Source organism: Sinomonas sp. ASV322, assembly GCF_030908245.1.
Lineage (GTDB): Bacteria > Actinomycetota > Actinomycetes > Actinomycetales > Micrococcaceae > Sinomonas.
Genome location: NZ_JAVFJJ010000006.1, coordinates 169,201 through 224,769 on the forward strand (window position 1 = coordinate 169,201; position 55,569 = coordinate 224,769).

The 55,569-nt window shown below is 68.3% G+C and carries 58 protein-coding genes and 1 riboswitch (2 of these 59 cut by a window edge); of the genes, 21 read left to right on the forward strand and 37 right to left on the reverse strand.

The genetic code is table 11. The features are described from left to right. From dusB to RBS12_RS10785, 9 genes are all read right to left on the reverse strand, one after another. On the reverse strand, positions 1-706 hold the 5' portion of the coding sequence (gene dusB, locus RBS12_RS10745) for a tRNA dihydrouridine synthase DusB (RefSeq protein WP_307966152.1). It extends 503 nt beyond the left edge of the window; the window shows 706 of its 1,209 coding nt (coding positions 1-706); the start codon lies at positions 704-706; its stop codon lies off the left edge, out of view. Between the two features lie 5 nt (positions 707-711). Then, a complete protein-coding gene (locus RBS12_RS10750) occupies positions 712-1,722 on the reverse strand; it encodes a hypothetical protein (RefSeq protein ID WP_307966088.1) in 1,011 nt (336 codons plus the stop codon). A 92-nt stretch (positions 1,723-1,814) separates the two neighbouring features. Beyond that, positions 1,815-2,333, reverse strand: coding sequence for a hypothetical protein (locus RBS12_RS10755; protein ID WP_307966089.1), 519 nt, complete (start codon positions 2,331-2,333; stop codon positions 1,815-1,817). Between the two features lie 68 nt (positions 2,334-2,401). Further along, positions 2,402-3,010, reverse strand: a complete 609-nt coding sequence (locus RBS12_RS10760; RefSeq protein WP_307966090.1) for a response regulator transcription factor — start codon at positions 3,008-3,010, stop codon at positions 2,402-2,404. Beyond that, positions 3,007-4,176 (reverse strand): sensor histidine kinase, encoded by a 1,170-nt coding sequence (locus RBS12_RS10765; RefSeq protein WP_307966091.1) that lies wholly within the window; start codon positions 4,174-4,176, stop codon positions 3,007-3,009. Before RBS12_RS10765 ends, RBS12_RS10760 begins: the two co-directional genes overlap by 4 nt. A 59-nt stretch (positions 4,177-4,235) precedes the next feature. After that, on the reverse strand, positions 4,236-5,273 hold the full coding sequence (locus RBS12_RS10770) for a GTP-binding protein (RefSeq protein ID WP_307966092.1): 1,038 nt from the start codon (positions 5,271-5,273) through the stop codon (positions 4,236-4,238). Positions 5,274-5,393: 120 nt separating this feature from the next. Next, positions 5,394-6,668: a YibE/F family protein gene (locus RBS12_RS10775; RefSeq protein ID WP_307966093.1), complete on the reverse strand. Its 1,275-nt coding sequence runs from the start codon at positions 6,666-6,668 to the stop codon at positions 5,394-5,396. 3 nt (positions 6,669-6,671) lie between these two features. Beyond that, positions 6,672-7,721, reverse strand: a complete 1,050-nt coding sequence (locus tag RBS12_RS10780) for a GNAT family N-acetyltransferase (RefSeq protein ID WP_307966094.1) — start codon at positions 7,719-7,721, stop codon at positions 6,672-6,674. 23 nt (positions 7,722-7,744) lie between these two features. Then, a complete protein-coding gene (locus RBS12_RS10785; RefSeq protein WP_307966095.1) occupies positions 7,745-9,130 on the reverse strand; it encodes a glycine--tRNA ligase in 1,386 nt (461 codons plus the stop codon). Positions 9,131-9,228: 98 nt separating this feature from the next. Here RBS12_RS10785 and RBS12_RS10790 point away from each other — a divergent pair, with 98 nt between their 5' ends. Then, on the forward strand, positions 9,229-9,444 hold the full coding sequence (locus RBS12_RS10790) for an RNA-binding S4 domain-containing protein (RefSeq protein ID WP_307966096.1): 216 nt from the start codon (positions 9,229-9,231) through the stop codon (positions 9,442-9,444). Positions 9,445-9,480: 36 nt separating this feature from the next. Here RBS12_RS10790 and RBS12_RS10795 read toward each other — a convergent pair whose 3' ends face one another. Beyond that, positions 9,481-10,179: an alpha/beta fold hydrolase gene (locus RBS12_RS10795; RefSeq protein ID WP_307966153.1), complete on the reverse strand. Its 699-nt coding sequence runs from the start codon at positions 10,177-10,179 to the stop codon at positions 9,481-9,483. 114 nt (positions 10,180-10,293) lie between these two features. Between RBS12_RS10795 and RBS12_RS10800 the strand changes: the two genes are divergently transcribed. Together RBS12_RS10800 and RBS12_RS10805 are read left to right on the forward strand one after the other, a co-directional pair. Further along, complete coding sequence (locus tag RBS12_RS10800) at positions 10,294-11,202, forward strand: SGNH/GDSL hydrolase family protein (RefSeq protein WP_307966097.1); 909 nt, start codon at positions 10,294-10,296, stop codon at positions 11,200-11,202. A gap of 8 nt (positions 11,203-11,210) precedes the next feature. Then, positions 11,211-11,855 carry a hypothetical protein gene (locus RBS12_RS10805; protein WP_307966098.1) on the forward strand — a complete coding sequence of 215 codons (645 nt, stop codon included), beginning with the start codon at positions 11,211-11,213 and terminating at the stop codon, positions 11,853-11,855. A 242-nt stretch (positions 11,856-12,097) separates the two neighbouring features. On the opposite strand, the gene RBS12_RS10810 is transcribed toward RBS12_RS10805, so the two are convergent. The 4 genes from RBS12_RS10810 to RBS12_RS10825 all read right to left on the reverse strand — a co-directional run bounded on the left by RBS12_RS10810 (position 12,098) and on the right by RBS12_RS10825 (position 16,297). Further along, positions 12,098-13,237 (reverse strand): homoserine O-acetyltransferase, encoded by a 1,140-nt coding sequence (locus RBS12_RS10810; RefSeq protein ID WP_307966099.1) that lies wholly within the window; start codon positions 13,235-13,237, stop codon positions 12,098-12,100. Next, positions 13,234-14,607: a bifunctional o-acetylhomoserine/o-acetylserine sulfhydrylase gene (locus tag RBS12_RS10815; protein WP_307966100.1), complete on the reverse strand. Its 1,374-nt coding sequence runs from the start codon at positions 14,605-14,607 to the stop codon at positions 13,234-13,236. Before RBS12_RS10815 ends, RBS12_RS10810 begins: the two co-directional genes overlap by 4 nt. Before the next feature lie 10 nt (positions 14,608-14,617). Further along, a riboswitch (SAM riboswitch) is annotated at positions 14,618-14,730 on the reverse strand. Positions 14,731-14,798: 68 nt separating this feature from the next. After that, complete coding sequence (locus tag RBS12_RS10820; RefSeq protein ID WP_307966101.1) at positions 14,799-16,019, reverse strand: type II toxin-antitoxin system HipA family toxin; 1,221 nt, start codon at positions 16,017-16,019, stop codon at positions 14,799-14,801. Beyond that, the gene (locus tag RBS12_RS10825) at positions 16,016-16,297 is read right to left on the reverse strand and encodes a helix-turn-helix transcriptional regulator (protein ID WP_307966102.1); all 282 of its coding nucleotides are present in this window, start codon (positions 16,295-16,297) and stop codon (positions 16,016-16,018) included. The genes RBS12_RS10820 and RBS12_RS10825 overlap by 4 nt, the downstream gene beginning before the upstream one ends. A 204-nt stretch (positions 16,298-16,501) precedes the next feature. Here RBS12_RS10825 and RBS12_RS10830 point away from each other — a divergent pair, with 204 nt between their 5' ends. Genes RBS12_RS10830 through RBS12_RS10850 form a run of 5 tightly spaced genes read left to right on the forward strand, consistent with a single transcriptional unit; the run spans position 16,502 to position 20,416 of the window. After that, positions 16,502-17,236, forward strand: a complete 735-nt coding sequence (locus RBS12_RS10830) for a phosphatase PAP2 family protein (RefSeq protein ID WP_307966103.1) — start codon at positions 16,502-16,504, stop codon at positions 17,234-17,236. A gap of 36 nt (positions 17,237-17,272) precedes the next feature. Further along, a complete protein-coding gene (locus RBS12_RS10835) occupies positions 17,273-17,953 on the forward strand; it encodes a VTT domain-containing protein (protein ID WP_307966104.1) in 681 nt (226 codons plus the stop codon). Positions 17,954-17,982: 29 nt separating this feature from the next. Next, positions 17,983-18,678, forward strand: a complete 696-nt coding sequence (locus RBS12_RS10840; protein WP_307966105.1) for a response regulator transcription factor — start codon at positions 17,983-17,985, stop codon at positions 18,676-18,678. After that, the gene (locus RBS12_RS10845) at positions 18,675-19,736 is read left to right on the forward strand and encodes a HAMP domain-containing sensor histidine kinase (RefSeq protein WP_307966106.1); all 1,062 of its coding nucleotides are present in this window, start codon (positions 18,675-18,677) and stop codon (positions 19,734-19,736) included. The genes RBS12_RS10840 and RBS12_RS10845 overlap by 4 nt, the downstream gene beginning before the upstream one ends. A 41-nt stretch (positions 19,737-19,777) precedes the next feature. After that, on the forward strand, positions 19,778-20,416 hold the full coding sequence (locus tag RBS12_RS10850) for a VOC family protein (protein WP_307966107.1): 639 nt from the start codon (positions 19,778-19,780) through the stop codon (positions 20,414-20,416). A 100-nt stretch (positions 20,417-20,516) separates the two neighbouring features. Here the strand turns inward: RBS12_RS10850 and RBS12_RS10855 are convergent, their stop codons facing one another. Continuing rightward, a complete protein-coding gene (locus RBS12_RS10855; RefSeq protein ID WP_307966108.1) occupies positions 20,517-21,302 on the reverse strand; it encodes a type II CAAX endopeptidase family protein in 786 nt (261 codons plus the stop codon). Positions 21,303-21,331: 29 nt separating this feature from the next. Between RBS12_RS10855 and RBS12_RS10860 the strand changes: the two genes are divergently transcribed. Then, positions 21,332-22,012 carry a histidine phosphatase family protein gene (locus tag RBS12_RS10860; protein ID WP_307966109.1) on the forward strand — a complete coding sequence of 227 codons (681 nt, stop codon included), beginning with the start codon at positions 21,332-21,334 and terminating at the stop codon, positions 22,010-22,012. Here RBS12_RS10860 and RBS12_RS10865 read toward each other — a convergent pair. Both RBS12_RS10865 and RBS12_RS10870 read right to left on the reverse strand, forming a co-directional pair. Further along, positions 22,009-23,244 carry an amidohydrolase family protein gene (locus RBS12_RS10865; RefSeq protein ID WP_307966110.1) on the reverse strand — a complete coding sequence of 412 codons (1,236 nt, stop codon included), beginning with the start codon at positions 23,242-23,244 and terminating at the stop codon, positions 22,009-22,011. The genes RBS12_RS10860 and RBS12_RS10865 overlap by 4 nt on opposite strands. An 11-nt stretch (positions 23,245-23,255) precedes the next feature. Continuing rightward, positions 23,256-24,380 (reverse strand): FAD-dependent oxidoreductase, encoded by a 1,125-nt coding sequence (locus RBS12_RS10870; protein ID WP_307966111.1) that lies wholly within the window; start codon positions 24,378-24,380, stop codon positions 23,256-23,258. A 394-nt stretch (positions 24,381-24,774) separates the two neighbouring features. Between RBS12_RS10870 and RBS12_RS10875 the strand changes: the two genes are divergently transcribed. Together RBS12_RS10875 and RBS12_RS10880 are read left to right on the forward strand one after the other, a co-directional pair. Then, a complete protein-coding gene (locus RBS12_RS10875) occupies positions 24,775-24,936 on the forward strand; it encodes a hypothetical protein (protein WP_307966112.1) in 162 nt (53 codons plus the stop codon). 738 nt (positions 24,937-25,674) lie between these two features. Continuing rightward, positions 25,675-25,980 (forward strand): transcriptional regulator, encoded by a 306-nt coding sequence (locus tag RBS12_RS10880; protein WP_307966113.1) that lies wholly within the window; start codon positions 25,675-25,677, stop codon positions 25,978-25,980. Here the strand turns inward: RBS12_RS10880 and RBS12_RS10885 are convergent. Further along, positions 25,967-27,187 carry a glycine C-acetyltransferase gene (locus RBS12_RS10885; protein ID WP_307966114.1) on the reverse strand — a complete coding sequence of 407 codons (1,221 nt, stop codon included), beginning with the start codon at positions 27,185-27,187 and terminating at the stop codon, positions 25,967-25,969. The genes RBS12_RS10880 and RBS12_RS10885 overlap by 14 nt on opposite strands. A 45-nt stretch (positions 27,188-27,232) precedes the next feature. After that, positions 27,233-28,279, reverse strand: coding sequence for an L-threonine 3-dehydrogenase (gene tdh / locus RBS12_RS10890; RefSeq protein WP_307966115.1), 1,047 nt, complete (start codon positions 28,277-28,279; stop codon positions 27,233-27,235). Between the two features lie 546 nt (positions 28,280-28,825). Between tdh and RBS12_RS10895 the strand changes: the two genes are divergently transcribed. The 4 genes from RBS12_RS10895 (at position 28,826) to RBS12_RS10910 (ending at position 32,473) form a co-directional block, all read left to right on the forward strand. Next, entirely contained in the window at positions 28,826-29,881 is a 1,056-nt protein-coding gene (locus RBS12_RS10895) for a hypothetical protein (RefSeq protein WP_307966116.1), read from the forward strand. Positions 29,882-30,011: 130 nt separating this feature from the next. After that, positions 30,012-30,152 (forward strand): hypothetical protein, encoded by a 141-nt coding sequence (locus RBS12_RS10900; protein ID WP_307966117.1) that lies wholly within the window; start codon positions 30,012-30,014, stop codon positions 30,150-30,152. A 125-nt stretch (positions 30,153-30,277) separates the two neighbouring features. Continuing rightward, positions 30,278-31,465 carry an ATP-binding protein gene (locus tag RBS12_RS10905; protein WP_307966154.1) on the forward strand — a complete coding sequence of 396 codons (1,188 nt, stop codon included), beginning with the start codon at positions 30,278-30,280 and terminating at the stop codon, positions 31,463-31,465. A 63-nt stretch (positions 31,466-31,528) separates the two neighbouring features. Continuing rightward, positions 31,529-32,473 carry a LysR family transcriptional regulator gene (locus tag RBS12_RS10910; protein ID WP_307966118.1) on the forward strand — a complete coding sequence of 315 codons (945 nt, stop codon included), beginning with the start codon at positions 31,529-31,531 and terminating at the stop codon, positions 32,471-32,473. Positions 32,474-32,480: 7 nt separating this feature from the next. On the opposite strand, the gene RBS12_RS10915 is transcribed toward RBS12_RS10910, so the two are convergent. The 5 genes from RBS12_RS10915 to gatC all read right to left on the reverse strand — a co-directional run bounded on the left by RBS12_RS10915 (position 32,481) and on the right by gatC (position 37,494). Then, the gene (locus RBS12_RS10915) at positions 32,481-33,101 is read right to left on the reverse strand and encodes a DUF5666 domain-containing protein (RefSeq protein WP_307966119.1); all 621 of its coding nucleotides are present in this window, start codon (positions 33,099-33,101) and stop codon (positions 32,481-32,483) included. A 104-nt stretch (positions 33,102-33,205) separates the two neighbouring features. Beyond that, the gene (locus tag RBS12_RS10920; protein ID WP_307966120.1) at positions 33,206-33,577 is read right to left on the reverse strand and encodes a VOC family protein; all 372 of its coding nucleotides are present in this window, start codon (positions 33,575-33,577) and stop codon (positions 33,206-33,208) included. Between the two features lie 576 nt (positions 33,578-34,153). Further along, positions 34,154-35,659, reverse strand: coding sequence for an Asp-tRNA(Asn)/Glu-tRNA(Gln) amidotransferase subunit GatB (gene gatB, locus RBS12_RS10925; protein ID WP_307966121.1), 1,506 nt, complete (start codon positions 35,657-35,659; stop codon positions 34,154-34,156). Continuing rightward, entirely contained in the window at positions 35,660-37,189 is a 1,530-nt protein-coding gene (gene gatA / locus RBS12_RS10930; RefSeq protein WP_307966122.1) for an Asp-tRNA(Asn)/Glu-tRNA(Gln) amidotransferase subunit GatA, read from the reverse strand. 8 nt (positions 37,190-37,197) lie between these two features. Further along, on the reverse strand, positions 37,198-37,494 hold the full coding sequence (gene gatC, locus RBS12_RS10935) for an Asp-tRNA(Asn)/Glu-tRNA(Gln) amidotransferase subunit GatC (RefSeq protein ID WP_307966123.1): 297 nt from the start codon (positions 37,492-37,494) through the stop codon (positions 37,198-37,200). 186 nt (positions 37,495-37,680) lie between these two features. On the opposite strand from gatC, the gene RBS12_RS10940 reads away from it, so the two are divergent. Further along, the gene (locus RBS12_RS10940) at positions 37,681-38,688 is read left to right on the forward strand and encodes a hypothetical protein (protein WP_307966124.1); all 1,008 of its coding nucleotides are present in this window, start codon (positions 37,681-37,683) and stop codon (positions 38,686-38,688) included. A gap of 549 nt (positions 38,689-39,237) precedes the next feature. Continuing rightward, positions 39,238-40,647, forward strand: a complete 1,410-nt coding sequence (locus tag RBS12_RS10945) for a hypothetical protein (protein WP_307966125.1) — start codon at positions 39,238-39,240, stop codon at positions 40,645-40,647. Between the two features lie 162 nt (positions 40,648-40,809). Here RBS12_RS10945 and RBS12_RS10950 read toward each other — a convergent pair whose 3' ends face one another. The 9 genes from RBS12_RS10950 to RBS12_RS10990 all read right to left on the reverse strand — a co-directional run bounded on the left by RBS12_RS10950 (position 40,810) and on the right by RBS12_RS10990 (position 49,283). After that, positions 40,810-41,136 carry a HepT-like ribonuclease domain-containing protein gene (locus RBS12_RS10950; RefSeq protein ID WP_307966126.1) on the reverse strand — a complete coding sequence of 109 codons (327 nt, stop codon included), beginning with the start codon at positions 41,134-41,136 and terminating at the stop codon, positions 40,810-40,812. 23 nt (positions 41,137-41,159) lie between these two features. After that, positions 41,160-41,606, reverse strand: coding sequence for a helix-turn-helix domain-containing protein (locus RBS12_RS10955; RefSeq protein ID WP_307966127.1), 447 nt, complete (start codon positions 41,604-41,606; stop codon positions 41,160-41,162). A 47-nt stretch (positions 41,607-41,653) separates the two neighbouring features. After that, entirely contained in the window at positions 41,654-42,154 is a 501-nt protein-coding gene (locus RBS12_RS10960) for a GNAT family N-acetyltransferase (RefSeq protein WP_307966128.1), read from the reverse strand. After that, positions 42,151-42,990, reverse strand: a complete 840-nt coding sequence (locus RBS12_RS10965; RefSeq protein WP_307966129.1) for an inositol monophosphatase family protein — start codon at positions 42,988-42,990, stop codon at positions 42,151-42,153. The genes RBS12_RS10960 and RBS12_RS10965 overlap by 4 nt, the downstream gene beginning before the upstream one ends. A gap of 2 nt (positions 42,991-42,992) precedes the next feature. After that, positions 42,993-45,278, reverse strand: coding sequence for an NAD-dependent DNA ligase LigA (gene ligA, locus RBS12_RS10970; RefSeq protein WP_373886509.1), 2,286 nt, complete (start codon positions 45,276-45,278; stop codon positions 42,993-42,995). Between the two features lie 40 nt (positions 45,279-45,318). Beyond that, complete coding sequence (locus RBS12_RS10975) at positions 45,319-45,897, reverse strand: dihydrofolate reductase family protein (RefSeq protein WP_307966131.1); 579 nt, start codon at positions 45,895-45,897, stop codon at positions 45,319-45,321. Positions 45,898-46,018: 121 nt separating this feature from the next. Then, positions 46,019-46,483 (reverse strand): phage tail protein, encoded by a 465-nt coding sequence (locus tag RBS12_RS10980; protein ID WP_307966132.1) that lies wholly within the window; start codon positions 46,481-46,483, stop codon positions 46,019-46,021. 14 nt (positions 46,484-46,497) lie between these two features. After that, complete coding sequence (locus RBS12_RS10985; RefSeq protein ID WP_307966133.1) at positions 46,498-47,271, reverse strand: protein phosphatase 2C domain-containing protein; 774 nt, start codon at positions 47,269-47,271, stop codon at positions 46,498-46,500. A gap of 92 nt (positions 47,272-47,363) precedes the next feature. Then, the gene (locus tag RBS12_RS10990) at positions 47,364-49,283 is read right to left on the reverse strand and encodes an alpha-amylase family glycosyl hydrolase (protein ID WP_307966155.1); all 1,920 of its coding nucleotides are present in this window, start codon (positions 49,281-49,283) and stop codon (positions 47,364-47,366) included. 120 nt (positions 49,284-49,403) lie between these two features. Between RBS12_RS10990 and RBS12_RS10995 the strand changes: the two genes are divergently transcribed. Further along, positions 49,404-49,781, forward strand: a complete 378-nt coding sequence (locus RBS12_RS10995) for a VOC family protein (RefSeq protein ID WP_307966134.1) — start codon at positions 49,404-49,406, stop codon at positions 49,779-49,781. Positions 49,782-49,850: 69 nt separating this feature from the next. On the opposite strand, the gene RBS12_RS11000 is transcribed toward RBS12_RS10995, so the two are convergent. The 4 genes from RBS12_RS11000 to RBS12_RS11015 form a co-directional block, all read right to left on the reverse strand. After that, the gene (locus RBS12_RS11000) at positions 49,851-50,990 is read right to left on the reverse strand and encodes an adenylate/guanylate cyclase domain-containing protein (protein WP_307966135.1); all 1,140 of its coding nucleotides are present in this window, start codon (positions 50,988-50,990) and stop codon (positions 49,851-49,853) included. 14 nt (positions 50,991-51,004) lie between these two features. Next, complete coding sequence (locus RBS12_RS11005) at positions 51,005-51,619, reverse strand: PH domain-containing protein (RefSeq protein WP_307966136.1); 615 nt, start codon at positions 51,617-51,619, stop codon at positions 51,005-51,007. Then, on the reverse strand, positions 51,612-52,505 hold the full coding sequence (locus tag RBS12_RS11010) for a biotin--[acetyl-CoA-carboxylase] ligase (protein WP_307966137.1): 894 nt from the start codon (positions 52,503-52,505) through the stop codon (positions 51,612-51,614). The genes RBS12_RS11005 and RBS12_RS11010 overlap by 8 nt, the downstream gene beginning before the upstream one ends. Positions 52,506-52,576: 71 nt before the next feature. After that, positions 52,577-53,434, reverse strand: coding sequence for an NAD(P)-dependent oxidoreductase (locus RBS12_RS11015; RefSeq protein WP_307966138.1), 858 nt, complete (start codon positions 53,432-53,434; stop codon positions 52,577-52,579). A 209-nt stretch (positions 53,435-53,643) separates the two neighbouring features. Between RBS12_RS11015 and RBS12_RS11020 the strand changes: the two genes are divergently transcribed. The 3 genes in view from RBS12_RS11020 to RBS12_RS11030 are tightly spaced (at most 24 nt apart) and all read left to right on the forward strand, a layout consistent with a single transcriptional unit that may run on beyond the window. Further along, positions 53,644-55,227 carry an acyl-CoA carboxylase subunit beta gene (locus tag RBS12_RS11020; RefSeq protein ID WP_307966139.1) on the forward strand — a complete coding sequence of 528 codons (1,584 nt, stop codon included), beginning with the start codon at positions 53,644-53,646 and terminating at the stop codon, positions 55,225-55,227. Next, positions 55,224-55,526 (forward strand): acyl-CoA carboxylase epsilon subunit, encoded by a 303-nt coding sequence (locus tag RBS12_RS11025; protein WP_307966140.1) that lies wholly within the window; start codon positions 55,224-55,226, stop codon positions 55,524-55,526. Before RBS12_RS11020 ends, RBS12_RS11025 begins: the two co-directional genes overlap by 4 nt. Positions 55,527-55,550: 24 nt before the next feature. Then, positions 55,551-55,569 carry the 5' portion of a hypothetical protein gene (locus RBS12_RS11030; RefSeq protein ID WP_307966141.1) on the forward strand. 221 nt of this gene lie beyond the right edge of the window, so the window shows 19 of its 240 coding nt (coding positions 1-19); its start codon is at positions 55,551-55,553; its stop codon lies off the right edge, out of view.

Below are 55,569 nucleotides of genomic sequence, written 5' to 3' on the forward strand. Positions count from 1 at the left end.
TCCAGATGTCCCCGTTGCCCAGGACCGGGATATCGGGCAGCGCTTCGCGCAAGCGGGCTATCGCGTCCCAGTCGGCCGTCCCCGAGTAGAACTGGGCACACGTGCGGCCATGGAGCGCGACGGCGGCCACGCCGGCGTCGCGCGCGATGCGACCAGCGTCGAGATACGTCAGATGGTCATCGTCGATGCCTTTGCGCATCTTGATGGTGAGCGGGACGTCTCCGCGCTGCGCCTCGCGGACCGCTGTCGTGACGATGGATGTGAACAGATCCGTTTTCCACGGGAGCGCTGAGCCGCCGCCGCGCTTCGTGACCTTCGGCACGGGGCAGCCGAAGTTGAGGTCGATGTGGTCGGCTCGATCCTCCTCGACGAGCATGCGCACGGCGCGGCCCACCGTCACCGGGTCCACGCCGTACAGCTGGACCGAGCGGACCTTCTCGTCGTCGTCGTGCGAAATGATGCGAAGCGACTCGGGGTGCCGCTCGACGAGTGCGCGCGACGTGACCATCTCGGCAACGTAGAGGCCTCCGCCGAACTCTCGGCACAGCCGGCGGAACGCCTTGTTCGTGATGCCTGCCATGGGCGCGAGGACGACCGGGGTGTCGATTGTGAGTCGGCCGAGCTTGAGCGGAGGCAGCTCGAGCTTGGGTGGGGCCGCCGCGGCGTCGGAATGCGCCGCAGGGGACTCGGCGGGGGCGATGGGCACAGCAGTCACCCGTCCATTGTGTCAAAGTCGGGGTGCTTCCCCCGCGCACTGCCCCGATCGAGCTGGGATCTCGCGGCTACGAGCGCCTCGCTGACGGCGGGCGGAAGGGACAGTCTCTCGCCGTCGAGGCCCGCCGCGGCCGCTGGCAGGACGTCCTCCCCCAGCCGCCACCAGAAGAGTGCGCCGCTCAGGGGTGCGACCTCGCCCTCGCCGAGGATGTCCACGAGACTGAGCATCCGCTCGACGTCGTCGAACGTTGTCGAGTCGCCCACGAGCTGAAGGCCCAGCATGCGATGCGCGGGGACGCAGAACAGGGCGCCGAGGGGCCCGACGTCGATTCCGAGCGTCTCGACGAGCCGCTCGGGATACCCCAGCCAGGCGGCCTGGCGCGGAGGCTCGCCCTCGAAGACGACGGTGCTCGATCCGTTCGGAGCCGTGTAGACCGTGGGGTCGCCTAGGCCCGCCGCGACGAGATTGGCCTCCGCCGAGCGCCACGCCTCCTCGATGCCCCCGACCTTGGCGAGATGGATGTCGGCGAGGAAGGCCGACGCCTGCTCGTGTCGAACCGCTACGAGGAGAGGCATCCCACCCACGCGGCGCGAATACGTGTAGTCCTCGGCGAGCAGCTCGTCCGGGATGCGCCCCGGCGCAGAAAACCGCGGGAACAGTCCTTTGTGGAGCTGGGCCTTGTCCAGGTGCGGAGGAGCGGCGAGCGCGCTCGCGATGAGCCGGCCGACGACGTCGGCGGCCAGCGCTCCCCATTGGCCCTTGGGCACCCGCGCGGCCTCGCGGGAGATCGTCGAGAATCCCAGGATCGCCCCAGGACTCGTGAACGGTCCTCCCGTGACGACGATGTGGCTCCCGCGGTCCCACGCACGGTAGCCGAGCGTCTGGACTGCCTCGACGCAGTGAGCGCGGAGTGCTTCGGCCTGCCGAACCGTGAAGCCCGGGATGAACCGGTCGGCCTCGTCGAGGCTCTCCGTGCGCGAATGCCTGAGGCGTGCAGCCTTGCCCATGTGATCCCCCATATTCATGTGTGTGCGAGTTTCCGACGCTACCGGAGCCATCGCAGGTCGGGGAGGCGCTCGTCGTCGTATGTGGATAACTCTCATGCGACGGGCTGCCGGAGCGGCGCCGTGACGTCCGCGAGCGCGGCGGCGCGGCGGGCCACGACGAGGCCTTGGATCCCCAGGGTGACCGCGATGTACAGCATGATCGAGGCGCTCGAGACAGGGCTCGGGCCCCGGAGGCCCTCAAGCATGGACCCGATGACGTCGATCGCGATATGCGTCGCGATCGCGGCCATCCACAGGCCGAGTGCGGGCCAACCACCGCGCCGGTACGCGACGCCCTGCTGGATCCACACCGCAGCTGCGCGGCCGCGGAGCCAGCCGAACACCGCCGCGAGCCCGAGGGAGACAGCGAGTGTGAGCGCCTCGACCGGGGTCACGCCGCGCGAATCGGCCAGCTGGGCGAGCTGCCACACGCCGATCACGCCGAGTATGAGGAAGGTGCGCGCCCTGAGGGAGCCGATCTGGCGCGTCTGGAACTGGCGCACGATCGCCCACGCGAGGACGGCGACGGCAAGGACGATGTTCGCGGAGGAGAGGCTGCTCGTGAGGTTCATGAATTCATCGTTCCGCCGGGCCGCCTGCCGGGCCCCACGCACCTGTCATGACTCCGGCATGACATTTGTCAGATGAGCCAGCCGTTCTCCTCGGCGATCCTCGCCGCCTCGGCCCGCGTGCTTGCGCCGGTCTTCCCCATGGCGCTTGAGAGGTAGTTCCGCACCGTGCCCTCGGACAGGAAGAGCTCGCGCGCGATGCTTGCGATCGTCGCGCCGCGGGACGCGGCGCGCAGGACGTCGGTCTCGCGTTCGGTCAGCGGGCTGTCCCCGGCCGTGAGGGATTCCGCTGCGAGCGCTGGGTCGACGACGCGGAGCCCCGAGGCGACGCGCCTCACGGCATCGGCCAGCTGGCGCGCGGGCGTGTCCTTGACGACGAAGCCCGCGGCTCCAGCCTGCATCGCCCGGCGGAGATAGCCTGGCCGGCCGAACGTCGTCACCATGAGCACGCGGCAGGCCGGCGCGACATCGCGCACCGCGGCGGCCGCGGCGATTCCGTCGATGCCCGGCATCTCGACGTCGAGGATCGCGACGTCGGGCCGATGCTGGGCAACGGCAGCGGCGACCTCGTCCCCGCGACCCACCTCTGCAACGACCTCGAGGTCTGGCTCGAGGCCGAGAAGCGCCGCCAGCGCGCCGCGCACGAGAGCCTGGTCGTCCGCGATGAGAAGCCGGATCACGCCGAGACCCTCAGCCTGAATCCGCCGAGGTCCGAGCGCCCCACGGAGAGCACGAGCCCGGCCGCCTTCGCACGCTCGGCCAGCCCGTCGAGCCCGTGCCCCGGGGTGGTGCCGCCCCCGCGCTCGGGGCCCACGCCGTCGTCGTCAATCTGGATCCAATCCTCACCCATGGCCACTTCGCACGCGGAAGCGCCCGAATGCCGCACGACGTTCGTGACTCCCTCCCGCAGCACCCAGCCGAAGAGCTCGCGATGCGCGGCGGAGACGGAATCGGCGGCGGTGGGCAGGCGCGCGGCGACGCCCGCGGAGCCGAGCGACGCGCGGGCCTCCGCGAGCTCGGTCGCGACGCTCACGCCGCGGTACCCGTGGACCGTGGCCCGCACGTCGGCGAGCGCGCCGCGTGCGAGCTCCTCGAGATCGGCCACCTCGCGCTCGGCCCGGTCTGGATCGAGGCGCACGAGCCGCCCGGCGAGCTCGGCCTTGACGGCGATGACGGTGAGCGAATGTCCGAGGATGTCGTGGAGGTCGCGGGCCACGCGGTTCCGCTCTTCGGCAACGGCGAGCTCGGCGAGCTCGTCCTGCGCCGCTCGTAGCTCGCGGAGGGTCTGCGCCTGGCGCCCGAGGGCTGCGAGCAGGAGGCCGATCGACACGATGAGCGCGGGCTGGCCGACTGCCTCGACGAAGGAAAGCCCGCGCGCCAGCTCGATCGAGAACGACGCGACGAAGAGTGCCGCGACGAAGCCCACGAAGAAGGAGCGAGGAAGCTGCTGCAGTCCCGCGGCGACGGCGACGAAGGTCCAATACCAGCCGGACTGCGGATCGTAGAGGAAGAAGCCGAGGCTCAGGGCCACGAGCCCGGCCAGGAGCGCAATCTTCCGCGAGAGCGAGCTGCCCCAGCTGTACGGGGGCACGAGGAGGAAGCCGAGCATGAACAGGGCCAGGTGCGCGACGCGGAGCGGGAGCTGCCCCGCGGCGAGGGCCGTGGCGGCGAAATGGGTCCAGTTCCCCGCGGTCCAGACGGCGACGGCGACGCCCGCCCCGACGAACCAACGCCGCGCAGCGCGCGCTTGGAGCACCCCGAGGAATCCGCGGCCCGAAAGGTCCTGCCCGAAGATCTCGCCTGCCCTCGGCGTGCCCGAGCGCTCGATCGCGGGGCCGGTGGTCATGGCTTCACTCTAGTGCGGGCCGGCACGTACCAGTTCTCGTCGTGGCGCATGATCAACAGTCATCCGCTGAGTCGCGCGAGACGCCGAAGCCGCTCGAGGCCCGCTCGGCCACCCTCCGCGGAAGGCTCGAGCGCGCGCTCGAGGCACGCCCGCGCGTCGTCCTCGTCGAGGTCCATGCCGATCGCCACGAGCTCGCTCGCCGCCCCGCCCCCGCCGGCGGCCCGAGCCACGTGGATCGAGCGCCCCACGACGTTCACGACGTACGCGACGATCCCCCGCGCTGAGCGCACCGCGATCCGGCCCTTGAGTCGGTAGGCGCTCGCGGGTGGCGCCTCGAGCAGTTCGACGACACGCCCGGGATCGACGCCGCCCGCCGAACGCACCGAGACGGCGCGGACGTGCTCGTGGGAGTCGTGCCCGAGGGACTCGTGCGCCGCCCGGAGGAGCGCCCCGATCGGAAGCTGATCCTCGGGGTCCTCGAAGGAGGCGACGTCGTACACGAGTGAGGGGTCCACACGGCCGTGCGACGTCCGGACGATGTGCACGTCCGGATTGCCCTCGCGGATGCGCCGCTCGATGCGAGCCAGAGTCTCCTCCCGATCGCAACCGGGAAGCTCGTCGCACTTGTTGAGCACGACGAGCGACGCGACGGAGAACCTCGCGGGCACGAGCGCGCCCGTGTCGACCGTGCGGAAATACTCGACGGCATCGACGACGTCGACCACACCTCCTGCACGGACCGTCTCGACACCGCTGTACCGGATGAGGCGGGCGAGCGACCCCGGCTGGGCGATCCCGCTCGCCTCCACGATGACGACATCGAGCGCGAGGCGCGGGTGCGCAAGCCTCTCGAGGGCCTCATCGAGCCCACCGCCGTCGGGGAGGCAGCACACGCACCCGCCCGAGATCGACGCCGGTTCGTCGATCTGGCCGCTCACGAGGCCAGCATCCACGTTGATATCGCCGAAGTCGTTGACGATCACGCCGACCCGTGCGCCGGGCTGCCGCAGCAGGTGGTTGAGCACCGTCGTCTTCCCCGCGCCCAGATAGCCCGTGAGCGCTATCACCGGAATCCGCTCGTCAGCCCGCTTTCGCACGCCACCGCCCCCTCAACTCATATTGACACCGGTTCTCATCATGAACCATGCCCTCGGCCCAAGGCCACACCGCTGCCGGCTCGCCGGCGCGGCGGCCGCACCGCGGCAGACGGTGAGGGGCTAGAGATCCGCGTAGCTCGGTCCAGGCTCGCGCGCCTCAAGTCGGGAGGCACCGGTGGCCTTGACCACGGCGACGGCGATCGCCGTCGTCATCGGGACCGCGAGCACGAGCCCGATCGAGGCCACGAGCGTGCGCACGACCTCCTCGGCCAGCTCAAAGCTCGTCAGCGTCTCGAGGAGCGGACGGTCGTAGAGCGTGACGATGACGAGGAGCGGGAGGGCGGCGCCAGCGTAGGCGAACGAGATCGTGTACACGGTGGACGCGATGTGGTCGCGGCCGATCCGCAGCGCCGAGGAGAACAGCTTGCGCGCGGGCGTGTGCGGCGCCAGCTCGTAGAGCTCCCACACCGCGGAGGCCTGGGTGATCGTGACATCGTTGAGGGCCCCGAGGCCCGAGATGATGAGCCCGCACAGGATGATGCCCGAGACGGAGAGCTTCCCGCCGAGGTTCACGAGGGACGCGGCGTCGTGAGAGCCGACGCCCGTGAGGTTGCCCGCGTCCATCGCCCAGGCGGCGAGGAGCGCGGTCACGCCGAGTCCGAAGACCGTGCCCAGCAGGGCCGTCGAGGTGCGTGCGGACACACCGTGCGCGAAGTACAGGACGCCCATCATGATGACGACCGACCCGACGAGGGCCAGCAGGAGCGGCGGCTTGCCTTCGATGAGCCCGGGAAGGACGAACGCGGCCAGCACAGCGTACGCGCTCACGAGCCCCACGAGCGCGCGGAATCCGCGCCACCGCGCGACCGCGATGACGACGACGGCGTAGAGTCCCGCGAGCAGGAGGATCGGCACCGTGCGCACGAAGTCGACGAAGACGTACGACGGCGACTGGGCACCGCCCTGCGATCCCGTCCCGTCGGACGGCTGCTGCACCTTCGAGAGGTTGAGGTACTTGACCTTGTCCCCCGGCTTGACGCCGTGCGAGACGATGATGTCCGGGTTCATGAGCACCTGCACGGGCTTGCCGCCGGCATCCGGCTGGGTCACGGCCATCGTGCATTGGGATGGCTGCTGGCCCGGCATGCAGCCGGACTGCACGACCTGCTGCACCGTGCCAGTCTCCATCGTGACGCCTTGGGCGAGGGCGTAGGGGTTCGCGAGCTTGAGGTCGCCGCGGTCGCCCGTTGGCCAGAGGAGGATCATCGCAACGAGCGTCGCGACCCCGAGCGGCACGAGAACGGCCGCGAGGATCCACGTCGCCCGCCTCCGCGCCACGGCCGCAGCGGGGCTCGGAGCCGCACCCTCCCCCACGTGGCTGTGTCCGGCGCCCAACGGTCAGTCCCCGAGGATGAACGTGTCCGGTCCGAGCTGCGTCGCAAGCCCCGCGTCGAGGAGCGGATCGACGGCGGCCCGCAGCGCGTCCATCGAATCGTCCACCTCGAGGAGCACGGGGTGCTGATACGCGACGAGAGCGAGGAGGCCGCGCACGGCGTCCCGCGCGTCATCCGCTTCGAGCGCGGGGTCATGGCCGAGCAGGACCTCGGTGGGCGGCTCGTCGTCGTGTCCGGCCGCGCCCGAAGCGAGGAGCCCGGCCGCCGGGTTCGCGTAGCTCACCGCGAAGGCCCGGAGTCGGCCTTTCCTCCCCGCGGGCACCGACGAGCCGAACGCGCTCCGGGCGGGCGCGCGGAGCACGACGGCGCCGTGCGCACCCGAGGCGTCGGACAGGAAGAGCTGCTGGGCCTTGCCGACGCTCAGCGGGGCGGGCGGATCCCACTCGTGCACGGCCGTGTAGTAGCGGCCGACGGCGTCGCTCAGCTCGACCGAGCCCGTCGCGAGATCCTGGACGAGCTGGGAGCTCTGCTGCTCGGAGCCGTCGCCGAACACGGGCAGCTTGAGCGAGCCCGGACGGACGACGACATGCCGCGATCGCTCAAGCGTGCCGAGGCCGGAGGCGCGGGCGAAGGCCTCCCCCGCGCTTCCTGCCGCGGCTTTCGTCCGAAGGCCCTTCGGGCCGCCGGGAGCCGTGAGCGCCGCCTCGCGCAGTCGGCGCAGAAGCTCGGTGCCGACCCCACGGCCCCGATGATCACGCGCGACCTCGACGTACGCCCACACTCGCCGCGGATGGAGCGCGCTCGCGTAGACGACGCCGGCCGCGATCGGGATGCCCTCGTCCACGGCGACGACGCAGCGCCGCCAGGTGTCGCCGTCGTCCGCCGTCTCGGAGACCTCATCGCCCTTCGCGGAGACCTCCCCGCCCGCCTTCCCCGCGTCAGGCCCGAGCTCGCCGCGGAACTGTGCCGCGGCGGGCCCTTCGGGGTCGCCCCAGATCTGCAGGAGCAGCTGGTCGTCGCCCGCGCGCCAGGGGCGGTAGTTCAGCTCGGCCACGCCCTGTGTTCCCTCCCCGCCCGTCAGTTCTTCTCGAGACGGTCGGCCAGGTAGCCCTGGACCTTGTCGAGCGAGACGCGTTCCTGCGTCATCGTGTCGCGCTCACGGATCGTGACCGCCTGGTCGTCGAGCGTGTCGAAGTCCACCGTGACGCAGAACGGCGTGCCGATCTCGTCCTGGCGGCGGTAACGGCGGCCGATCGCGCCCGCGTCGTCGAAGTCGATGTTCCAGCGCTTGCGCAGTTCGGCGCCGAGCGCTCGCGCCTTCGGCGAGAGGTCCTCGTTGCGGCTCAGGGGAAGCACGGCGGCCTTGATGGGCGCGAGGCGCGGGTCGAGGCGCAGCACCGTGCGCTTGTCGACGCCGCCCTTCGTGTTGGGCGCCTCATCCTCGGAGTATGCGTCGACGAGGAACGCCATCATCGAGCGCGTGAGGCCGAACGAAGGCTCGATGACGTAGGGGATGTAGCGCTCGTTCGTGGTCTGGTCGAAGTACGCGAGATCGTGGCCCGACGCCGTCGAGTGGCTCCCGAGGTCGAAGTCGGTGCGGTTCGCGATGCCCATGAGCTCGCCCCACTCGTTGCCCTGGAAGCCGAAGCGGTATTCGACGTCGATCGTGCCCGCCGAATAGTGCGCCCGCTCGTCCTCGGGGACCTCGAAGCGCCGCATGTTGTCAGGGTTGATCCCGAGGTCAACGAACCAGTTCCAGCACTCGTCGACCCAGTGGCGGAACCACTCGTCGGCCTCGCCGGGGGCCGTGAAGAACTCGATCTCCATCTGCTCGAACTCGCGCGTGCGGAAGATGAAGTTGCCCGGCGTGATCTCGTTGCGGAACGCCTTGCCGATCTGGCCGATGCCGAACGGCGGCTTCTTGCGCGAGGCCGTGATGACGTTGCTGAAGTTCACGAAGATGCCCTGCGCCGTCTCGGGCCGCATGTAGTGCAGGCCCTCGGCGTTGTCCACGGGTCCGAGGAACGTCTTCATGAGGCCCGAGAACATCTGCGGCTCGGTCCACTGGCCCGTCACGCCGCAGTCCGGGCACGTGATCGACTCCATGCCGTTCTCGGGCGCGCGGCCCTTCTTGGCCTCAAACGCCTCGATGAGGTGGTCCTGGCGGTGCCGCTTGTGGCAGTTGAGGCACTCGACGAGGGGATCCGTGAACGTCGCGACGTGCCCCGACGCCTCCCACACCTGCTTGGGCAGGATCACCGAGGAGTCAAGGCCCACCATGTCCTCGCGCCCGCGGACGAACGTCTGCCACCACTGGGCCTTGATGTTCTCCTTGAGCTCGACTCCGAGGGGCCCGTAGTCCCACGCCGAGCGGGAGCCACCATAGATCTCACCCGCCTGGAAGACGAATCCGCGGCGCTTGGCCAGGGAGACGATTGCGTCCAGTTGGGATTTGGGTGCCAAGGCATGTCCTCCATACTGATCAGGCCGCTGGGTGCGGTCCGCTAAGTCCAGAGTCAAGAGTACCGGTGGGTGGCGGGGTGGGTGCATAAGGTAGTCCCATGCACGACGTCGAAATCCGCGAGGGCACCATCCGGCTCGGCCAGCTCCTCAAGCTCGCCTCGCTCGTGGAGGACGGCGTCGAGGCCGCCGACCTCATCCGCAACGGCCTCGTCAAGGTCAACGGGGAGATCGAGGAGCGGCGCGGCCGCCAGCTCACGGCGGGGGACGTCGTCGAGGTCGGCGGCGAGCGCGTCCGCCTCGTCTCGCGAGGCTAGGCTCGGGCGCGCAGGAGATTCACGCGCGCAGAAGATTCAGTCGTTCGAGAGGACCTTGTACGTCAAGAACTCGGCGACGTGGGCCATTTCCGGCGCGCTGATGCTGTGCATGATGCCGTCATAGACGATCTTCGTGAGGTCGACGCGCTCGCGCACCCAGCCGAGGGTGTACGCGATCTTGTCCTGGGTGATGACGGGGTCAGCCTGGTCGCGGCCCCAGAAGAACGGGACGGTTCCGTCGAGCTCGCCGTCCTGGACGTAGTCCCAGCCGCGGGCGCCCGGGTCGATGGCGAACCCAGAGAGGCCGACGACGGCTGCGAACTCGCGTGGGCGGCGCCGCAGGAGCGTCGTGGCCATGGCCATGCCCATCGAGAACCCGAGCAGGGTCACCGAGCTGTGCTGAGCCCGGACGCCGTCGAGCCATGCGAGGACGTAGTCTCCCGCGGCCTCGACCTGGGCGATGTCGAAGTCGTCGGAAGCCATGAGCGGGAACCACTGGTAGGCGCCCGGACCGAGCGTCTGGGGCGCCCGGAGCGAGACGGCCGTAAATTCCTCGGGGAGCAGGGGCACGAGTCCCATGAGATCGGCCTCATTGGCCCCGTAGCCGTGGAGCAGCACGACGAGCGGGGTCCCGGCGCGCTTGTCGTCGGGCCGGCTCCAGACGGCATGAGGCGCCGGGTAGCCTGCGGGGTGGTGGGCGGCGGGGTGGGTGGAGACCCTCTGGGGCTGTGCCATGGATTCCGTCATGTGCCCATTGTTCCACATAGTTGAAGAGTCAACTATGTGCCGTGGGCACGGTCTGGCTGCCCACGGCGTTAACGCCGGATAGATAATGCAGGAGTGACGGACATGACCCAGACCAATCAACGCGACGCGCAGCTCGCGGACGGCCACCGCCATCCGTGGCACCGCTACGTCGCCATGGGGGACTCGTTCACTGAGGGCATCGGCGATCCCGATGAAGCCGCCCCCGGTGGCCACCGCGGATGGGCCGATCGGCTCGCCGAAGAGCTCTCCCGCGGAAGCGACGACTTCGCGTACGCCAACCTCGCGATCCGCGGGCGGCTCCTCGGCCAGATCCTCGACGAGCAGCTCAGGCCCGCCCTCGCCCTCTCGCCCGATCTCGTCTCGATCTCCGCGGGAGGCAACGACCTCCTCCGCCCGGGCAGCGACCCCGACGCACTCGCCGTGAGACTCGACGGCGCAGTCCGCCAGCTCGCCGACAGCGGCGCGACCGTGCTGCTCTTCAACGGCCCGGACATCGGCTCGACGCCCGTCCTGAGCGCGATCCGCGGGAAGGTGGCCATCTACAACGAGAATCTCCGCACGGTCGCCGCCCGGCACGACGCGATCATCGCCGACATGTGGAGCCTTCGACAGCTTTCCGATGCGAGGATGTGGGCGAGCGATCGCCTCCATTTCTCGCCGCTCGGCCACCACACGATCGCGATCATGGTGCTTGAGGCCCTCAACGTCCCGCACGGCCTCTCCCCCATGGAGCCCGCACCGCTTCCTGCACGCTCATGGCGCGAGGCGCGCGCCGAGGATCTCGTGTGGGCCCGCGAGTACTTCGTTCCGTGGGTCATCCGGCGTATACGGCACAAATCGAGCGGGGACGGCGTCTCCGCGAAGCGCCCGACGGCGGAGCCCGTGTTCGGCGTCGGCGTCCCCTTGGGCACGGGCGACGCGCCCGTCACGGAGGCGTTGGCTGGACAGGACCCCGGCGCCCGGAATTCCGGCGCGGTCGCGGGCGAGTAGGAGCGAACATGAGCTGGTTCTTCTGGGTCGCGGTCTTCGCGTGGGTCATCCCGATCATTGTGCGGAGGATGAGCCAAGGGCGGGGCGGGCGACAGATCCCGCCTCGCGACCGCGGCTACAACCGGTACGGGGGTTACCCGGGGAACCCGTATCCCCGCGGCGTCCCGGGCATGCGACCGCCGCAGACGGGCCAGACTCCCGGCAGTCAGAACCCGTCCGGCCAGAACCCGTCCGGCCAGACAAACGGCGGACAGACTCAGGGCGGACCAACTCAGGGCGGACCGACTCAGGGCGGCCAGACTCAGGGCGGCCAAGCCTCGAGCAGGCAGCCGGGGCAGCTTCCCGCGCAGGCGCCGTCCGGGAGCGGGAACTGGTGGGAGCATCCGATTCCGCCGGGCACGTTCCCGGGCCAGGTCGGCGTCCCGAGGGAACAGGCGCCTCGGCAGCCGTCGCCGGGGGCGCCACGGCCTGGGGCGACGATGCCGACGCGTCAGGGGACCCCGCCGTTGTCCGCTGCGAATCCCGCGCCTCCGGTTCCCGAGGCGCAGGGCTACCGCGCGCGGAAGCTCGCGGAGCTCGACCAGCAGTTCACGGATCAGAAGATCTCGCTCGAGGAGTACATGAAGGCGCGCAACGAGATCATGCGCGGCTGACTCGCGGAGCCCCCTGGGCCAGGGTGCGCCCGCGCCACTGTCCCCAGCTTCTGCGCCAAGCTCCCCACCTTCTCCCCCAAGCCCACCGGCTTCTGGGCGCTCGGGCGGGAACGGAGGGCCCAGAAGCCGGGCGGGCGGTGCCGTCGTCGGCCCTGAATCCGGGGACGTTGGCGGAATAGCTGGGGACGTTGGCGCAGAAGCTGGGGAGGTCGGGGCCGGCCGTAGCGCTCCGGGACCCAGCCTTACAGCGCGAAGACCCGCCGCCTCAGCTCTGGGCCGAGCTGCCCGATCTCGGTGAGGAACCCGTCGTGCCCGATCTTCGCGTCGATCGTGAACACGGGCACCTCGCCCGGGAGGCCTCTCGCGAGCTGCTCGGTCTGCTCAGGGAAGTAGAGCCGATCCGACGTGACCGACGCGAGGAAGAACTCCGACCTGGTCGCCGCGAGCGCACGCTCGACGCCGCCGCGGCCGCGCCCCACATCGTGGCTCATGAGCGCCTCCGTGAGGATCACGTAGCTGTTCGCGTCGAAGCGCCTCACGAGCTTGTCGGCCTGATGGTCGAGGTAGCTCTCCACCTGGTACCGCCCCCGCGAGGCCGCGCCGCCGGGGGCATCGAACGGGTTCTCCGCCCCCTGGCCCCGGCGACCGAATCGGAACGAGAACTCCGGTTCCGAGCGGTAGCTGATGTGGGCGATGCGGCGCGCGAGGCCGAGGCCCGCTTCCGGCGTGGTCGCGCCGTAGTAGTCGCCGTCGCGGTAGTTCGGGTCCTGGCGGATCGCGAGGACCTGAGCCTGCGCGAGCGCGATCTGCTCGGCCGTGCTGTACGCACCGATCGCGACGACGACACAGTGCCGCACACGGTGCGGATAGGTGACGCCCCATTCGAGCGCGCGGGCGCCGCCCATCGATCCGCCGACGACGGCGTGCCAGCGGCGGATTCCGAGGCGGTCGGCGAGGCGCGCCTCGGCGCGCACCGAATCGCGGATGGTCACAAACGGGAAGCGCGAGCCCCACGGCAGGCCGTCCGGATCGGCCGAGGCCGGCCCCGTGCTCCCGTAGCAGCCGCCGAGCATGTTGGCCGCGACGACGAAGTACTTGTCCGTGTCGACCGGCTTGCCCGGCCCCACGAGCGCATCCCACCAGCCGGGCTGGTCCCCGCGCCCCCGGGCGACGTGCGTGTCTCCCGTGAGGGCGTGCTGGATGAGGACGGCGTTGGAGGCATCCTCGTTGAGCGTGCCCCACGTCTCGTACGCGAGCTGAACCTCGGGCAGGGCTCCGCCGGCCTCGAGCTGGAGGGCGCCGATTCCTACGGTGCGAAGCACGCCGTCGAGCACGCGGACGGGAGCCTCCGCCGGGGTGACGACGCGATCCACGATCGTCATGCGACTGGCTCGCCGACGGCGGCAGGCGTGCGGCCGCCGGTCGCCGCGACGGCCGCGAATCCGGCTTCGAGGTCCGCGAGGATGTCCGCGATGTTCTCGATGCCGACGGCGAGGCGCACGAGGCCGGGCGTCACGCCGGCGGCGCGCTGCTGGTCCTCGGTGAGCTGGGCATGAGTGGTCGACGCCGGGTGGATGACGAGCGAGCGGACGTCGCCAATATTCGCGACGTGCGAATGCAGCGTGAGGGCGTCGACGAAGGCCTTCCCGGCATCGGCCGGAGCAAGATCCGCGCCGCCAGCGAGTTCGAACGAGACGATCGCGCCCGTGCCGTTCGGCGCGTACTTCTTCCCGAGCCCGAACCACGGGCTGGATTCGAGCCCCGCGTACGCGACCGAATCGACGTCGTCGCGCGCCTCGAGCCACCGGGCCACCGCGAGCGCGTTCTCGACGTGCCGCTCGACGCGCAGGCTGAGCGTCTCAAGGCCCTGGGCGATGAGGAACGCGTTGAACGGGGAGACAGCCGAGCCGAGGTCGCGCAGGAGCTGGACGCGCGCCTTGAGGACGTATGCGAGGTTGGCTCCGAGGATGCCGCCGACGCCGAGGTCGCGCGCGAACACGAGCCCGTTGTAGGTTTCGTCCGGCGTGTTGAAGCCCGGGAACTTCTCGGGGTCCTGCCCGAAGTCGAACGTCCCGCCGTCGACGATCACGCCTGCGATGGCCGAGCCGTGCCCGCCGAGGTATTTGGTCGCCGAATGCACGACGACGTCGGCGCCGTGCTCGAGCGGACGCAGGAGGTACGGGGTCGCCACTGTGTTGTCGACGATGAGCGGGACGCCGGCCCCATGGGCGACGGCGGCGACCGCCTCGAGGTCGAGGATGTTCTGGCGCGGGTTCGAGATCGACTCGGCGAAGAACGCCTTCGTGTTCGGGCGGACGGCGGCCCGCCACTCGTCGATGCTGTCCGGGTCCTCGACGAACGTCGTGTCGATGCCGAACTTCTTGAGCGTGTGCTTGAGCAGGTTGTACGTTCCGCCGTACAGGCTCGCGCTCGCCACAACGTGGTCGCCCGCCTCGGCGACCGTGAGGATCGAGTAGGTCGTCGCGGCCTGCCCCGAGGAGAGCAGGAGGGCGCCGACGCCGCCTTCGAGGCTCGCGATGCGCTGCTCGACCGCGTCCTGGGTCGGGTTCCCGATGCGGGTGTAGATCGGCGCGAGCTCGGCGAGGGCGAACCGCTTGGCCGCGCTCTCGGCGCTCGGGAAGACGAACGACGTCGTCTGGTAGATGGGCAGGGCCCGCGCTCCGGTCTCGGAATCGGGCGTCTGGCCGACGTGGATCTGACGGGTCTCGAAAGACCATTGGGTGCTGGACATAGCATTCCCTCCGCTGCGCTTGACCGACGGCTCCCGCCGGTCCAGGTCTTCACCCGGGGCACCCCACCGCGGCGGGAGGGTTGCCGGCCAGCAAGCCGGGGCTGTGTGCTGGCACTCATGACCTGTTGCGAGTGTAGGAGGCCCCCGATTCACCTCGGCAAATGTGTGACCGTGTGTGAAGCCTCTCCGGCTCACCCCTCGAAGAGGCGGCGGCGGTGCTTGAGCTCCTTGACCCACGCGCGCGTCTGGCCGACGGCGAACGGCGACACCCCGCCGTCGTCCGCCTCGAGGGCCCCCACGAGCGGGGCCGACGCCTTGAGCGCGGTCTCGACGACGGCGACCGCCGCCCGGGCCGGCAGGCCCAGCTCGGTGGCCCACGCGAGGAAGAGCCGGCGCGAGATCCCCGTGCGCTTGCCGCCGAACGGAAGGGCGAGCGACTTGTCCCCGTAGGGAACGGTCGAGGGGATGTCGTAGACCGGTGCGACCGTCCACTCCCCCGGCGCCGCCAGGCCGCGGACCACGGAGACGTTCTTCGCGTGGAGGTCGCCGTTGCCGACGAGCCACGCGAACGCCCCCTGGAGGGCGAGGTTGCGCAGGGCGGGAAGCGCCGCCGAGCAGTGCGCGGCGACCGTCTGGCACAGCTCCTCGTAGCTCACGTTGTACTTGTCGGCCGGGTACAGGCCGAGGAGCTGGGATCCATCCTCGACGGCGAGGCGCGCGGTGCCGCCGCCCGGCAGCGCGGGGCGGTCGAAGCGCTCGACGAGGAGCCCCGAACGCCCGGCGACGTCGTGCACGAGCCGCACCCCGCAGACCGGCACGCGGAGCCGGGCCGCGAAGCGGTACATGAGGAATTCGTTCTCGACGACGTGGGGGAACTCGGGAGCGTTGAGCTTGAGGATGTACCGCCGGTCGGCCTCCGCGGCGGGGAGCGAGATCATGCCCGCGCTCACCTTGTCCTGGACGCCCGCGAGCGCCTTCGGGTCGACGAGCGTCGGGTCGTTGACGAGGGCCGCGAAGTCCGGCGGGCGGCGCGCATCGAGTTCGACGGCGTGCTCCGCGTCGACCGCGGGCCCGCCCAGGGGCTCGCCGTGCGGCACGATCTGCACGTCGCCGACCGGGTCTCCGCCCGCGGCCATGAGGAGGCCGAGTTCGTCGTCGGCGCTCGTCTTGACCGCGCGGCGCAGCGAGGCCAGGCGCCGCCCCTCCGGCAGGAGGCCCGTGAAGAACGGCGGAACTGCTCCCGCCGGGGTGTCGACCGGGCGCGGCGTGAGCGGGAGGGTGCTCGCGACAGGCTCGCCACCGGCGGCGAGATAGGCGGGGAGGTAGGCGAAGCGCGTGCCTCCCTCGAATCGCTCGAGGCGCGCCGCGAGGACTCCGGCCTTGTAGACGTCGGCGATGCGGTGCCGCGTCACGGGCGTGCCTCCCTGAGACCGGCACCCGCTCTGTCGGTGGCCGCGCGCGCTGCGAGGGTGCCGGTGCTCGCGCCGCGTGCGACGACGTCAAGCTCGAGCCCGAGGGCGCCGAGCACAGCGGAGAGGGCATCGAGGCGCACGCTCGGCTTGCCCTGTTCGACGAACCGCACGAATCGCTCCGACACCCCGGCGAGATCGGCGAGGTCCTGCTGCGTGAGGGACAGCGCACGACGGCGCACGCGGACTTTCGAGGCAATCCCCCGGATGATGTCGTCCACGTCGCCCCCTTTTGATTGGTCGGTACGATCGTTCCGATTCCATGCTCGCGCGCCGAGGAGATGTGAGTCAAGGAACAATCACGCCCCATCTTCGGTACGATCGTGCCGATAACGTGCGTCCCAACGGGAGGTCCTCCGTGCTGATCCGGCCGCGCCAAGGCGGTTCTTAGAGCCGTCTTAGACGGAGCAGGGCAGGATAGGCACATGACGTCCTCCGACTTCACGGCGCCCAGCGCCCCAGCCAAAACTCCGCGCAGCCGTCTCGCAACGCTTCCGAGCCTCCGCCACTGGATCATCGCGCCCGTCGTGATGAGCGTCGCCGTGTTCGCCCTCGGGTTCATCGCGACGACGTCCGGCGTCACCTCGACGGAGCTCTCGGTCAACCAGACCATGAGCACGCAGCACGTCGGCTGGCTCAACACGGTCTCCCTCGCCGTCGAGAAGATCCTCGGGCCGTCCGGCGCCGTCGTCATCCTCCTCGTGCTCATCGTGGTGCTCTGGTTCCTGCGCCGCACTCCCATCGACGCCCTCGCGGTCGCGTCGATCACCGGTTTCGGCTGGGTCTTCAGCCTCATCTTCAAGTACGCCGTCCACCGCCACCGGCCGGATCCGAGCCTCCTCGCGAACCCCCTCTCCCCCGACATGGACCCGAACAGCTTCCCGAGCGGCCACGTGTGCTTCGCGGTGTCGCTCACGATCGCGCTGTACTTCCTCTTCCGGCACACGCGCTGGGGCTCGTGGATCCTCATCGGCGGCATGGTCGCCTCGGGCCTCGTGGCCATCTCCCGCGTGTATGTCGGCGTGCACTACCCGATCGACGTCATCGCCTCCTTCCCGGCTTCGGTCGCGGGGATCCTGCTCTGGTGCGGCCTCTGGAACCGCTTCGCCATGCCCATCCTGAGCCGCGTGCCGTTCGTGACGCGGCTCGAATACCGCTGAGCCCGAAGAACACCGCCACTCCCTAAGGACACCCGCATGCTCGACCCGACCTCCCTCCTCGTGGACGCCGGCCCCTGGGTCCTTGGAGTCGTCGGCCTTATCGTCTTCATCGAGTCGGGGCTCCTGTTCCCGTTCCTCCCGGGCGATTCGCTCCTCTTTACCGTCGGCCTCCTCCACGGCAGGCTCGGCCTCTCGCTTCCCGTCCTCATCGTCGTCGTCATGATCGCGGCGATCGCGGGCGACCAGGCCGGCTACCTCATCGGCAGGGCCGTGGGGCGGAAGTGGTTCCGCGAGGACGCAAGGGTGCTCAAGCTGAGCCACCTCGAGAGCGCCGAATCGTTCTTCTCGCGCTACGGCGGCCGAGCGCTCGTCCTGGCACGCTTCGTCCCGATCGTGCGCACGTACACTCCGCTCGTCGCCGGAATGGCCCGCTACCCGTATCGCCGCTTCCTTGCCTGGAACGTCCTCGGGGCCGTCGCGTGGGCCGTGTCCATCACGATGCTGGGCGTGTGGCTCGGCCATGTCGAGTTCATCGCGAAGAACATCGACGTGCTCTCGATCCTCATCGTCCTCGCCTCGGTCATCCCCGTCGGCATCGAGGCGCTGCGGCACCGCCGCCGAGGGAAGGACGCGGCGAGGACGGCCTCGGTCGATGCCGCCGTCGAGCCTTCCGCCGCGGACGGGCGCGAGGAGTACGCCGCCGCCTCGGCGGACTGATGTCCGCAGCCCTTGGCACAATGTGAGCCATGGACCCCAGACCTCGCGTGCTCCTCGTCGAGGACGACCGGCAGCTTGGCCCGCTCGTCGCCGAGCTGCTCGGAACTGACTTCGACGTCACCCTGTCCCGCGACGGCCGCGAAGGCCTCGACCTCGCGCTCACACGCGACTGGGACGCCCTCGTCGTGGACCGCGGGCTCCCCGGCCTCGACGGGATCGGGCTCGTCCAGGCCATCCGCTCACAGCGCGTGGCCACGCCCGTGCTCCTGCTCACGGCGCTCGGGAGCGTTCCCGACAAGGTCGAGGGCCTCGACGCGGGCGCGAACGACTACCTCGTCAAGCCCTTCGACGCCGACGAGCTCGCCGCACGCGTGCGCGCACTGACCAGGAACTTCGCGGGCCACGTGGGACCGCCTTCGGGCCCGTCGGGTCGGCCCGAGGTGCTCGCCGTGGGCACATGGGATCTGAACCCCGCGTCCCGGATGCTGACCTCGCCCTACGGCGACCGCGTCGAGCTCTCCGCGACCGAATCCGCCCTCCTCGCGGTCCTCGCTGGGGAGCCCGAGCGCGTCTATTCGCGGGCCGAGCTCGTCTCCGCGGCCTTCGACGCGGGCGAGACCCCCGGCGTCGTCGACACCTACGTCCACTACCTCCGGAAGAAGACGGACAGATCCGTGATCAGAACGGTCCACGGCGTGGGCTATCAGCTGGGCAGCCTCGCATGAGCTGGATCAGGCCCGGCTCGCGCCGCCCGCGCAACTCCGACGAGCTCGCAGTGCGGCGCGCGGCGTTCCGCGTGGGGCTCCAGGTCGCCGCGGCGGTCGCCGTCGTCGTCGTGCTCCTGCTCGCGGGAGCCGCCGTCTTCCTGTGGATCAAATCCCAGCCTGCCGAGGTCCTCGCGCATCTGGACCGCACGGAACCCCAGGTCGTGCTCGACGCCGTGGACGTGCTCGGGGCCCTCCTCGTGGGAGGGGTCGCCGGCGTCGTCCTCGGCGGCGTCGTCGGTCTCGTGAGCGCGCGGCGTGCGGTCAAGCCGCTTGGCGAGGCCCTCGCGCTCCAGCGGCGGTTCGTCCAGGACGCAAGCCACGAGCTGCGCACTCCGCTTGCCGTCCTCGACACGCGGATCCAGCTCGCGCAGAAGCGGCTCGGCCCCGAGAGCGAGGCCGCGCCCGTCCTCGCCGAGCTCCGCGCCGACGCGGGCACGCTCGCGTCCGTCATCTCGGACCTCCTCCACAGCGCCGCGAGCCCCGGCCCAGACGTACCCGAGGAGCCCGTCGAGCTCGGACGGCTCGCGCGCGAGGCGGTCGCCGATCTCGCGGTCCTCGCGGGCGAGAAGCGCGTCGAGCTCGTCGCGGACGCGGGCCCCGAGCCGGTCTCGGTGGCGGTCGAGGCGGCGCCGCTCCGACGCGTGATCGTGGCCCTCGTGGACAACGCCCTCAAGTACACGCCCGAGGGCGGGCGGGTCGTGGTCGGCGTCCGCGCCCTGCCCGGCACCGGGAGGGGGACGACGGCGCTGCTCACCGTGCGGGACACCGGACCCGGGATCGCGGGCCCGTCGCCCGAGCAGGTGTTCGAACGGCACGCAGGCGGCGCGGGATTTCGCGCGGCTTCTAGCGCCGAATCGGGCGAGAGCGAAGGGCCGCGACGGAGCTACGGGCTCGGCCTCGCGCTCGTTCGCGAGATCGCTGTGCGCAACGGAGGATCCGTGCGGATCGCAGAAACCGGGGCCGGAGGGACGACCCTGGAGGTCTCGTTTCCGGCCGCGCCGACGAGGTTAGGTTAACCTAAGCTGAGAGGCCAATCACAAAGTGCCAAGATGACAGCATGCGTATGGACCATGTTTCTTATGCCTGCGAACCTGACGGCCTGGCCGCCACAACGGAGAGAATTGCCAACGCACTAGGGGTAGCGGCTGTCAGGGGCGGGGTCCATCCTCGGTTCGGCACCCGCAACATGATCATCCCCCTCACGGGCCACCACTATCTCGAGGTCGTCGAGGTCCTCGACCACCCCGCCTCGGACAAGGCGCCGTTCGGCCAGGCGGTCCGTGCGCGCTCGGCTGCAGGCGGCGGCTGGATGGGTTGGTGCGTCGAGGTCGATGACCTTGCGCCGTTCGAGGAGCGCCTCGGCCGCAAGGCCGTTCCGGGCAACCGCAAGTTCCCGGACGGCCGCGAGCTCGTGTGGAAGCAGATCGGCATCCTGGGGCTCATCGCCGATCCCCAGGTCCCGTACATGCTCAAGTGGGAGGGCGATCCTGGCCTCCACCCCTCGAACGCGTACACCGGGACCGTCTCTGTCACGAAGCTCACGATCGCCGGTTCGGCCGAGCGCGTGACCGAGTGGCTCGGAGAGCCGGTCGAGCGTCCGCTCGAGGACGTCGCGGTCGAGTGGGTCTCGCCCAAGGGAACGCCCGGGATCATGTCGGTCACGTTCGATACCGCGAGCGGGCCCGTCACGATCTGAGCACGCGCGGCGTGGGACTGGCCGCGCGTTGAGCGAGATCTGGCCACGCGTCGGGGTAACCCAACGCGAGGCCAGGTCTCGCCTCGCGCGTGGCCAGTTCTCACCCCAGGCCGATGGCCTTCCCCACGAGGCTGAAGCCCACGAACGCGACGACGTCCAGCAGCGCGTGGGCGATGACGAGCGGCATGACCCGGCCGTAGCGCCGGTACACCCAGCAGAACACGAGGCCCATGACGGCATTGCCCGCGAACGGGCCGATGCCCTGGTAGAGGTGGTAGCTGCCCCGGAGGATCGCGCTCGCGGCGACGGTCGCCGTCGTCCCCCACCCAAGGCGGCGCAGCCATCCCATGAGGAAGCCGACCACGATCGTCTCCTCGAGAACGGCATGCCGGACGGCCGAGAAGATGAGCACGGGAACCGTCCACCAGTACTGTTCGAGCCCGCTCGGGATGATCGACGTCGTGATCCCGAGGGCGCGGCCGGCCCAATAGAGTCCGAGCGAGGGGACGCCGATCGCGAGGAAGAGACCGGCTCCGTAGAGGGCGTCGCGACCGGGCCGCCGGAAGTCGAACCCGAGCCGTGCGAACGGCACCCGCCAGGCCCCGCGGCCCGCGGCCTCCCACACGAAGTACAGCACGAGCGCGACCGGCACGAGCGAGAACACAATGTCGAGCAGCTGGTACGCGAGGTCGAAATACTCGCGGCTGCTCAGCGATTGGTTGAGCGTCGACTTGCCCTGCGAGAGCGGCGCGCGCGTCGCCTTGTCCAGCAGCTGAACCACCGAATACACGGCCGACTGGCCGAGCGAGAGCCCCAAGACGATGAGGAGCTGGGCACCCCAGTGCGTGCGGGAGCCTGAACGGACGACGGCGGGTGCATCGGACATGCATCAATCCTCCCCTACGCTGGGGAGCTATGAGCGCGCCGCGGCAGATCATCATGGTCCGGCACGGCCAATCGGCCGCCAACGTGGACACGAGCATCTACGAACGCGTCCCCGACTACCGGATCCCCTTGACCGAGCTCGGCCTCGAGCAGGCACGCGAGGCGGGCCGAACCCTCCGGGAAAGGCTCGACGGGGAGCAAGTGTGCGTCTACATCTCCCCGTACCTCCGCGCGTACCAGACGTTCGACGCGCTCGGCATCGCGGACCTCGCCGAGCGCGTGATCGAAGAGCCCCGGCTGCGCGAGCAGGACTGGGCGAACTATCAGGTCCCCGAGGACATCGAGGTGCAGAAGAAGCTGCGCGACTCCTACGGGCACTTCTTCTTCCGCTTCCGCGAAGGCGAATCCGGCAGCGACGTCTACGACCGGGTCTCGAGCTTCATGGAGACCCTCTACCGGCACTGGGCTAAGCCGGCCTACGCGCCCAACACCCTCCTCGTGACCCACGGCCTCACGATGCGGCTCTTCTGCATGCGATGGTTCCACTGGACCGTCGAATACTTCGAGTCGCTCAACAACCCGGAAAACGGCGCCGTGCGCGCGCTCGTCCGGCAGCCCGGCGGCAAGTACGCGCTCGACCGCGCCTTCAGCCAGTGGGCCGAACGGACGCCGACGGACACGGTCCTTACGACGCTCGGGGACGAGCGCTAGCGCACGCGCTCCCCCGCGCGCCACACGGCGTGGGTGAGCGGCATGCCGGGCCGGTACGCGAGGTGCGTCGCGGACGGCGCATCAAGGAGCTGGACGTCGGCGCGGTGGCCGACGGCGATCGAACCTACCGCGCGCTGCCCGTCCTCGTCCCGCCCGACGTGGCGGCGCAGCGCGAGGGCGCCGCCGAACGTCGCGGCCCGCACGGCCTCCTGGACGCTCAGGCCCATCTGCAGCACGGCCGTCGTGACGCAGAATGCCACGGAACTCGTGTAGCTCGTGCCGGGGTTGCAGTTCGACGCGATCGCCACCTGGACGCCGGCGTCGAGAAGCCGCCGCGCAGGGGCAAGCGGCGCACGGGTCGAGAGGTCGCACGCGGGAAGCACGGTCGCGACGGTTCCCACGCCGTCGACCGATGCCGGCTGCGCCCACGAGCCCCACGTTCCGGCGAGGGCGTCGACGTCGTCGTCGTCGAGGAAGTTCACGTGGTCCACGCTCGCCGCGCCGACCTCGATCGCGAGCCGCACGCCCGCTCCGGGCCCGAGCTGGTTCCCGTGCACGCGGAGGCCGAGGCCCGCGTCCCGGCACGCGAGGAGCACTCGGCGGGACTGCTCCTCCGTGAAGGCGCCGCGCTCGCAGAACACGTCGGCCCAGCGCACGTACGGCCGCACCGCGTCGAGCATCTCGCCGCAGACGAGGTCCGTATACTCCTCGGGGTCCGCGCCCGCGGGCACGAGATGGGCCCCGAGATAGGTGACCTCGTCGACAGCCTCGGCGGCGAGGGCAGCGCTCCGGCGCTCGTTCTCGACATCGAGCCCGTACCCGGTCTTCGTCTCGAGATACGTGGTCCCCCACGCCGCCGCCTCCGCGACGCGCGCGGAGAGCAGGCGCCGCAGCTCGCCGTCGGCCGCCGCCCGGGTCGCGGCCGTCGTCACGCCGATGCCGCCCGCCGCGTAGGCCTGCCCGGCCATGCGCGCCTCGAATTCGGCCGTGCGGTCGCCGGCGAAGACGAGGTGGCTGTGGGAATCCACCCAGCCCGGCAGCGCGGCGCGGCCTCCGGCGTCGTACCGCTCGTCCGCGGCAGGGGCCGACGCCGATGGACCCACCCAGGCGATCCGCTCGCCGTCGAGCACGACGGCGGCGTCCCGGAGCACGCTCGCGGCCGCGGCGTCGGCGGATCCGTCCGCCCAGGCCTGGGTCGAGAGCTCGCCGATGTTGTCGATGAGGAGGCTCATGACTCCATGATCTAGCGACGCACCGACAATCTATGCGGATCGAGCGCTCGCTCCGTCTCGGATACCGGACGAGCTCCACTGCGCAGTGCGTCAGGCCCGGCGAGAAGCTGCCCCGCGGCGTCCTCAGCCATGGCCGTCGACGTCTGGAAGCCGTATCCGCCCTGGCCCGCGAGCCAGAAGAACCCGGGCCCCTCGGGATCAAAGCCGAGCACGGGGAGGCCGTCCGCGGGCGAGGTCCGCAGCCCCGTCCACGCGCGCACGATCCCAGTGACCGGAAGCTCGGCGAAGCGGGCGATGAGTTCGAGGGTCCGCTCGATGTCGCCAGGGCGCGGCACGGCGTCCTCGGCACGACTCGGCTCCGTCTCTGACGGCGAGACGAGCGCGCCTGCCTCGTCGGGGCGGAAGTACCACGAGTCGTCGGCGGCCGCGATCATCGGCGTCTCCGGGTCGAGGGGCTCGGCGAGCGAGACGAGCGCCGCGGTGCGCCGGTACGGCTGGAGCCCGAGGCGTTCGACGCCGAAGAGGATCGCGAGGTCGTCTGCCCACGCCCCCGCCGCGTTGACGACGTTCGTCGCGTGGAAGCCCTCGGCGCCAGCGCCGACGAGCCAGCCCGCGCCGATCCGCTGCGCCGTGTGGACGGGGCTGCCGAGGTGGAACTCGACGCCGCCTGCGCGCGCACGCACCTCGTGGTGGGCTAGGAGCGCGAGGGCGTCGGTGCGGACCGAATCCGTGTCGAGCGCGGCGGCCTCGAATGCGCCGTCTCGGAGCACGGGGGCAAGGGCGCGCGCCTCCCCGGGGGCGAGGTGCCGCATGCCCACATGGGCCTCGGCGGCGACCTCCGCCCGCGATCCGATGAGCATGAAGCGGCTCGGCCACGCGAGGCGCCGGCCGTCGTCGTCCACGGCGTCGCGGAGCGTCGCGAGCGTGCGCCGAGTGAGCTCCTGGACGGGCGGCGGGCCGTAGCTCGGGATGAGCTGCTGGGCCGAGCGCGACGACGTGTGGTAGCCGAGGCTCGGCTCGGCCTCGACGAGTGCGACGCGGCACTTTCCCGCGAGTTCCGAGGCGAGGGAGAGGCCGGCGATGCCGCCTCCCACGATGAGGACGTCGACGTCGTGGGTGCTGTCCGTGGTGGCCATGCGGCCACGATACCGCGCGCACAGAAGCGCGGTGCCGCGCAATTGCGAGGCGCCTAACTAGTCGGCCGATGCGCGCCTAAGATACTCATCAATATTTCCAAGATTCGGAAGTGTCGCTTGACAACCGCACGGCGAAGCGTGAGGATCGTCGGTATGGTTCGCCGTAACTGACGCACCACCACGCACAATTGGGGGTACACGTGATAACTCGATCCGTCCCGCCGACAGCCGACCTTGCCCAGCAGTTGGGCAATACCCCAGGACAGCGGCGCTGGCAGCCGAGCCGGAAGGGAACACCTGCCGGCCCAAGGCCTTCACCCGGCACTCCCAAACATGCCAAGGTGCCGGCCACGCCCGTGCAGACGGCGCCTATCGGGGTGGAGAGGTAAAGGGTGTGGCAGACGGCGAGAAGACACTGACCGTTGGACTATCGCAGCAGCTTCATCGGGAACTCAAGATGGCTTCCGTGGTCACCGACTGCTCGATGAAGGAAATCGTGCTGCGGGCGATACGTCGCGAATTGCAGAAGCTCAAGTCTGACATGAGAAGGGAATAGGATGAAGCTAAGCCCTAAACACTACATCGGTACCGGGATCGCCGCCGGGATCGCCGCGATATCATTTGTCATCATGATTTTCGAAAATGGTCAGCATGTCTTGGTCAAATCGCTCGTTGCAATCGGATTTGCGGCGATTTCAGCGATTCTCATAGTGCGTGGTATCGCGAGGGCACGATCTGGGCGCACAACTCAGGATCCTCGCTGACACCCAATTAGTAGCCAAGGCAACCCGCGGTCGAGATAGCCCCGCCGACCAGGCCACCCCAAATATTTCCCATCATGAGAGACCACATGCTGGTGGCCACACCAATCTTGCAGGTAAGCGGGACGTCTGGCGCCGGCGGACCGTACCAGCCGCAAGCTGGCGTGTCATGATTCCACGAGTAGCAATTATCACTGGCGTAGGCCGGAACCGCCGAGAGGGTTCCGCCACCGACGAGTGCTGCAGAAAGAATTAGAGAGACACCGAAGCGACGCATCTTCACGGTCCTGCCCTTTCCTTGGATTTGCGAATGCTTGGTGAGCATAAGCAAATGACCAGGAAGTGGAACAACCTTTTTGTAGCGGAAGACCGTCAGAATTTAAACCATGCTCCAAGCGAAGCCAGTGAAATTGAATTCATGTCAAATGGCCAGCATCTTTGATGGCTTTACATTTTGGCTAGTTTGACTTGACACGGCCGCCGCACCTGTGAAGGATGGTGCTCAACCGAACACCATCATCTGGGGGGGAACGATGACAGTCATCAAGCATTCTTGGCCGTGGCTCTGGACCAGCCTCATGGCAATCGTCCTGTGGGCGTTCGCCCTTCTGATCGGCGGACTCGGCTTCGTCATGGCGAGCGAAGCAGCACGGGAGTCCGCTGCCGACGGCACCTTCCTTCAAGCGCTCTTCGGGATCCCCTTCTTCGAGGGTTTCCGCACCGACGGGCGCTTCGGGGTTCACCTCCAGTGGGGGCTTACACCGCTACTCGCACTCCCGATCGCCGCGACGGCCGCCGCGGCGATCGTTGGGAGGCGTCACGCTCTCAGGCAGAGCTGACGACGGCGTCCCGCGCCGCCGCGAAGGCTCGCACTGCGGTCTCGATATCCTCGGGCGCGTGCGCCGCCGAGAGCTGGACGCGGATTCGCGCCTGACCCTTCGGAACGACCGGGTACGAGAACGCCGTCACGTAGACGCCGTGGGCGAGCATCTCCGCCGCGATCCGGCCCGCGAGCGCGGCGTCGCCGAACATGACCGGGACGATCGCGTGCTCGCCGGGAAGCAGCTCGAAGCCCTCCTCGACCATGCGCTGGCGGAACAGCCCGGCGTTCTCGAAAAGCCGCTCGCGCAGTTCCCCCGAACTTGCGACGAGGTCGAGAGCGCGCATCGTCGCGGCGACGATGGACGGCGCCACCGAGTTGGAAAAGAGGTACGGCCGGGCCTTCTGGCGGAGGATCGCCACGATCTCGGCACGGCCTGAGACGTAGCCGCCGGACGCTCCGCCGAGCGCCTTGCCGAAGGTACCGGTATAGATGTCGATTCGGTCGGATGCCCCTGCGTGCTCTGGGGTGCCCGCGCCGGTCGAGCCCATGAATCCGACGGCGTGGGAATCGTCCACCATGACCATCGCGCCATAGCGCTCGGCGAGGTCGCAGATCTCTTTGAGCGGCGCTAGGTAGCCGTCCATCGAGAAGACGCCGTCGGTGACGACGAGCGTCCGCCGCGCGCCGACGCCGTCGTTCATCGCCGCGGCCTCGCGCAGGCGCGCCTCAAGCTCGCCCATGTCCCGGTTCGCATAGCGGAGCCGCGCCGCCTTGCACAGCCGTATGCCGTCGATGATCGAGGCGTGGTTGAGGGCGTCGGAAATGACGGCGTCCTCAGGCCCGAGCAGCGCCTCGAAGACGCCCCCGTTCGCGTCGAAGCAGCTCGAGAACAGGATCGTGTCATCGGTGCCGAGGAACTCGGAGACCCGGTGTTCGAGCGCGAGGTGCGCGTCCTGGGTTCCGCAGATGAAGCGCACGGACGCCATGCCGAAACCGCGCTCGTCGAGGGCCTGCTTCGCGGCAGCGATGAGCTCGGGGTGGTCGGCGAGGCCAAGGTAGTTGTTGGCGCAGAAGTTCAGCACCTCCCCCGCCGGGGCATCGAGCGGGCCGGCCTGGATGTGGGCCGACTGCGGCGAGTCGATGTGCCGCTCCTCCTTGAACGTGCCGGCTGCGCGGATCTCCGCGAGCTCTGCGGCGAGCTGCTCCTTGACGCCTGCGAACATGTGTTTGCCCTCTCTCCTCTTCCCCTGAAAGTCCCGCTGCGCGCCCTAAACGCCCGACCAGTCCAGCACCACTTTGCCGCCGCGGCCAGAACGGGCGACGGCGAAGCCCTCCTCCCAGCGCGAGGCCGGGAGGACGTCGGTCACGACGGCGGCGACGTTGCGGTGCAGGACCGGATCGGACGAGAGCATGGCACTCATCGCGTACCAGGTCTCGAACATCTCGCGGCCGTAGATCCCTTTGAGCGTGAGCATGTGCGTGACGATCTTGCCCCAGTCGACCTCGATCGGCTGCGCTGGGAGCCCGAGCATCGCGATGCGGCCGCCGTGGTTCATGTTCTCGATCATCTCGGGCAGCGCCGACGGGTGCCCGGACATCTCGAAGCCCACATCGAAGCCCTCGCGCATGCCGAGCTCGCGCTGCGCCTCACGGACGGACATGGTCGAGACGTCGACCGCGAGATCAACGCCCATCTGGCGCGCGAGTTCAAGCCGCGGCGCCGAGACGTCCGTGATCGCTATCTTGCGCGCGCCCGCGTGCCGGGCGACGGAAATCGCCATGAGGCCGATTGGCCCTGCGCCGGTGATGAGGACGTCCTCGCCGACAAGCGGGAAGCTCAAGGCCGTGTGAACAGCGTTGCCGAACGGGTCGAAGATCGCGCCGAGCTCGGGCGTAATGGAGGGATCGTGGTGGACCCACACGTTCGTCTCGGGGATCACGACGTACTCGGCGAACGCTCCGTCGCGCTGCACCCCGACGCTCTGGACGTTGATGCACATCTGCCGGCGGCCCGCGCGGCAGTTTCGGCACATTCCGCACACGATGTGGCCCTCGCCCGAGACGCGATCGCCCACCTTGACTTCACGCACTTCACCGCCGACTTCGACGACCTCGCCGTAGAACTCGTGGCCGGGGATGAGGGGGACGTTGATCATGGACTGCGCCGTCGCGTCCATGGCCTGGATGTGGAGGTCGGTGCCACAGATGCCCGTCGCGAGGACGCGGATCTTGACATCGGCGGGCCCGGCATTCGGCTCGGGGCGCTCGACGAGCTCAAAGCCGGGCTGGGGGCCGGCCTTATAGAGGGCTTTCATGAGCCTATTCAAGGCCAGCCGATGGCTTAGAACAACAGCAGGTGTCTCAAGGGACGGTTTAGGAATTGCTTATGTCGGAGCTCCCCCGCGCCCGACCGCTATGGTGGACCGGTCCTGCTGGGATCGCTGGCGGGCAAGCAAACAACCTAGCCGCACATGATGGGTTTTCGAGTTTCGCGGGTCCGTCGGAATTGGTCATGTAAATTCTGGCGTGATGGGGTCGCCACGCGTCGCCATCCGCGCATACAGAAAGTGCGCGCGACGGCGCGGGTCAACTGACGCCGTCGGCGAGAAGCAGCTTGGGCGAGAAATGGGGACGGCATGGGGTACAGACGGGTCTTCGGTCGGGTCGTTGCACGCGTTGACATGGTGCTAGGGGCGAGCGGTCGCGGATTGCGAGCCTCGTTCCGACGGCTCACATTGGCGGCGGTCCTCATCGCCGTGTCTTGCCTGACCGGTCAGGTGGGTGCTGAGGCCGCAACGCTTCCACCACCACCGACCGGCACGACTGCGCAGCCTCATCTCACATACGGCGGTGGGGCGATCGTGAGTGACATCCAGGTGGTACAGGTGCTATGGGGCACCGGAACGTACCTGCCGCAGGTGCAGCGGACGACGGCGCCGAGCGTCGCATCGTTCTATGCCTCGGTCCTCGGCGGGCCCTCGCCGCTCAACTCGTGGCTCGACGCCGACTACAACACGGCCGGCGGCACGAACCAGCACTTCGGCACGGGCACCTTCGCGGGGCAATATCTGATCAGCCCCTCAACCGGCACGATGGTGGACGACTCACAGATCCAGTCCGAACTGCGCACCCAGATCGCGGCAGGAAACCTGCCGAGTCCGGCAGTCGACGCCGCTGGCCGAGACAGGACCTACTATTCGATTTTCTTCCCAGCCGGGACAGTCGTCACGGTGCGCGGGATGAGCTCGTGCGCGTACTTCGGCGGCTACCACAACGCCGTTCCAGGGACCGCCGGCACGCCGACCTTCGCGTACGGGGTCCACCCGGACATGACAGCGTGCCCGTACTACGGGCCGTCGGCATGGGAGAGTACGACCATCATCGCCTGGCATGAACTTGCGGAAACGATGACGAATCCCGGGACCCTCGCGGCAGGGTACGGCTGGGTCAACTCCAACGGCGGCGGCAGCGAGATCGCCGATATCTGCACGGGAACCGTCGGCACCACGACGGGGATCGACGGGCTCAGCTACGCGGTGCAATACCTCTGGAGCAATTCCCGCAATGCGTGCTACCTCCCCGACGACTTCGCGATCTCCACGCCACTCACCGCACCGCTCCAGGCGGGACCCCGAACATCGTCCATCTCGATCTCCACGAGGGTGACCTCGGGTGGCCCTGCCACGATCACCTTGTCGGTCAGCGGGGCCCCTCGGGGCCTCGCGGCATCAATCCCCGCCTCGGCAACCAGCGGGACTACCGTCCAGTTGAGCCTCAGGGCCAACGACAGCATCTCCGCGGGGACCTACCCGCTGACGATCACCGGAACCTCATCCGACGGCATCAGCCATGCCGCGGTCGTTACCGTGGTCGTCACGGCAGCCGCGCAGCACGGGCGGGCCCTCGGACGCACATGACGGCGCCGACCTCAACCACAGCCCCGATGAATCATCGAGGCTAGATTGTCGGGGCCGTGAGCTATGGGCGACCGTCTCTGTCCTGGCGCGGCGCCCCCGAATCGGTGCGATCGGCTTCATCATCGTCGGAATGAGCGGTGCCGTCTTCCTGTCCGCGAGCAGGCTCGGCTTTCCCGCGTCGTCTTCGGTGTGGCTTTGGATCATCGTGGCGTTGGGGATGGCAACTTTGGGCCTCGTCGAAAGCGTCGATGCTCAGAAGGATCCGGACTAGAGATCCCCGTTCCCGGACGGCCGCCGTCAACGCCGACGATGGGGATCGGCGCGGCGGGCAGGCAAGCCGCCAAAGAATTTCGTTCAATTTCAGCTTTTGAAATTATGGTAGATCTTTTGGATACGATGGACCGTGTGGACCCTTCCCTCAATCCCTTCGCCCCCGGCTCAGGAGTCAAACCTCCTGCTCTTGTAGGGCGACAGATGGAGATCGACGCCTTCGATCTTCTCGTCGCGCGTGCAAAGGCCAACGCCGCAGGCGATCGCGGCATCCTGTTGACAGGTCTCCGGGGCGTAGGCAAGACGGTTCTCCTGAACGTGTTCTCCGACATCGCTCGCCGCCACGGATGGCTCGTCGTGCAATTCGAGGCGCAGCCGGGCGACGAGGAGGGGCGCGCCGCACGGAAGAAGCTCGCACGGGAACTCCAGCTTGGAGCCCGCCGGCTGCGCCCCACCCCGGCGTGGTCCCATCTGCGTGAGCAAGGGCTCGGCAGCATCTCAAATCTCTCGGTCTCGCTCGGGCTCCAGGGCCTCACGGCGGATCTCAAGTTCGCGCCAGGGCGGGCCGACTCGAGCGATCTGGACATCGACCTCGAGGAACTCGTCGAAGACATCTGCAGTTCCATGCGAAAAGCCCGCGCCGGATTCGCCCTCGTCATCGACGAGATGCAGGACCTTGACGAGGGCCTTCTCGGCGCCCTGCTGGCCGTTCAGCACACGGCCGGGCAGAGGGGCTGGCCGTTCTTCATCATCGGAGCGGGCCTGCCGTCGCTTCCAGGCCGGTTGAGCGAAAGTCGCTCGTACGCGGAGCGCCTGTTCCACTATCGACAGATCGGGCGACTTGAGCATTCGGCAGCATCGGACGCGCTCACCCTTCCGATCGCCCGGCTCGGCGGAATCCTGGGCGGGGATGCTCTCGACACCGTGCTCAAGGCGGCGGGCGGATACGCCTACTTCCTGCAGGCCTACGGACGCACCCTCTGGGAGACCGCATCGGATCGGGAGATCACCGTCGGAGACGCCCGTCTTGCCGTGGAACTCGGCACCGCCGACCTTGACCAGGGATTCTTCGTGGCTCGCTGGCAACGGGCGACCCGGGCAGAGAGAGCGTACCTTCGGGCGATGAGCCAAGACGGAGACGGCCCCACCGCGACAGCCAACCTCATCGGCCGGCTCAAGAAGGACCACAGCTCTCTCACGAGCCAGCGGGCGAGACTCATCGACAAGGGAATCATCTTCGCCCCCGAACACGGTCAGGTTCAGTTCACCGTGCCCGGGATGGGATCCTTCATCAGTCGACAGAAGGACGAGTAGCCGCTCGGCGCCTCGAAATTTAGCAAGTCCTCGGCGTTGAAGAGAACGCCTTAGGATTTGCTTATGGATGTCCGGCAGCTGCAGATCCTTCGCGAGCTCGGGGAACTCGGGAGCGTCAAGGCCGTCGCGGAGGAACTGCTCGTCACGCCGTCCGCGGTCTCGCAGCAGCTCGCCCTCCTGACCCGCAGCGCGGGGGTGCCCCTCACGCGCAAGGAGGGCCGCAATCTCGTCCTCACTGACGCAGGCAAGGTGCTCGCCGAGGCGGGCGGCGCCGTCGTCCGCGCGATGGCCGACGCGCGCGCTGCCATCGGCGCCTACCACGAGGATCCGGCCGGGACGGTCTCGGTGAGCGCATTCCATTCGGCGGGGCAGGCTCTGTTCGGGCGGCTCACCGCACGCCTCGCCGCAGGGAAGGACGACGACGGCGCCGCCCCGCGCCTCCGGCTCGCCGACGAAGACGTCCCCCAGCACAGCTTCCCAGCGCTTACAGCAAGATACGACCTCGTGCTCGCGCACCGGATGGCGCACAGCGAGGCGTGGCCGACCGACCGGCTCGTCGTGGTACCCCTCGTGCGCGAGCCCTTCGACGTCGCGGTCCCGGTGGGCCACCCGCTCGCCGAGAGGACCTCGCTCACTCCCGAGGAGGTCGCGCGCGAGGCCTGGGTCTCGAGCCGCCCTGGCTACTCCCCCGCCGACGTCCTCGCCACGATCGGCGCCGTCGCGAGCCACGCGCCCGAGGTGGCCCACCGCATCAACGACTACTCGACGGTCGCGGCCGTCGTCGCCGGCGGCGGAGTGCTCGGCCTGCTCCCCCGCTACACCGCGGCCATCGGGCTGCCGGCCGGCGTCGTCCTCCGCCCCCTCGAAGGCATCGCGACGCGGCGAAGCATCGACCTGCTCGTGCGGCCCGAGAACGCGCGACGACGTTCCGTGCAGACTGTTGCTGAGGCATTGCGGGTGCTTGTCGACGAACTTGTCGAGGCCGTTGAGAGGCGGACCCGCGACTGAATTCGACTCAGGACGTGCTCGACGGCGACGGCGAGCCCGGCTGCCTCTTGTCGAGATGCTGGCCTGGTACGTGACGCATCATGGGTGTGAAGGGGCCCTTCTTGATCTGTTGGGCCACGTAGTCGCTGCCGGATTGGACGGCGCGAACCATGATCTTGTCGCCCTTCGAGACGTCGCCGGGCTTGAAAGCGCCGCCACGCGGCTGATTCTTGCCAAGGAACTTGGTCGAGCTGTTGAGGACGTAGGTCTGGGTGAAGCCGTCGTCGCTCTTGACCGTGACTTTCGTGTCGCTCACGTCCGTGACCGTGCCGCGCTGGATGAAGATGGTCTGAATCGTGCCGTCCGGCTTCTTGACCGTCATCTGGCCGTGGAGGGTCTGAGCACCGAATTGGCCCGCGCCCGGCTTGCCAAGATGCTCGCCTGGATGCGCGCTCGGGCTCGCCGACGCCGGCGCGCTTGGCGTCGCGCTCCCTGTCGCGTCGGCGGCCCATACCGCGGCGCCGCCCGCCCCGGCCAATCCGAGGGCGACCGCTCCGATGACCAGCCCCCGCCGGAATCGCCGCGGGGGAAGCTGCGACGTGGGCGGCGTCGGGGGAAGGGGAGGAATCGGCGGGAACGCGTTGCTCATGACTCCATCATCGCGCGACACGCGGGCGCAGACGCCGATCCTCAGGCACTCGAATGCAGATTCACAGGCTCATCAAAGGTCCGGCAGGATGGGTTTTCGAAGGATCAGTTCTCGAAGAGGCAGAACGGGTGACCGGCGGGGTCGAAGAAGACGACGACGTCGTCCTGCGGCTGATGCTCCGCACGCTTCGCCCCGCACTCCTTCGCGTGCGCCACGGCCTTCTCGAGATCCTCGACCTTGAGGTCGAGGTGCATCATCATCTGCTGCTCCCCGGGCCGCTCAGGCCAGACCGGCCGCCGATAGTCCTCCTCAAGCTGGAACGAGAGCTTCGCGCCGCCTGCGGGGTTCACGACCGTGGCCCACTCCCGCTCGTCGTCGCCAAGCTCCCAACCGAGCAAGTTGGCGTAGAAGCGCGCGAGCTGCTGCGGATCCGGAGCGCCCAGGACCGTCGCATGCAGGGTGATCGGGGTCTTCATGCGGCAAGCGTAGGACGACGGCCTCGGCGCGGGGAGGGCGCAGAACGACTTCCCAGCGCGAGCAATCTCGCCACATGAGGATTTCCCGACATGGAGTGCTGGTACAACTGGGTGGTAGGGGGTAGAACATGAGTTTTCAGGTCGTCGCAGCCGTGGCCTGCAGTCTGCTCATTTCCGTGATCGCATTCTGTGGCAATGCGCTCCGCGGCCACTTCAGCAAAGCTTCCCCGCATTACCTCAGGGCGACTCCTATGCCATTGTCAAGCTGGATCGCACTCATTGTTGGGTCCGGCGCAGTCCTAGCCTTCGCATCGATGGCAATCCTTGGCGTGGCGGCCACATTCAGGCCATGAACTCCTGAGATCAGCGGCTTGATAGGCGAACAGCCACAGGGGCCATCGACCCGGCCATGTGAATCGACAGGTCAAAATTAGCGGGCGCCCTTAGCCGCAATGGTGCCGCGGACCCGCGGCACCATTGCGGCTAAGGGGCACCGATGCTCATTCCCGGGAAAGCCAAGGGCCGCGGGGATCCGGTTGGAACCCCGCGGCCCTTGCGACCCCTATGCGCGCCGGCCTACGCCTCGACCCCGAGCCGCTCGAGGATGAGCTCTTTCACGCGTCCCGCGTCGGCCTGGCCGCGCGTGGCCTTCATGACCCCGCCCACGATCGCGCCGACGGCCTGGGTCTTGCCGCCTCGGATCTTTTCGGCGACGTCCGGCTGGGCCGCGAGGGCGGCGTCGATCGCCTCGAGGAGGGGGCCGTCGTCGGACACGAGAACGAGCCCGCGGGCCTCCATGACCTGGGTCGGCGTGCCCTCGCCGGCGATGACGCCGTCGAGCACCTGGCCGGCCATCTTGTTGTTGAGCTTGCCGCCCTCGACGAGGCCGTTGAGCTCAACGATCGCCGCGGCGCTCACGCCGAGCTCGGCCGGGTCGACGTCTGCGACCTTCGCGCGGCCCACGATCTCGCCCATCCACCACTTGCGGGCCGCGGCCGCCGAGGCGCCCGCGGAGATGGTCTCCTCGATCGAGTCCATGACGCCCGCGTTCACCACGTCGCGGAACTCCGGATCCGAGTAGCCCCACGCGGCCTTGAGGCGCTTGCGGCGCTCGGCCGGCGGCTCGGGGAGCTGCGCGCGCAGCGACTCGACCCACTCGCGGCTCGCGTGGATCGGAACGAGGTCCGGCTCGGGGAAGTAGCGGTAGTCGTCGGCGTCGCTCTTGGGGCGACCCGACGTCGTCGTCCGTGTGTCCTCGTGCCAGTGGCGCGTCTCCTGGGTGACCTTCTCCCCCGCCGCGAGGACGGCCGCGTGGCGTTGGATCTCGAAGCGGACGGCGTGCTCGACGGACCGCAGCGAGTTGACGTTCTTCGTCTCCGAGCGGATGCCGAACTTCGTGGCACCCTTCGGCATGAGCGAGACGTTCGCGTCGCAGCGGACGTTGCCGCGCTCCATGCGGGCATCGGAGACGCCGAGGTTCTTCACGATCTCGCGGATCGCGGCGACGTACGCGCGGGCCAGCTCGGGCGCGCGGCGCCCAGCGCCGACGATCGGCTTCGTGACGATCTCGACGAGCGGCACGCCCGCGCGGTTGTAGTCCACGAGCGAGTAGTCGGCGCCCTGGATGCGCCCCGTAGCCCCGCCCAGGTGGGTGAGCTTGCCGGCGTCCTCCTCCATGTGTGCGCGCTCGATCTCGACCCGGAACACCTCGCCGTCCTCGAGCTCGATGTCGATCCAGCCGTTGTGGGCGATCGGCTCGTCGTACTGCGAGGTCTGGAAGTTCTTCGGGGTGTCCGGGTAGAAGTAGTTCTTCCGGGCGAAGCGGCACGACTCGGCGATCTCGCAGTTGAGGGCGAGGCCGATCTTGATCGATGACTCGACGGCGGCCTTGTTGACGACGGGGAGGACGCCGGGCATGCCGAGGTCCACCTCGTTGACGTTCGTGTTCGGGTCGTCGCCGAAGGCGTTCGGCGCCGAGGAGAACATCTTGGTCTTCGTGTTGAGCTCGACGTGGACCTCGAAGCCGAGGACGGGGTCGAACTGCTCCATGGCCTCGTCGAAGGACAGGGTTGCGTCAGACATTTACTTCACACCTCCGAGCACAGGGGCCTTGGCGAGCAGCGGGCCGCCCCACTGCGCCTCGAGCAGGGATTCCAGCGCCGCGCCCACGCGGTACAGGCGGGCGTCCTCACGGGCCGGGGCAAGGAGCTGGATGCCGACGGGCAGGCCGTCCTCATCCGCGAGGCCGCCCGGGAGCGAAAGGCCCGGGACACCGGCGAGGTTCGCCGGGATCGTCGCGACGTCGTTGAGGTACATGGCCAGCGGGTCGTCGAGCTTCTCGCCGAGCTTGAACGCCGTGGTGGGCGCCGTCGGGGAGATGAGCACGTCCGCCTGGGCGAACGCGGCGTCGAAGTCGCGCTGGATGAGCGTGCGGACCTTCTGGGCCGAGCCGTAGTAGGCGTCGTAGTAGCCGGCCGAGAGGGCATAGGTACCGAGGATGATGCGGCGCTTCGCCTCGTCGCCGAAGCCGGCCGCGCGGGTCGCGCCCATGACGCGCTCGATCGTGAGCGGGCCGTCCTTCGGCAGGACGCGCAAGCCGTAGCGCACGCCGTCGAACTTCGCGAGGTTCGAGGAGACCTCGGACGGCATGATGAGGTAGTACGCGCCAAGCGCGTACTTGAAATTCGGGCACGACACCTCGACGACCTGGGCGCCGGCGCCGCGGAGCAGCTCGACCGCATCGCGGAACCTGGCCTCGACGCCGGCCTGGTAGCCCTCGCCGCCGAGCTCCTTGACGACGCCGATGCGCAGACCCTCGACGCTGCCGTTGCGGGCCGCCGCGACGAGCGTGTCGAACGGGTCGGTGAGCGACGTCGAGTCGAACGGGTCGTGCCCGCCGATGAGCTCCTGGAGGAGCGCGGCGTCGAGGACCGAGCGGGACACCGGGCCGATCTGGTCGAGGCTCGAGGCCATGGCGATCGCGCCGTAGCGGGAGACCGCGCCATAGGTCGGCTTGACGCCGACCGTGCCCGTCACGGCGCCCGGCTGGCGGATCGACCCGCCCGTGTCCGTGCCGAGGGCGAGCGGTGCCTCGAACGCGGCGACCGCAGCCGCTGAGCCGCCGCCCGAGCCACCCGGAATGCGGTCGAGGTCCCACGGGTTGCGGGTCGGGCCGAACGCCGAGTGCTCGGTTGAGGAGCCCATCGCGAACTCGTCGAGGTTTGTCTTGCCGAGGATCGGGAGCTTGGCGGCCCGGATCTTCTTGATGACGGTCGCATCGTAGGGGCTCATCCAGCCCTCGAGGATGCGGGAGCCCGCCGTCGTCGGCTGCCCCACCGTGACGATGAGGTCCTTGATCGCAATCGGGACGCCCGCCAATGGGTGGAGGGCCGCAGCGTCGTCCCCGCCCGCGGCGCGGATGGCGTCTACCTCGCGGGCGACGGCGAGCGCCTCCTCGCTGTTGACGTGCAGGAACGCGTGGACGCCCCGCTCGCCGCCGTCGACCTCGCCGATGCGGTCGAGGTGCGCCTGGGCCACCTCCTCGGAGGAGACCTCCTTGGCGGAGAGCTTCTCGGCCAGTTGTGCGGCCGTGCTCGTGATCAGTTCGTTCATGGGGTCGCTCACTCCTCGTCCAGGATCGCGGGGACCTTGAAGCGGTCGTCCTCCGCGTCGGGGGCGCCGGACAGTGCCTCTTCGGGCGTGAGCACGTGGCCCACGGTGTCCTCGCGGAAGACGTTGCTCAGCGCGATCGGGTGGGACGTCGCCGGGACGTCGGGCCCCGCCGCCTCGCTGACCGACTTGACGGCGTCGACGATGTGGGCGAGCTCGCCCGCCATCTTGTCGAGTTCCTCTGGGCTCATCTCGATGCGCGCGAGCTGCGCAAGGTGCGCAACGTCGTCGCGCGTGATCTCGGCCATGGGTCTCCCCTGTGCGGTGGATAGGTATCGCCGTCCAGTCTAGTGCGGAGGAACGGGCGACGGCGGCGACCCGTCAGCTCCCACCAGGAAATCCAATGACAACCTATGAGGCACATGTCACACTTAGCTCACGCCGCAAACCGCGAGGGGCCGTTCACGCCGTAGGGGGACATTTTGGATGCGTTAGTGAACGAATGTCGCTCAGGAGGCCTGGACGATCTGGCCATCTCAGTAGACAGGGTTCAACAGTACGTAATCGCATGGTGGGCTACCACATACCTACCCTGGTTCACTGACCACGGACCCGAGCACTCGAAGCGTGTCGCCAAGTATGCGCTTGACATAGCAGCGATACCTAGCCTGTCGGAGCAACATAAGCTCACAACTCTGGAGAAGTTTATTCTCTGGTCCAGCGCATGGCTCCACGACCTCGGCATGCAATCTCTTCTGGGAAACGCACTCGGGCCCCTCGATTCTGCCGTTTACGATCAAATACGGCACGAACACCCCGATCAAAGCTGCACCGAAATCCTCACGCACGGTGAAGCAATTGGCCTGCCTAGCGGCGATATTCCGCTCATCCAGTGCATCGCATACGTCGCGAGGGCCCACGGGACAAAACACTACACATCCTCAGTGGAATCGCTACAAACGTGCACCCACGTCCGGAACGAACCTGTTCGAGCGCCACTTCTCGCATCAATTCTGCTGCTTGCGGACGAATTGGATCTCCATTACCAAAGAGCTCGACCGCCTGCGGCCCACGCGAATTTGAACTACGTTTCACAGGCCCATGCGTTGAAGCACAAATGCGTCATATCCTGTGAAGTGGAACACCGACCAGGAGGTGTCGTTAGCTTTTCACTCAGAACCCAGCGCTTTCCCGATATCCCCTCTATAGTTGCAGATGAAATCGACCAGTGGATTACAGAAAAGCTCAGACGCCAAATCGCGCTCGTTGAAAAAGACTTTGCAGAAGGTTTTGCCGGGACAGCCTCACTCTCCAGGAGCATACGCTTAACCCACACCACCGCCCACATTCCAGTTGGGATGGTTAGTCCCGAGACAATCAGTATCATCAGGGATGACAATGCGCAGGACGATCTCATAAACCACCGTGGCGCACTTTCAGATCTTTTACGGGGGGGGAGACAACCGGGAACCTTCGCTGATCACCGGAACGCTTCAGAATAATATTGACCAAGACGGCCGAGAAGACCTTCTCCGAGCAGCCGAAGCCCACTACCGGGCGAGAGGCGCTACGATCTCTTCATCCTGGTGCCTATATGAATCGCTAGGCGCGGCACCTGTTAACGACATTTTCCGTGAATGTCTTTCCGATCTGGGGATTGACGCGGAGAACAGCGCTGATCCCGGAGCTCGGCTCGTCGTAGAGCTGGAGGGTATGACTACGCACACCGCGCTTATCATTTCGTCCATCGACCGTCTCCCGAAGGCGGAGCTTCGTATCCTCACCAGCGCCCTTTCCAATATCCAACGCAACGAGCAGATTTCTATTATCCTCAGCGGGCACCCTACGGTTGAAAAGCAAATAACTATTGCTAAGCTTCGATCCATTTCCGCAGCTAGGCTCGAGCCTAACGAGGTGCGCGCACATCTGACGCGTTACGCCCCCGTGGCCACTGCTACGGCCGAAGCTGGGGCCGAACTGAAGTATTCGGACTACAAGAGGTTGAAGCAGCGCCATCTTATCGAGCTAGTCGATGCTGTAGGAGCCTAGGCATGTATACTGCAGTCCGACTGCTGAGTGCCGTCCCGTGGTTCAATGAGGATGGCGCCTTGGCAGTGCTGGAGATCAATCCAGAAAGTAGTGGGCAGGAACGGCAGGATTTCGACCGGATCAGATCTAGCGGTATCCTAAGACGCAATGGCGAGATTTTCGGCGTCTCGGAGCCACTTCGCACCGAAATGCGACGTAGCCTGTTCACCAGAGACGAAATTCTTTATCGTCGCGCCCTCGGTAAATTTGTGGAGCAATATCAATACGGGTTGCGCCCGCATGTGGAAAGCGTGATGGGCTTAGTCGGCGCTTCGCTAAATTTCGGCGCCATATCATGTGTCGCAAGTCAGTACAGGAAGGATGACGTCGACTCTCTCGTAGAGAGGGCGCAAGCGCCGACCGAACGAGATGAAGCCTCCACGGCGAGCGACATCGCACGCCTTCTCGAGACCTACAGCTTCAAGAGAGACCGCCTCAGTGAGTTCTTCCACGGCCTGGCGCATTGGGGCCGGGGCGCCCGAGTTGAGTCTATTCCATTCTTCGAGCAAGTTCTTGAAGATCATTATGTTGATCGACCCAGTGCGATATCAGCCCACCTAATCGGTACCCACTTGCACGCAACTGGCGCTCTCTTCGATGCCCGAAGACTTGTCGAGCAGGCCATCGAGGACCTGCGACAGATCGAGGACCAGCGTGGGCTGGCGATGGCACTTAGCACCCTCGGAAGAATAGAGCGCGACATTTACAGAAAGGGAAATTCAAAAGAGAGCATTTCTAGATCGATTTCCGCCCTCAGGGAGGCTGTAGATCTATCGAGGCCGTGGGGCTTGGTCCACGGACGAGCATCCAACTACTTGGCTCAGGCCCTTTTCACAGCTGGCGCATTCGAAGATTCTGCGAAAACAGCCCTAGACGCGACAAACTGGCTTGCATCGGGAGACCAGGCGATTGAGGCTCGCCTAACTCTCGCTATTGCGTATCGCCAGCTCCAAAACTGGGATGCATGCATGCGTGTTTTGGACGATGCTTACGAGATTGCGGACCGGGACGATACAAACGAACGGGTCTGGGCACGCTTACTCAACGTATCTGCAGCCACTCGCCGGATGGCAGGACAGCTTTCCCGCGCTGTCGACGACGCACGTCGCAGCGTTGGGCTGGGGCGCAGACTGGGTGATGTGCGGCATATCGCACATTCGGCTCACACCCTCGCGGGAATACAAATCGATCGCGCCATCGATCTTGGTGATCGAAATGCGCTCGATGAAGCCCAAGAATTACTCACCGAAGCGAGGGAAATTCTGGTCTCATTGCAGGATACCGCTGGAGTCGCAATGGTTGACAACACTCGAAAGCGGCTCCTCGAGGCAGTTGCAAGAATGTCTGAGCCCGACGCATCAGAGACTTCCTAGCTCCCAGCAAGAGTATCGCGCTTCAAGAGTCACACCTAGGCTTCTCGGCCCCCGCGAAGCGTCAGGGCCGAGCAGGGCCCGGTCCGGCACCGAAGCCGCAGTGCTCGACGTCCTCGCCTCGGGCGGGCTGCGATACGGGCCGCAGCGATTGATCTTTGCGAGTCAGTGCCCCAAGTCGCGGCGCACACCGGCGAGCTGGTCTCTCAGCGGGGGCAGGTGCCTCGAGGCGGTAGCCCAGAGGATGCTGTGACGGATGCTCGCGTAGTCATGGGCCAGGAGATTGCGTTGGTCTCGCAGTTCACGCCACGGGATCTCGGGGTACTTCTCTCGGACTGACTCGGGCAGCCGATCCGCGGCCGTGTTGAGATCGATGAGCAGAGATTTCAAGGCCTCTCGCGTCCGCCAATTCGGCTCGGCGATAAACGCGTCCTCACCGTCAGCCACAATCTCTGCTGCCCATGCGAGGCGCTGCTCCATGTCCTCCAGCAAGGCCCGCGTTCTTTCGTCACGATTCACAGGGGCACCGCTTCGGCGAGGATCCGATCCATCGCGGCTCCTATGGATCCCGATGCCACGACGTCAACCTTGATGCCGAGCAGATCGACCATATCGAGGCGGAACCCGGCCAGGTCGAAGAGCGAGGCACCGGGCTCGGCATCGACCAGCAAGTCGATATCCGAATCAGGTGTGTCCTCTCCGCGCGCTGCTGAACCGAACACTCGGACATTTCCCAAATGATGGCGCTTGGCAAGGTCGACTGTTTCGTCACGGTGCTCCTCAAGAACCTTCGAGGGCCTCACACGCAGGGCACGGAGAATCCTCTCGAGCGTCTCCGGCCGCGGCGTGCGACGGCCAGACTCGTACGCCGAGATGTTCGGTTGGCTGACACCGGAAAGCTCTGCGAGACGCTGCTGGCTGAGTCCCGCCCGGATCCGAAGGGATGCGATGTTTTCGGTCACCCCTGAATTATATCTCCCAGATATACACCCCCAAAGGGCGCTCGATCTCACAGCGCCTTGCGGTACACCGGGAGCCAGACGTCGGTTTCGGGGATCGGCCAGTCCCGATCGGGGGCGCGCTCATAGCCGAGCCGCGGGTACAGGGCGTTGGGTCCGGCCCAGTCCTTGCCGGTCGTGAGGACGACGGCGGCCGCCCCCGCGCGCTTGGCCCTCGCCTCGACCTCGGCGACGAGGGCGCTCCCCGCGCCCGAACGCTGAACCGCGGGGTCGACGACGAGCAGCCGGAACTCGAATTCGCCCTCGCGGGCCACCTGTTCGAAGCCGTCGCCGTGCGCCATGAACGTCACCGAGCCGACGATGCGCCCGTCCTGCTCGGCGACGAGCACGGTCCCGCGGGCCGCGCGGTAGGCGACGTCGGACAGCTGCCGCATGTACGGGTGCTCGTGGCTCTCGAAGTACCCCGCGGAGAGATAGGCGTCGCGCGCGATGCGGGCGATCTCCGGGTAGTCGCGCTCAAGGGCGTCCCGGATCGTCAGGAGGGTCGTCATAGGATCGGGAACCGCCCCGAGAACTCGATGCCGCCAGCGCACGTCCACGAGGCGAGGCGTTCGGCGTCGCTCGGACCGCCGTCGAGCGGGCTCTTGAGCTGGGGACGCCGCACCCAGCAGCCGGCCTCCTCGGCGATGAGCGCTCCCGCGGCGAAGTCATGCTCGTTGAGCCCACGCTCGCCGTATGCGTCGTGTGTGCCGTCGGCCACAAGGCATAGGTCGAGAGCGGCCGAGCCGAGCCGGCGCATGTCCCCGAAGCCGTCCATGAGCTCGGGAAGGAAGCGAGCTTGGTCCGCGCGGATCGCCGGGTCATAGCTGAAGCCCGTCGCGATGATCGCGGATCCCGCCGCTTCCCGACCCGGAACCGGACCGTCGAGCTGGCGCGGTTCCCCGCCGTCGTCCCTTCGGAAAGCGCCTGCGCCCCGCACCGCCCAGTACTCTCGCCGCAGGGCCGGGGCGTGGACGACGCCGGCGAGCCAGCGTCCGCTCGCGTCGGCGACGGCGACGCTCGTCGCGTAGTAGACGATGTCCCGGATGAAGTTCGTCGTCCCGTCGAGCGGGTCGATCGACCAGCGGAAGCCGCTGGGCTCTGACACGCGCGTCGTGCCCTGCTCCTCGCCGGTGACGATGTCGTGGGGCCGCTCGTTCGCAAGGACCTCGCGCACAGCACGCTCTGCCGCGACGTCGAACTCGGTGACCCAATCGCTTCCCGAGCTCTTCGTCTCCTGGCCGAGCCGGGCGCCGTCGCGCGCCGCGAGGACGGCGGCACCCGCGGCCGCGGCCCGGCGCGCCGTGCCGAGGAGCTCAGAGAGGAATTCGGTGCTGTAGGCGTCCATGGTCACTGGGCCTCGTCCGCCTCGTCGACCAGGGCTTCGGCGCCGTTAGCGTCGTCCGCGTCGGCGTCGTCCTCCGCGCTGCCGAACGCCGCGGCTCCCTCGGCGAGGAGCTTCTTGAACCCGTCCTCGTCGAGGACGGGGACGCCGAGCGACTCGGCTTTGTCGAGCTTCGACCCGGCGCTCTCCCCCGCGATGACGAAGTCGGTGTTCTTGGAGACGGATCCCGCCGCCTTCCCCCCGCGAACGATGATCGCCTCCTTCGCCTCGTCCCGGCTGAAGCTGTCAAGGGATCCGGTCACGACAACGGTGAGGCCCTCGAGCGTCCGCTGCGTGGAGCCGTGCTGCTCGTCCTCCATCTTGACGCCGGCTGCCTTCCAGCGGTCCACAATTTCGCGATGCCAGTCCTCGGCGAACCACTCGATGAGGGCATCGGCGATGATCGGGCCCACGCCATCGACTTCGGCAAGCTGCTCGCGGGCGTCCGGGGCGTCGAGCACCGCGCGCAGGGCGTCCATCGAGCCGTAGCGCGTCGCGAGCGCGCGGGACGCCGTGGGGCCGACATGGCGGATGGAGAGCGCGACGAACACGCGCCACAGGGGCTGGGACTTGGCCTTCTCGAGCTCCCGAAAGAGCTTCTCGGTATTGACGGTCGGCTTGGAAGGAGTCTTGGCTGTCGCCTTCGTCCAGAAGTACGGAACAGGCTCCCATTCCCCCGTGCCGACGCCCTTCGAGCGCTTCTCGCGCCGGATCTTGACATCCTCGAGATCCTCGGGCGCGAGGTCGAAGATCCCGGCCTCGTTCTCGAGCGGCGCCATCTCCGGCTCGGCCGGCTGCGTGAGCGCGATCGCCGCCTCCCAGCCGAGAGCCTCGATGTCGAACGCTCCGCGGCCCGCCAGGTGGAACACGCGCTCGCGCAGCTGGGACGGGCACGAGCGGGCATTCGGACAGCGGATATCGACGTCGCCCTCCTTCGCGGGGGCGAGCGGCGTGCCGCACGAAGGGCATTCTGTGGGCATGACGAAGTCGCGCACCGGCGGATCCTGCTGATCCCGCAGCGCAAGCACCGGCCCGACGATCTCCGGGATGACGTCGCCAGCCTTCCGGAGCACGACGATGTCGCCGATCTTGACGCCCTTGGCCTTGACGACATCCTGGTTGTGGAGCGTTGCCATCTCGACCGTCGACCCCGCGACCTTGGCTGGGACCATGACGCCGAACGGGGTGACCCGGCCCGTGCGCCCCACGTTGACCATGATGTCGAGGAGCTTCGTGTGGACCTCCTCGGGCGGATATTTGAACGCGACGGCCCATCGCGGAACACGGCTCGTGTGGCCGAGGGCGCGCTGGGTCGCGAAGTCGTCGACCTTGATGACGATGCCGTCGATCTCGTGAATGAGGCTGTGGCGCTGCTCCCTGAACTTCTCGATGTACCCGAGCACGCTGTCGTAGCCTTCAAGCACCTCGTAGTACGGGCTCGTGGGCAGGCCCCACGACTTGAGCAGGTCGTAGGTCTCGGCCTGGCTCGTCACAGCAAGACCCTCCCGGACGCCGACGCCATGCACGAACATGCTGAGTGGGCGCTTCGCGGTCTCCGCCGGATCCTTCTGGCGCAGCGAGCCCGCGGCGGCATTGCGGGGGTTCGCGAGCGGCGCTTTGCCGTCCGCGATGAGCGCGTCGTTGAACTCCTTGAAGGCCTTCTGCGGGATGTACACCTCGCCGCGGATCTCGACCTCTTCCGGGTGGCCTTCGCCCGAGAGCCTCCGCGGGATGTCCTTGATGGTGAAGACATTGTGCGTGACGTCTTCGCCCGTGCGCCCGTCGCCTCGTGTCGCGGCCCGAACGAGCTCGCCGCGCCGATAGAGGAGGTTGATCGCGAGCCCGTCGATCTTGAGCTCCGTGAGCCAGCGGACGGGCGGGCGGTTGTTCCCGATCGCGGCGATGCTCCCCTCGGCGCGCGAAATCCATGCGTTGAGCTCGTCGAGAGAGAACACGTCCTCGAGGCTGTACATGCGGCTCAGATGCGTGACCGGGGCGAAAGCCGCAGTCGCTTCTCCCCCCACCTCCTGCGTGGGCGAATCGTTCGAGACGAGCTCCGGATGCAGAGCCTCGAACTCCTCGAGCCGCCGGAACAGGGCGTCGTACTCGGCATCGGAGATAACCGGCGCGTCCGCGTTGTAGTACAGCGCCCTGTGGCGGCGAACCTCCTCGGCGAGGGCCTCGTAGTCCTCGCGAAGCTTGGCAGATGGGGTTGCTGTCGGGGTCACGGGTTCTGCGGTCACGTGTCCTATCTTGCCCTACTGGTCCGACAAAAAAGGGGCCTCGGGGGCGTCAGCCGGCGGGACGGTAGCGGCAGACTTGGACGCCCGTCGACGACGTTGCCGCGGAGGCGAGCTCGAACCGCCGCGCCTGGCCGTCGGTCGGGAACAGGGTCTTGCCCCCTCCGAGCGTGATGGGTTCGATCATGAGGATCAGTTCGTCGACGAGCATCGCCGAGAACAGTGCGCGCACAACCGACAGGCTGCCGTAGACGTAGACGTATCCGCCCGGCTTCCCGCGCAACTCCGACACTTTGGCGACAAGGTCGGCGCCCCGGACGATGGCCGCGGGATTCCAGGTCAGATCCTGCTCGGACAGCGAATCGGACACGACGTATTTCTGGACGCCGTTGATCCAGTCGGCGAACGGGTCACCGGCCCGGTTCGGCCATGCGGCCGATGAGACCTGATAAGTCCGCCGGCCCTGCAGCAGGGCCTCGCCGCGTTCTGCGATCTCACCGAGGACTGGCCCCATCGTGTCGGGGTCGAAGAAGGGTATCGACCAGCCGCCGTGGCGGAAGTCGCCGCTCGTGTCCTCCTGAGGCCCTCCCGGCGCCTGGACGACGCCGTCCAAACTCATGTACTCGCTCACCACGACACGCACGTTCGCCCTCCAGCCCTAGCCGATTTCGAACAGCTGTGGCGAGACGGTACCAAACTCATGTGGCATCGCGACACGGTCCAAGCAGCGGCGTTGAGAAGCGCCGACCCGGTCAGTACTCGTTCTTGATGACGAAGAAGGAACCCCGAATGGTTCCGGCCAGCTTCGAGTTCTGCCTCGCGAACTTGAACTTCGGTGCGAGCTCCTCCGGGACATCCATCCCGTCGGAGAGCTTGAATCCGACCGCACGCTTCCCGCCGTCGTCGATCGTGTACATCACGTTGATGGATAGGCCGCTCGCGTAGAAGACGTAGGCCATTCGGATGTTCTCGACCTGGAACGCCGTGGCCTCGAGGGGCTCGGAGGAGATGACGATGTCGCGTTCCTCCTTGAGGATCCGGTGCACCCAGTCGATGGTCGGCTGCGCGTCGACCGCGGGTTCCACCGTGAAGACGTGGTCGTACTTGTTCTTGAAATAGCGGGCTTCATTCGCCCGCAGGCCCGCGAGTGCGGGCGCGACCGGCGACGACTCCAGGCCGGCCGTCGAGACGTTGGTGAAATCCACGGTGTAAGACATGATGAATCCTCCCGCTATTCCGCCGTCGACATCCGCGCGTCGACGACGATGACCGTGACGTTGTCCCTTCCGCCGGCGCGGACCGCCGCGTCGATGAGGGCGTCCACCGCGTCCTGGGCGTGCGGGTTCTCTTTCAGGATGTGCACGATCTCCGGATCGCGGAGTTCGCCCGTGAGGCCGTCGGAACAGACGAGCAGGCGATCGCCGTCGGCGACGGGAAGGAGCCAGAAGTCCGCCTCTGCGTCGTCGCCCGTTCCGAGCGCCCTCGTCACGACGTGGCGGCGGGGATGGAAAATGGCCTCCTCGGGCGTGATCTCCCCAAGTTCGATGAGTTCGCGGACCTCCGAATGATCCACGCTGATCTGCTCGAAATCGCTCCCATTCAGGCGATACGTGCGCGAGTCGCCCACATTGGCGACGAGCCAGTAGGGCACCGAGGAGATCTCGATGAGGACGGCGCCCGAGAGCGTTGTGCCCGCCCGGGCGCCCGTTGCCTGCCGGATGCGCCAATCGGCGCGTCGAATCGTGTCCTGCACGGTCGCCGCCGTCGCACGGTGCGTCCCGCGAGCGAGCGACGGCGATGTCCGCAGGGTCTGCACGCACAGTTGACTCGCGACCTCGCCCGCCTCGTGGCCGCCCATTCCGTCCGCGACCATGAACACGGGATCCGCGGCGATATACGAGTCCTCGTTGAGCTCGCGGCGCAGACCCCGATCTGTGCCGTGGCCCACCTCGAGCCGCAGCTCAGGACGCGGCGACCGGATCGCGGGCTCTTCGGTTGCGGTCATGCACGGGCCTCTCGTGATCCCTTTGTTCGCTGCCGCTTCATCCTGTCACAGACGGCCGGGCCTCACGGGGCCGCCGCGCCGCCGTCGTGCGGCTACGACGCCGCGGCAGCATCCGGGCCGGCGGGGCGGGCGGCGAGCCACACGAACTCGTGCGGGGCGAGCGCGAGCCCGTCGCCGAGGGCCACGGCTCGCCCGGTGAGGAGGTCGACGGCGTCGCCCGCGAAGCCCGAGAGCGTCGCCGCGGTCACGGGCTGGGCGTCGTCGGCGAAGTTGGCGAGGACGACGACGGTGCGGTCCTCGCCCGCGCGCTGATAGCCGAGCACGTGGCGGTTGTTCGTGTGGAAGCCGATGAGCCGGTTTCCTGCGAGCTCCGGGGTCTGGGCGCGCACCGCGAGCATGTTCGCGAGCCCTGCGAAGATCGCACCCTCGGGGGTTCCAGGATCCCCGCGGTGCTCGTAGCGCTCGGCGGGGCAGTGCGGGCGGTGGACCCAGCGGCTGTCGGCCTCGTGGCCTGGTTCCTGAGCGTAGCCGTAGTCGTTGAGCTGGCCCACCTCGTCGCCGAGGTAGATCAGCGGGATGCCGCCCGTGCTCATCGCGATCGAGTGGAGCAGGAGGACCCTGCGGACCGCCTCGGGCGAGCCGCCCTCGAGGCCGCACAGCGACGCCGTCGTGCCCGAGATGCGGCAGTCCCCCGTGCGCGGGTTGTCCTGGAACGCGACCCCGCGCGCGAAGCTGCCAGGGAAGCGGTTCACGTAGAACGCGTTGAGGAAGCGGCGGTGGTCGAAGCCGTTGATGCCGAACTCGGCGGCGTCCTCGTCCGCGAACGTCCAGCCGATGTCGTCGTGGCTGCGCACGTAGTTCACCCACGATGTGCCGTCGGGGAGGTTGTGCCGCCGCTCGAGCGCCTGGGAGAGGAGCCGCGTGTCGCGCGTCGCGAGGGCCTCCCAGCCGAGCGCCATCTCGAGCGGGTTGTACGAGATCTGGCATTCGGCGGGGTCGATGTACTGGACCACCTCGTCGGGGTGCACGATCGCCTCCGACTTGAACAGGAGCGACGGCGCCGCGAGGCGGCAGACGGCGTTGAAGCCGCGAAGCAGGTCGTGGGCCTCGGGGAGGCTCTCGCACGCGGTGCCGAGCTGCTTCCAGATGAATGCGACCGCGTCCATGCGCAGGATCTCGATGCCCTGGTTCGCGAGGAACAGCATCTCCCCCGCCATCGCCCGGAACACCGCGGGGTTCGAGTAGTTGAGATCCCACTGGAACGTATGGAACGTGCACCAGACCCACCGTCCGTCCGGCTGCTGAACGAACGTTCCAGGGTGGTCGTCGGGGAAGATCTCACGAACCGTCTGTTCGTACGCGTCCGGCATCGTGCGGTCGGGGAAGATCCAGTAGTAGTCCTCGAAGGCGGGCTCCCCCGACGCCGCCTTGCGGGCCCATTCGTGCTCGTTCGACGTGTGGTTGAAGATGAAGTCGACGACGAGGCTGATCCCGTTCGCCCGCAGCTCAGCGGCGAGCTCGCGCAGCTCGTCCATCGTGCCGAGCTTCGGATTGACGTCGCGGTAGCTCGAGACCGCATATCCGCCGTCGGAGTTCGGCTCGGGGGCGAGGAAGAGCGGCATGAGGTGCAGATACGTCAGGACGAGCTCGCGGAAGTACGGGATCCGATCGCGGAGTCCCGCGAGGTTCTCCGCGTAGCGATCCACGTAGCAGACCCCGCCGAGCGTCCGCCCGGCCTGGAACCAGTCCGGCTCCGCCTCGCGCCGCGCGTCGAGCTCCTTGAGTTCCGCGGGGCGCTCCTGCCAGGACCTAGCGCATTCGACGACGAGCGCGGCAAGATGCTCCACCCAGTCCTCGCGCGAACCGTAGAGCGCGGCGAACAGGCGCTCGAGCTCGGGCAGATGCCGGTCAACGCGCTCGCCGAACGCGTCCCACTCGGTACCGCCGCGTCCCAGCTCGACGTCGGCCTCAAGGGCCGCGAGCACGCGCTCGCGCACTTGTCCTCCGGTCATGTCCTCCACGGGTTCCTCCCTCATGCCTCTCCGCGGTGTAAGCGCTGTCACACACGCTACTGGCAGGTCCCCGCCGTCGGCCTCAGTTGAGGGAATGTGACTCTCAGTACACTGGGGCCCATGGCCTCCCGTATCAGCGAACTGGTCATCAAGTGCGCCGATCCTGAACTGCTCGCGCAATTCTGGAGCGACGTCCTCGGCTACGTCGAGCTCGAACGGGAGGAAGGCATGATCGAGATTGGCCCGCCCGAGGCCGGGTTCGGCGGCCTGCAGCCCACGATCATCCTGAGCCGCAGCGACGACCCACGCACCGGAATTCTCCCTCTGCACATCGACGTCAACCCCGTCGACCGCGATCAGGACGCCGAACTCGAACGGCTGCTCTCCCTCGGCGCCCGTCGCGCTGACGTCGGGCAGACCGGCGACGAACGCTGGCACGTCCTGGCCGACCCCGAGGGCAACGAGTTCTGCCTCTTGCGCAAGCGGCTTGATCCCTGAATCTCTCGCGAGGCGTGAGCTCTCGCCGAAAAGGCATGGTGCGAGCGACGAGATCTCACGCGTGGAGGGTCAGTCGAGCACGATCCCGGTGCCCTCGCCCCGACGCAGCGCGACCGGGCGGACCTCCCCGAAGCCGCGCACATTCTGGGCGTCGAGGGGCGCGAGGACGAAGCGCGGGTCGCCGCCGAGGACACCGGCCGTGAGTTCATCGACGAGCACCTGCCCCGGTTCCGCGATCGCCGTGAGGCGGGCCGCGAGATTGACGGTCGGCCCGTAGATGTCTCCGAGGCGGCTCAGCACGCGACCCCATACCATCGCGACGCGACCTTGAGGGAGCCGCTCGTCGGCCGCAATCTCGCGGGACAGGGCCAACGCGATCTCGGCGCCCGCCGTCGGCGTCTCGGCGATGTACAGGACTTCGTCGCCGACCGTCTTGACGAGGCGCCCGCCGCCCACCGAGATGACCTCGGCGCACAGGCTTTCGAACGTCTGGACGAGCTGCGCGAGCGTCTTCTCGTTCATGCGCCGCGAGAGGCTTGTGTAGGAGACGAGGTCCGCGAACCCCACGGAGCGCGCGAGCGGCAGCGGCGCGTCGTCCTCGCCCCCCGTGCGGCCCTCCTCGCTCGCCTCGAGCCCCTCCTGCGCCCGCACGGCGAGGCGCTGGACGCCCGCGCTGAGCTGACGCCGCCACGAATACACGAGCATTTCCTCGAGCGGCTCGATGAGGTGCGGAAGCTCCTCGACGAGCCGCACGCGGGCCTCGGCGTCGGTGATGCCCTGCGTCGCGACCATGTCCTCGACGAGGGCCTCGACCTGCCAGACGACCATGCGGTCGGTCATCTGGCCGATCGCGCGCGTCACGGAGATCGCGGCATCCTCGGTCAGGACGCCCTCGCGCACGAGCTTCGGCATGATCTTGAGGTGCTCGAGGTCCTCGGTCGTGAACGCGAGGTCGTCGTCGGTGAAGTTCGGCATGCCGAGAGCGCGCCAGAGCTTCCGCGCGGAGAACAGGGAGAGCCCCACGCCCTGCGCGACGTCGCGGCGCTTGAGTGTGCGCTCTCCGCCGAGCAGCAGGTTCTCGAGCGCCTTCGCCGAGCGCCGGTACTCTGCCCTCGCCGTCTCGGGCGCCGGACCGGGCCCATCGTCGGGCCGGGCGGCGTGCGCCGCCGCGTCGCCGTCTGGCAAGGGAAGGGCCCGCTCGTCATCCATCGCGTCGCCCTCCCTCACTGCTCACTCTGCCCCCAAACGTCTCGCTCCCACGGATCCCGCGGCGGGGTGCCTCCCGTCCCTGACCACGCGCCGTCGTCCGTTGCCGGGAATCCGCCGTCCGCCGGCAGCTCGTCGATCGCGTCCAACACGAGCTGGCGGAAGCTGCGCACCTCGGGCACGTCGTCGAGCCTCAGGCTCGCAGCCTGCCCTGTCGACAAGGTTATCGTTCCCGATCGCGCCAGGGACTGGAAGACCGACTGGTGGACCGCGACGTCTCGGACCATCGCGAGGGGAAGCTCGCGATCGCTCCGGCGCAGTCCTCGCGCGCGCCGGAGCACGCGGCGGCTCGTGAGGGTATAGCGGAGAGCGCCCCACCTGATGAGGCGGCGCAGGGGGTACGCGACGAGGATCCACGCGCCGAGGGCGGTCGGAACGAGCGCGAGCCACGGCCCGGTGCCCGCAGGCAGCCAGGGCACGAGCGCATCGAGGCGGCCGCGAGCGAGCCAGCCGGCCGCGAAGGCAACACCACCGCAGACGAGCACGGTCACGAGCATCGGAAGGGCGAGCACGGAGGCGTGCCGACGCGTGTCGACGATGACCTGCTCGCCCGGGACGAGCAGCCTACGCATAGCCGCCGTCGGCCGGGCGCAGATGGACGACGTCGCCCGCACCGACAGTGTGCCGACCGCCGTCGTCCTCGACGACTTGGAGCGCACCGTGGCTGTCGAGACCCGTCGCACGTCCCACGAGCCGCCGCCCGCCCGGAAGCTCGACGCGCACACGCCGGCCCAGGGTGATCGTCGCGTCCTGGACCTGGGAGAGCAGGCTCCGGCCGCCCGCGAACGGTGTCTCCGCGTTGCCGTTCACGGAGCAGAACGCGCGGTAGCGGCGCGCGAAGTCTTCGAGGTACGCGGCGAGGAGGCCGGTGCGGTCCACGGGGCGGCCCGCTGCGAGGCTTGCCGACGTCGCGGTCGGGACGGGGAGCTCGTCCTCGCGCAAGGAGACGTTGATCCCCGCCCCGAGGACGACGGCGGGCGGCTCGCCGCGCGCCCCCGGCGCGAGATGCGCGAGGATGCCCGAGATCTTGAGGCCCCCGACGACGACGTCGTTGGGCCACTTGAGCGCGGACTCGAGGCCCGCGACCTGGGCGAGCGCCTCGCGCAGCGCAAGGGCGGCAAGGGCCGAGATCCACGAATAGGACTGCGTCGGGAGCGGGCGGCCGTCCGAATTGTGGGGGCGAAGGAGGATCGAGACGGCGAGGGACGCGCCCACGGGCGATTCCCACGGCCGGTGGAGGCGCCCGTGGCCCCGCGTCTGGCGCTCGGCGACGAGAACGGCGAGGTCGCCCCAGGCGTCCGGCTGCGTCTCGGAGAGGAGCACGAGCTCGTCGTTCGTCGATCCGAGCTCATCCACGACCTCGACGCGCGAAAGTCCCGCGCGCACCGCGAAGTCGGCGCCGAGCCGGGAACGGTCGAGGGGGCCGCGGCCTTCAGCCGCCGAAGTGTCGAGCTCCATAGGGGAATCCTAGCCATCCCGTCCGACAGCCAGCCAAGGCAAAGCCGCACGTCAGAGCTAGAAACCGCACGTCAGAGGAAGAAATCCGGCACGAGCCGGTCCTCAGGCGCGCCGAGGCTGTAGCGCGAGAAGTCGGTCACTCCGACGCGGCGGAGCGCGTCCTCGTCGATGAAGAACTGGCCCGTGGTCGTGCGCGGATCGCTTGTGAGGATCGCATACGCTGCGTCCGCCATGATCTCGGGGCTACGCGTGAACCGCACCATGTCGTCGTCGCCCACGACGTTCCGGATCGCGGCGGTATCGATCGCGGTGCGCGGCCACAGGGAATTGACGCCGATCCCGTCGGCGCGCAGTTCCTCGGCGAGGCCGAGCGTCACGAGGCTCATGCCGTACTTCGCCATCGTGTACGCGAGATGTGCGCCCGCCCACTTGGGGTCGAGGTTGAGCGGCGGAGAGAGCGTGAGGACGTGGGCGGTGCGGCCTGCCTGCGCGGACTCGCGCAGGGCCGGAAGCGCGAGCTTGGAGAGGAGGAAGGTCCCGCGGGCGTTGATGTCCTGCATGAGGTCGTAGCGCTTCATGTCGATCGCGTCCGTGCGTGAGAGGTCGATCGCCGAGGCGTTGTTGATCACGGCGTCGATCCCGCCGAAGCGTTCGACGGCGGCGCTCACCGCGCGTGCGACGTCGTCGTCGTTGCGGACGTCTCCCACGACAGGGAGCGCGTGGCCGCCCGCCGCCTCGATCTCGGCGGCGGCGTCGAAGATCGTGCCGGGGAGCTTGGGGTGCGGCTGGGCCGTCTTGGCCAGCAGCACGACGTTCGCGCCGTCGGCCGCCGCGCGCTTCGCGATCGCGAGGCCGATTCCGCGGCTCCCGCCGCTCATGAGGATCGTGCGTCCGGCGAGAGCCCGCTCCTGGGGTGTGATGCTCGTCATAGGCGTTAGTCTACCCCTATGTTACCGCCCAGTAATATAGGGGGAATCCAGTGCCGGGCACCCGTGCCCCATCCTCCGACTCTTCGACGCCGAGAAATTGTAGGGTTCCTACACACGGAGGCCACGCACCGCTTACTAGACTGGGGTGACGGCTCCGCCTGTTGTGCGGAACCTACATGTGACGTAATGCCGATCGAGAGTTGGAGCACGTGACCCACGACCTGACCACGACCGCGGGCAAGATCGCGGACTTCCGCGATCGCCGGGGCGCCTCGCTGCTCCCCTCGGGGCCTGAGGCCGTCGAGAAGCAGCACGCGCGCGGCAAGAGCACGGCGCGCGAACGGATCGACATGCTGCTCGACGAGGGCTCGTTCGTCGAGTTCGACGCCCTCGCGGTGCACCGCTCGACGGCGTTCGGGATGGCCAAGAAGAAGCCGCTCGGCGACGGCGTCGCGTCCGGTTACGGCACCGTTGACGGCCGGCTCGTCGCCGTCTACAGCCAGGACTTCTCGGTCTACGGGGGCTCGCTGAGCCAGGTCAACGGCGAGAAGATCGTCAAGGTCCAGGAGTTCGCGCTCCGCAACGGCTGCCCCGTCGTCGGGATCAACGACGGCGGCGGCGCGCGCATCCAAGAGGGCGTCGCCTCGCTCGCGATGTTCGCGGACATCTTCCGCAACAACGTCGCCGCATCGGGCGTCATCCCGCAGATCTCCCTCATCATGGGCCCGTGCGCGGGCGGCGCGGCCTATTCCCCGGCGCTCACCGACTACGTCGTCATGGTCGACAAGACGAGCCACATGTTCATCACCGGTCCCGACGTCATCAAGACGGTCACGGGCGAGGAAGTCGACATGGAGACGCTGGGCGGCGCGCGCCAGCACAACGCGACGACGGGCACCGCGACGTACCTCGCCTCGGATGAGAAGGACGCCATCGAGTTCGTTCGCGAACTCCTCGACTACCTCCCGTCGAACAACCTCGTCGAAGCGCCCGTGCTCGATTCGGACCAGGAGCTCGAGGAGACACCCGAGGACTTCGCGCTCGACGCCCTCGTCCCCGACTCCCCGACGCACGGCTACGATATGCGCCGCGTCATCGAGGGGATCGTCGACGACGGCGCGTTCCTCGAGATGCAGTCGCTCTACGCGCCGAACGTCATGATCGGCTACGGGCGCATGGAGGGGCACACGGTCGGCATCGTCGCGAACCAGCCCATCCAGTTCGCCGGCACGCTCGACATCGCCGCGTCGGAGAAGGCCGCGCGCTTCGTGCGCCACTGCGACGCGTTCAACATCCCGATCATCACGCTCGTGGACGTCCCGGGCTTCCTGCCCGGCAAGGACCAGGAGTTCCAGGGCATCATCCGCCGCGGCGCGAAGCTCCTGTACGCGTACGCCGAGGCCACCGTCCCGAAGCTCACCGTCATCTGCCGCAAGGCCTACGGCGGCGCGTACATCGTCATGGGCTCGAAGAAGCTCGGCGCCGACCTCAACCTCGCGTGGCCCACGGCGCAGATCGGGGTCATGGGCGCGCAGGGCGCCGTCAACATCCTGTACCGCCGTGAGCTCGCGACCGTCGAGGCCGACGGCGGTGACGTCGAGGCGAAGCGCGCCGAGCTCATCCGCCAGTACGAGGAGGAGCTCCTCAACCCGTACCAGGCCGCGGAGCTCGGGTACGTGGACGCCGTCATCGCGCCGTCCGAGACGCGTGTGCAGCTCCTGCGCGGGCTCCGCGCCCTGCGCGACAAGCACGCGTCGATGCCCGCCAAGAAGCACGGGAACATCCCGCTGTGAGCGGCGAGCTCGCCCCGGGCGCCCCGAGCGCTGGCGCAGCGGACGACGGCGGGGACTCACCCGCCGTCGAGCCTTCCCGTGCATTCGGGGCTGACGCCCCCGACGCACCACAGGTGCTCCTCTCCGTCACCAAGGGCAACCTGACGCCCGAGGAGCTCGCGGCGCTCACGGCGGTGCTCGCCGCCGTCGGCTCCTCGGAGCCCGAGGAAGCCCCCGCGGCTCTCACGCGCCGCGAACGCCTCCGCCGCGCAGCCCTCCGCCCGCGGCACGCCATGAGCCAGCGCCGCGGCCGCTTCTAGGCGTCCAGGGGTCACAAGACGCGGGTGGCCACCCGTCCAGAGG

Bases quoted from the DNA above. Each gene is read 5' to 3' on its own strand.
- RBS12_RS10755 (WP_307966089.1), bottom strand. From the start codon at position 2,333: ATGAACCTCACGAGCAGCCTCTCCTCCGCGAACATCGTCCTTGCCGTC.
- gatC (WP_307966123.1), bottom strand. From the start codon at position 37,494: ATGGCCGAGATCACGCGCGACGACGTTGCGCACCTTGCGCAGCTCGCG.
- RBS12_RS10845 (WP_307966106.1), top strand. From the start codon at position 18,675: ATGAGCTGGATCAGGCCCGGCTCGCGCCGCCCGCGCAACTCCGACGAG.
- RBS12_RS10885 (WP_307966114.1), bottom strand. From the start codon at position 27,187: ATGTTCGCAGGCGTCAAGGAGCAGCTCGCCGCAGAGCTCGCGGAGATC.
- RBS12_RS10815 (WP_307966100.1), bottom strand. From the start codon at position 14,607: ATGTCCAGCACCCAATGGTCTTTCGAGACCCGTCAGATCCACGTCGGC.
- gatA (WP_307966122.1), bottom strand. From the start codon at position 37,189: ATGAACGAACTGATCACGAGCACGGCCGCACAACTGGCCGAGAAGCTC.
- RBS12_RS10960 (WP_307966128.1), bottom strand. From the start codon at position 42,154: ATGACGACCCTCCTGACGATCCGGGACGCCCTTGAGCGCGACTACCCG.
- RBS12_RS10810 (WP_307966099.1), bottom strand. From the start codon at position 13,237: ATGACGATCGTGGATCGCGTCGTCACCCCGGCGGAGGCTCCCGTCCGC.
- RBS12_RS10795 (WP_307966153.1), bottom strand. From the start codon at position 10,179: ATGGCACAGCCCCAGAGGGTCTCCACCCACCCCGCCGCCCACCACCCC.
- RBS12_RS10990 (WP_307966155.1), bottom strand. From the start codon at position 49,283: ATGACCGGAGGACAAGTGCGCGAGCGCGTGCTCGCGGCCCTTGAGGCC.
- RBS12_RS11005 (WP_307966136.1), bottom strand. From the start codon at position 51,619: ATGCGTAGGCTGCTCGTCCCGGGCGAGCAGGTCATCGTCGACACGCGT.
- RBS12_RS10880 (WP_307966113.1), top strand. From the start codon at position 25,675: ATGACAGTCATCAAGCATTCTTGGCCGTGGCTCTGGACCAGCCTCATG.
- RBS12_RS10800 (WP_307966097.1), top strand. From the start codon at position 10,294: ATGACCCAGACCAATCAACGCGACGCGCAGCTCGCGGACGGCCACCGC.
- RBS12_RS10870 (WP_307966111.1), bottom strand. From the start codon at position 24,380: ATGGCCACCACGGACAGCACCCACGACGTCGACGTCCTCATCGTGGGA.
- RBS12_RS10915 (WP_307966119.1), bottom strand. From the start codon at position 33,101: ATGAGCAACGCGTTCCCGCCGATTCCTCCCCTTCCCCCGACGCCGCCC.
- RBS12_RS10980 (WP_307966132.1), bottom strand. From the start codon at position 46,483: ATGTCTTACACCGTGGATTTCACCAACGTCTCGACGGCCGGCCTGGAG.
- RBS12_RS10995 (WP_307966134.1), top strand. From the start codon at position 49,404: ATGGCCTCCCGTATCAGCGAACTGGTCATCAAGTGCGCCGATCCTGAA.
- RBS12_RS10945 (WP_307966125.1), top strand. From the start codon at position 39,238: ATGTATACTGCAGTCCGACTGCTGAGTGCCGTCCCGTGGTTCAATGAG.
- RBS12_RS11015 (WP_307966138.1), bottom strand. From the start codon at position 53,434: ATGACGAGCATCACACCCCAGGAGCGGGCTCTCGCCGGACGCACGATC.
- RBS12_RS10920 (WP_307966120.1), bottom strand. From the start codon at position 33,577: ATGAAGACCCCGATCACCCTGCATGCGACGGTCCTGGGCGCTCCGGAT.
- RBS12_RS10855 (WP_307966108.1), bottom strand. From the start codon at position 21,302: ATGTCCGATGCACCCGCCGTCGTCCGTTCAGGCTCCCGCACGCACTGG.
- RBS12_RS10805 (WP_307966098.1), top strand. From the start codon at position 11,211: ATGAGCTGGTTCTTCTGGGTCGCGGTCTTCGCGTGGGTCATCCCGATC.
- RBS12_RS10835 (WP_307966104.1), top strand. From the start codon at position 17,273: ATGCTCGACCCGACCTCCCTCCTCGTGGACGCCGGCCCCTGGGTCCTT.
- RBS12_RS10910 (WP_307966118.1), top strand. From the start codon at position 31,529: ATGGATGTCCGGCAGCTGCAGATCCTTCGCGAGCTCGGGGAACTCGGG.
- RBS12_RS10905 (WP_307966154.1), top strand. From the start codon at position 30,278: ATGGACCGTGTGGACCCTTCCCTCAATCCCTTCGCCCCCGGCTCAGGA.
- tdh (WP_307966115.1), bottom strand. From the start codon at position 28,279: ATGAAAGCCCTCTATAAGGCCGGCCCCCAGCCCGGCTTTGAGCTCGTC.
- RBS12_RS10790 (WP_307966096.1), top strand. From the start codon at position 9,229: ATGCACGACGTCGAAATCCGCGAGGGCACCATCCGGCTCGGCCAGCTC.
- RBS12_RS10865 (WP_307966110.1), bottom strand. From the start codon at position 23,244: ATGAGCCTCCTCATCGACAACATCGGCGAGCTCTCGACCCAGGCCTGG.
- RBS12_RS10985 (WP_307966133.1), bottom strand. From the start codon at position 47,271: ATGACCGCAACCGAAGAGCCCGCGATCCGGTCGCCGCGTCCTGAGCTG.
- RBS12_RS10850 (WP_307966107.1), top strand. From the start codon at position 19,778: ATGCGTATGGACCATGTTTCTTATGCCTGCGAACCTGACGGCCTGGCC.
- gatB (WP_307966121.1), bottom strand. From the start codon at position 35,659: ATGTCTGACGCAACCCTGTCCTTCGACGAGGCCATGGAGCAGTTCGAC.
- RBS12_RS10965 (WP_307966129.1), bottom strand. From the start codon at position 42,990: ATGGACGCCTACAGCACCGAATTCCTCTCTGAGCTCCTCGGCACGGCG.
- RBS12_RS10765 (WP_307966091.1), bottom strand. From the start codon at position 4,176: ATGACCACCGGCCCCGCGATCGAGCGCTCGGGCACGCCGAGGGCAGGC.
- RBS12_RS10840 (WP_307966105.1), top strand. From the start codon at position 17,983: ATGGACCCCAGACCTCGCGTGCTCCTCGTCGAGGACGACCGGCAGCTT.
- RBS12_RS10860 (WP_307966109.1), top strand. From the start codon at position 21,332: ATGAGCGCGCCGCGGCAGATCATCATGGTCCGGCACGGCCAATCGGCC.
- RBS12_RS11010 (WP_307966137.1), bottom strand. From the start codon at position 52,505: ATGGAGCTCGACACTTCGGCGGCTGAAGGCCGCGGCCCCCTCGACCGT.
- RBS12_RS10750 (WP_307966088.1), bottom strand. From the start codon at position 1,722: ATGGGCAAGGCTGCACGCCTCAGGCATTCGCGCACGGAGAGCCTCGAC.
- RBS12_RS10830 (WP_307966103.1), top strand. From the start codon at position 16,502: ATGACGTCCTCCGACTTCACGGCGCCCAGCGCCCCAGCCAAAACTCCG.
- RBS12_RS11000 (WP_307966135.1), bottom strand. From the start codon at position 50,990: ATGGATGACGAGCGGGCCCTTCCCTTGCCAGACGGCGACGCGGCGGCG.
- RBS12_RS10900 (WP_307966117.1), top strand. From the start codon at position 30,012: ATGAGCGGTGCCGTCTTCCTGTCCGCGAGCAGGCTCGGCTTTCCCGCG.